Annotated in this window: 42 protein-coding genes (1 of these 42 running past the window's edge); 21 read left to right on the top strand and 21 right to left on the bottom strand. The window is 57.3% G+C overall.

All coding sequences use genetic code 11. The features are described from left to right. The 4 genes from SFX18_04870 to gnd all read left to right on the top strand — a co-directional run. A protein-coding gene (locus SFX18_04870; protein ID MDX1962462.1) for a diphosphate--fructose-6-phosphate 1-phosphotransferase crosses the window boundary here: on the top strand, positions 1–76 show its final stretch. The gene continues 1,214 nt to the left of window position 1, outside the view; 76 of the gene's 1,290 nt are visible here — the last part of the coding sequence; the start codon falls outside the window, past its left edge; it ends in the stop codon at positions 74–76. A 76-nt stretch (positions 77–152) separates the two neighbouring features. Further along, positions 153–1,022: an HAD hydrolase-like protein gene (locus SFX18_04865; GenBank protein ID MDX1962461.1), complete on the top strand. Its 870-nt coding sequence runs from the start codon at positions 153–155 to the stop codon at positions 1,020–1,022. A gap of 81 nt (positions 1,023–1,103) precedes the next feature. Continuing rightward, positions 1,104–1,697, top strand: a complete 594-nt coding sequence (locus SFX18_04860) for a transposase (protein MDX1962460.1) — start codon at positions 1,104–1,106, stop codon at positions 1,695–1,697. Between the two features lie 162 nt (positions 1,698–1,859). Further along, positions 1,860–3,299: a decarboxylating NADP(+)-dependent phosphogluconate dehydrogenase gene (gene gnd, locus SFX18_04855; GenBank protein MDX1962459.1), complete on the top strand. Its 1,440-nt coding sequence runs from the start codon at positions 1,860–1,862 to the stop codon at positions 3,297–3,299. A 210-nt stretch (positions 3,300–3,509) separates the two neighbouring features. On the opposite strand, the gene SFX18_04850 is transcribed toward gnd, so the two are convergent. Beyond that, complete coding sequence (locus SFX18_04850; protein MDX1962458.1) at positions 3,510–3,821, bottom strand: hypothetical protein; 312 nt, start codon at positions 3,819–3,821, stop codon at positions 3,510–3,512. A gap of 280 nt (positions 3,822–4,101) precedes the next feature. On the opposite strand from SFX18_04850, the gene SFX18_04845 reads away from it, so the two are divergent. The 5 genes from SFX18_04845 to moaA all read left to right on the top strand — a co-directional run bounded on the left by SFX18_04845 (position 4,102) and on the right by moaA (position 9,006). Further along, the gene (locus tag SFX18_04845; GenBank protein MDX1962457.1) at positions 4,102–4,368 is read left to right on the top strand and encodes a hypothetical protein; all 267 of its coding nucleotides are present in this window, start codon (positions 4,102–4,104) and stop codon (positions 4,366–4,368) included. A gap of 488 nt (positions 4,369–4,856) precedes the next feature. Beyond that, positions 4,857–5,492 carry a response regulator transcription factor gene (locus tag SFX18_04840; GenBank protein ID MDX1962456.1) on the top strand — a complete coding sequence of 212 codons (636 nt, stop codon included), beginning with the start codon at positions 4,857–4,859 and terminating at the stop codon, positions 5,490–5,492. A gap of 350 nt (positions 5,493–5,842) precedes the next feature. Beyond that, a complete protein-coding gene (locus SFX18_04835; protein ID MDX1962455.1) occupies positions 5,843–6,127 on the top strand; it encodes a BON domain-containing protein in 285 nt (94 codons plus the stop codon). Between the two features lie 378 nt (positions 6,128–6,505). Beyond that, complete coding sequence (locus SFX18_04830; GenBank protein MDX1962454.1) at positions 6,506–7,747, top strand: matrixin family metalloprotease; 1,242 nt, start codon at positions 6,506–6,508, stop codon at positions 7,745–7,747. 269 nt (positions 7,748–8,016) lie between these two features. Then, the gene (gene moaA, locus SFX18_04825; protein ID MDX1962453.1) at positions 8,017–9,006 is read left to right on the top strand and encodes a GTP 3',8-cyclase MoaA; all 990 of its coding nucleotides are present in this window, start codon (positions 8,017–8,019) and stop codon (positions 9,004–9,006) included. Positions 9,007–9,192: 186 nt separating this feature from the next. Here moaA and rimI read toward each other — a convergent pair whose 3' ends face one another. The 5 genes from rimI to SFX18_04800 form a co-directional block, all read right to left on the bottom strand. Further along, entirely contained in the window at positions 9,193–9,711 is a 519-nt protein-coding gene (rimI, locus tag SFX18_04820) for a ribosomal protein S18-alanine N-acetyltransferase (GenBank protein ID MDX1962452.1), read from the bottom strand. 64 nt (positions 9,712–9,775) lie between these two features. Continuing rightward, a complete protein-coding gene (locus tag SFX18_04815; GenBank protein MDX1962451.1) occupies positions 9,776–9,940 on the bottom strand; it encodes a hypothetical protein in 165 nt (54 codons plus the stop codon). A gap of 18 nt (positions 9,941–9,958) precedes the next feature. Beyond that, positions 9,959–17,641, bottom strand: coding sequence for a hypothetical protein (locus SFX18_04810; protein MDX1962450.1), 7,683 nt, complete (start codon positions 17,639–17,641; stop codon positions 9,959–9,961). Beyond that, positions 17,638–21,261 carry a hypothetical protein gene (locus SFX18_04805; protein MDX1962449.1) on the bottom strand — a complete coding sequence of 1,208 codons (3,624 nt, stop codon included), beginning with the start codon at positions 21,259–21,261 and terminating at the stop codon, positions 17,638–17,640. The genes SFX18_04810 and SFX18_04805 overlap by 4 nt, the downstream gene beginning before the upstream one ends. 384 nt (positions 21,262–21,645) lie before the next feature. Further along, on the bottom strand, positions 21,646–22,719 hold the full coding sequence (locus SFX18_04800) for a DUF1207 domain-containing protein (GenBank protein ID MDX1962448.1): 1,074 nt from the start codon (positions 22,717–22,719) through the stop codon (positions 21,646–21,648). Between the two features lie 453 nt (positions 22,720–23,172). Here SFX18_04800 and SFX18_04795 point away from each other — a divergent pair, with 453 nt between their 5' ends. Then, the gene (locus tag SFX18_04795) at positions 23,173–23,796 is read left to right on the top strand and encodes a sulfite oxidase-like oxidoreductase (protein MDX1962447.1); all 624 of its coding nucleotides are present in this window, start codon (positions 23,173–23,175) and stop codon (positions 23,794–23,796) included. A 92-nt stretch (positions 23,797–23,888) separates the two neighbouring features. Then, positions 23,889–24,320 (top strand): NUDIX domain-containing protein, encoded by a 432-nt coding sequence (locus SFX18_04790; protein ID MDX1962446.1) that lies wholly within the window; start codon positions 23,889–23,891, stop codon positions 24,318–24,320. A gap of 40 nt (positions 24,321–24,360) precedes the next feature. Here the strand turns inward: SFX18_04790 and SFX18_04785 are convergent, their stop codons facing one another. The 5 genes from SFX18_04785 to SFX18_04765 all read right to left on the bottom strand — a co-directional run bounded on the left by SFX18_04785 (position 24,361) and on the right by SFX18_04765 (position 30,110). Beyond that, a complete protein-coding gene (locus SFX18_04785; protein MDX1962445.1) occupies positions 24,361–25,320 on the bottom strand; it encodes a hypothetical protein in 960 nt (319 codons plus the stop codon). A gap of 449 nt (positions 25,321–25,769) precedes the next feature. Then, positions 25,770–26,915, bottom strand: a complete 1,146-nt coding sequence (locus SFX18_04780; protein MDX1962444.1) for a hypothetical protein — start codon at positions 26,913–26,915, stop codon at positions 25,770–25,772. A 421-nt stretch (positions 26,916–27,336) separates the two neighbouring features. Next, positions 27,337–28,710: a PDZ domain-containing protein gene (locus SFX18_04775; GenBank protein MDX1962443.1), complete on the bottom strand. Its 1,374-nt coding sequence runs from the start codon at positions 28,708–28,710 to the stop codon at positions 27,337–27,339. A gap of 64 nt (positions 28,711–28,774) precedes the next feature. After that, positions 28,775–29,545 carry a hypothetical protein gene (locus tag SFX18_04770; GenBank protein MDX1962442.1) on the bottom strand — a complete coding sequence of 257 codons (771 nt, stop codon included), beginning with the start codon at positions 29,543–29,545 and terminating at the stop codon, positions 28,775–28,777. Next, entirely contained in the window at positions 29,535–30,110 is a 576-nt protein-coding gene (locus tag SFX18_04765) for an RNA polymerase sigma factor (protein MDX1962441.1), read from the bottom strand. The genes SFX18_04770 and SFX18_04765 overlap by 11 nt, the downstream gene beginning before the upstream one ends. 524 nt (positions 30,111–30,634) lie before the next feature. Here SFX18_04765 and glgA point away from each other — a divergent pair. Further along, on the top strand, positions 30,635–32,209 hold the full coding sequence (glgA, locus tag SFX18_04760) for a glycogen synthase GlgA (protein MDX1962440.1): 1,575 nt from the start codon (positions 30,635–30,637) through the stop codon (positions 32,207–32,209). A 159-nt stretch (positions 32,210–32,368) separates the two neighbouring features. Then, positions 32,369–32,584, top strand: coding sequence for a hypothetical protein (locus tag SFX18_04755; GenBank protein MDX1962439.1), 216 nt, complete (start codon positions 32,369–32,371; stop codon positions 32,582–32,584). Between the two features lie 79 nt (positions 32,585–32,663). Here the strand turns inward: SFX18_04755 and SFX18_04750 are convergent, their stop codons facing one another. The 7 genes from SFX18_04750 to SFX18_04720 form a co-directional block, all read right to left on the bottom strand. Then, a complete protein-coding gene (locus tag SFX18_04750; GenBank protein MDX1962438.1) occupies positions 32,664–33,644 on the bottom strand; it encodes an ABC transporter ATP-binding protein in 981 nt (326 codons plus the stop codon). Positions 33,645–33,723: 79 nt separating this feature from the next. After that, entirely contained in the window at positions 33,724–34,899 is a 1,176-nt protein-coding gene (locus tag SFX18_04745; GenBank protein MDX1962437.1) for an ABC transporter permease, read from the bottom strand. A gap of 82 nt (positions 34,900–34,981) precedes the next feature. Beyond that, positions 34,982–35,899, bottom strand: coding sequence for an ABC transporter permease (locus tag SFX18_04740; GenBank protein MDX1962436.1), 918 nt, complete (start codon positions 35,897–35,899; stop codon positions 34,982–34,984). Next, positions 35,896–37,866, bottom strand: coding sequence for a peptide ABC transporter substrate-binding protein (locus SFX18_04735; protein MDX1962435.1), 1,971 nt, complete (start codon positions 37,864–37,866; stop codon positions 35,896–35,898). The genes SFX18_04740 and SFX18_04735 overlap by 4 nt, the downstream gene beginning before the upstream one ends. A 438-nt stretch (positions 37,867–38,304) precedes the next feature. Beyond that, positions 38,305–38,631: a type II toxin-antitoxin system RelE/ParE family toxin gene (locus SFX18_04730; GenBank protein ID MDX1962434.1), complete on the bottom strand. Its 327-nt coding sequence runs from the start codon at positions 38,629–38,631 to the stop codon at positions 38,305–38,307. After that, positions 38,628–38,924, bottom strand: a complete 297-nt coding sequence (locus SFX18_04725) for an addiction module protein (protein ID MDX1962433.1) — start codon at positions 38,922–38,924, stop codon at positions 38,628–38,630. Before SFX18_04725 ends, SFX18_04730 begins: the two co-directional genes overlap by 4 nt. Before the next feature lie 97 nt (positions 38,925–39,021). Continuing rightward, positions 39,022–39,756 carry an SDR family oxidoreductase gene (locus SFX18_04720; GenBank protein MDX1962432.1) on the bottom strand — a complete coding sequence of 245 codons (735 nt, stop codon included), beginning with the start codon at positions 39,754–39,756 and terminating at the stop codon, positions 39,022–39,024. Between the two features lie 41 nt (positions 39,757–39,797). Here SFX18_04720 and SFX18_04715 point away from each other — a divergent pair, with 41 nt between their 5' ends. The 3 genes from SFX18_04715 to SFX18_04705 all read left to right on the top strand — a co-directional run bounded on the left by SFX18_04715 (position 39,798) and on the right by SFX18_04705 (position 45,055). Beyond that, complete coding sequence (locus tag SFX18_04715; GenBank protein MDX1962431.1) at positions 39,798–41,678, top strand: AMP-binding protein; 1,881 nt, start codon at positions 39,798–39,800, stop codon at positions 41,676–41,678. A gap of 527 nt (positions 41,679–42,205) precedes the next feature. Further along, complete coding sequence (locus tag SFX18_04710) at positions 42,206–43,831, top strand: acyl-CoA dehydrogenase family protein (GenBank protein ID MDX1962430.1); 1,626 nt, start codon at positions 42,206–42,208, stop codon at positions 43,829–43,831. A gap of 651 nt (positions 43,832–44,482) precedes the next feature. After that, complete coding sequence (locus SFX18_04705) at positions 44,483–45,055, top strand: response regulator (GenBank protein ID MDX1962429.1); 573 nt, start codon at positions 44,483–44,485, stop codon at positions 45,053–45,055. Between the two features lie 299 nt (positions 45,056–45,354). Here SFX18_04705 and SFX18_04700 read toward each other — a convergent pair whose 3' ends face one another. Next, a complete protein-coding gene (locus tag SFX18_04700) occupies positions 45,355–46,155 on the bottom strand; it encodes a hypothetical protein (GenBank protein MDX1962428.1) in 801 nt (266 codons plus the stop codon). A gap of 238 nt (positions 46,156–46,393) precedes the next feature. Between SFX18_04700 and SFX18_04695 the strand changes: the two genes are divergently transcribed. Further along, positions 46,394–46,624, top strand: a complete 231-nt coding sequence (locus tag SFX18_04695) for a hypothetical protein (protein ID MDX1962427.1) — start codon at positions 46,394–46,396, stop codon at positions 46,622–46,624. A gap of 218 nt (positions 46,625–46,842) precedes the next feature. Here SFX18_04695 and SFX18_04690 read toward each other — a convergent pair whose 3' ends face one another. After that, on the bottom strand, positions 46,843–48,681 hold the full coding sequence (locus tag SFX18_04690) for a phospho-sugar mutase (protein ID MDX1962426.1): 1,839 nt from the start codon (positions 48,679–48,681) through the stop codon (positions 46,843–46,845). 276 nt (positions 48,682–48,957) lie between these two features. Here SFX18_04690 and glmM point away from each other — a divergent pair, with 276 nt between their 5' ends. Next, positions 48,958–50,316 (top strand): phosphoglucosamine mutase, encoded by a 1,359-nt coding sequence (gene glmM / locus SFX18_04685; protein MDX1962425.1) that lies wholly within the window; start codon positions 48,958–48,960, stop codon positions 50,314–50,316. Between the two features lie 61 nt (positions 50,317–50,377). On the opposite strand, the gene rsmG is transcribed toward glmM, so the two are convergent. Continuing rightward, entirely contained in the window at positions 50,378–51,028 is a 651-nt protein-coding gene (gene rsmG, locus SFX18_04680) for a 16S rRNA (guanine(527)-N(7))-methyltransferase RsmG (protein MDX1962424.1), read from the bottom strand. 478 nt (positions 51,029–51,506) lie between these two features. On the opposite strand from rsmG, the gene SFX18_04675 reads away from it, so the two are divergent. The 3 genes from SFX18_04675 to SFX18_04665 all read left to right on the top strand — a co-directional run bounded on the left by SFX18_04675 (position 51,507) and on the right by SFX18_04665 (position 57,269). Next, positions 51,507–53,465, top strand: a complete 1,959-nt coding sequence (locus SFX18_04675; GenBank protein ID MDX1962423.1) for a DNA methyltransferase — start codon at positions 51,507–51,509, stop codon at positions 53,463–53,465. Between the two features lie 199 nt (positions 53,466–53,664). After that, positions 53,665–55,605, top strand: coding sequence for a PQQ-dependent sugar dehydrogenase (locus tag SFX18_04670; GenBank protein ID MDX1962422.1), 1,941 nt, complete (start codon positions 53,665–53,667; stop codon positions 55,603–55,605). Positions 55,606–55,826: 221 nt separating this feature from the next. Continuing rightward, entirely contained in the window at positions 55,827–57,269 is a 1,443-nt protein-coding gene (locus SFX18_04665; protein MDX1962421.1) for a tetratricopeptide repeat protein, read from the top strand. Positions 57,270–57,671: the final 402 nt, after the last annotated feature.

The raw sequence follows: 57,671 nt of genomic DNA, 5'->3' as shown, positions 1-57,671 counted from the left end.
ACGGCTGACGCGACTGAAGCCGGAGTTTGCCAGCATGAAGCTAGGTAAATACATTCCCCAGGCAGATCGGAAGTAGTTCAATTACAAATTAAGAATTAATAATATAAAAATTGATTCTTAATTATTCATTCCTAATTCTTAATTGATATCCCATGTACGACATCACTCCCAAGCACACATTCCTGGTTGGCATCGACTCCGATGGTTGCGCGTTTGACACGATGGAGTTGAAGCATAAGGAATGCTTCATCCCCAACATTATCAACCATTACAATTTGCAGGCGGTGAGCAAGTACGCCCGCGAGGCGGCGGAGTTTGTGAACCTCTACTCCAAAAGCCGCGGCATCAACCGCTTTCCCGCGCTTGTCGAAGCGCTCGAATGGCTGCAAAAACGCCCGGAGGTATTGGCCCGCGGCGCCAAGATCGACATTCCGCAATCGCTGCGTGACTGGATCAAGACCGAGACCAAGCTGGGCAACCCCGCGCTCAAGGCCAAAGTCGCCGAAACACACGATCCCGCCCTGACGGCCTGCTTGGCCTGGTCGGAGGCGGTGAACAAGGCCGTCGATGACATGGTCCGGCATGTCCCGCCGTTCCCCTACGTGCGGGAATCACTAGCCAAGCTGGCCGAAAACGCGGATTTGCTAGTTTGTTCCGCCACGCCCACGCCGGCGTTAAAGAAGGAGTGGTCGGAGCACGGGATTGACAAGTATGTGGTGGAAATTTGCGGTCAAGAGGCGGGGAGCAAAAAGGAGATCTTGGCGAACGCGGCCAAGTACCCGGCCCAACATACGTTGATGATCGGGGACGCGCCGGGGGACTACAGCGCGGCGAAGGCGAACAATTGTCTGTTTTATCCGATCAATCCGGGAGCGGAGGAAGCGAGTTGGGAGCGGTTTTATCAGGAAGGGATCGACCGGTTCTTTGCGGGAACATTCGCGGGTGATTATCAAACGGGACTATTGGCGGAGTTTGATAAGTATCTGCCGGAAAAGCCGAGCTGGAAGGGAGTGGGGATGTAGGAGGCGACTCTGTCGCCGAACAGCATCGCATTGCAGGTGTCTCCGAATGCCCTTCCAGAATTACCTAATACCCTAGATAGCATGAACAAGCTGATGAATCTTGATTTGATTAATATTGAATTAGCCAAATCTGCATTTGTAGGAGGCGACTCCGTCGCCGAATCCTGCGTTAATATCGCCGAACCCGTTTGGCATCAAAAGAATCTTCGCAAGGGCCGGATTTCGGAAAAATATGCAACCTATTCAATTACCAAGTGTGTTGAAAATCGCAGACGAGTGCTTAACCAAGAACCATTGCCACAGATAATTCTCGATAGTATAAACTTTCTTCGTGGTAAGAATGAATTGCGATTGCTCGCCTTTTGCATTATGCCGGATCATTTGCATCTGCTATTTTGCTTGACAACGCATGAGCCGCTGTCGGAGTTACTTCAGCGGATGTTTCGTTATACCACCCTAACCATAAACAAATGTCTCAAGCGGTCTGGCTCATTCTGGCAAGATGGTTTTTTTGACCATCGTTGCCGAGATGCGGAAGATATCTTCGAGCGGGCGGAATATATTGAACGCAATCCTGTTCGTGCTGAATTGGTCAAACAAGCGTCCGATTGGCGATATTCATCGGCACATTTCAGCCGCAAGGAAATGTTGGATCGAAGTTGGTTTTTTGGGTGATTTAGCGTTATGATTCGGGGACAGTTTTCGTTTCGGCTACATTTGGAATTGACTGTGTTTTGATTTGGCGACGGTTTTGGTTCGGCAACGGAGTCGCCTCCTACAATTTGCAAATGACCGCGTTTTCCCGGCGACAGAGTCGCCTCCTACAAGGTACCCCCCATGCCCCTCGCTGATTTTGGTCTCATTGGTCTGGCAGTCATGGGCGAGAATCTCGCCCTCAATATCGAAAGCCGCGGCTACACGATCGCCGTGTTCAACCGCACCACCTCGGTCGTGGATGAACTAATCGCCGGCCGCGCCGCCGGAAAAAAGTTCATCGGCTGCCACTCACTGGAGGAACTGGTAAAAAATGTCGCCCGCCCGCGCAAGATCATGATGATGGTCAAGGCTGGCAAACCCGTGGACGACCTCATCGACCAGCTTATTCCCCTCTTGGAGCCGGGGGATGTGATCATCGATGGCGGCAATGAGCACTACACCAATACTGAACGCCGCACCCAATATATCGAGGGTAAGGGGCTGCTGTTTATCGGCACCGGCGTATCCGGCGGCGAGGAAGGCGCGCTCAAAGGCCCCAGCCTGATGCCCGGCGGTTCCCCCGCAGCCTGGCCCCTGGTCAAACCCATCTTTCAGGCCATCGCCGCCAAGGTCGGGCCAAACAACGACATCCCCTGCTGCGAATGGGTCGGTCCCCGCGGAGCGGGCCAATATGTCAAAATGGTCCACAACGGCATCGAATACGGCGATATGCAGCTCATCTGCGAGGCGTATTTCCTGCTCAAGCACGCGCTGGGCCTATCGAACGCCGAGTTGTACGACGTCTTTGCCGAGTGGAACAAAGGGGAGCTCGATAGCTACCTCATCGAAATCACACGGGATATCCTCAGTGTCAAGGACCCCGAAACCGGCGAATACATGGTCGATCTGATCCTGGACACCGCCGGGGCCAAGGGGACCGGCAAATGGATGAGCCAACTGGCTCTCGACCTGGGCGTGCCTAGTACGCTCGTGACCGAGGCCGTCTACGCCCGCTGCCTGTCGGCATTAAAGGCCGCGCGGGTGAACGCCAGCAAAGTGCTTTCTGGCCCGATCGGCCAAAAGTACGCTGGCGACCGGCGGGAATTTATTGAGCAAGTCCGCCAGGCGCTCTATGCCAGCAAAATTTGCAGCTACGCCCAGGGATATGTGCAGTTGCAGGCGGCGGCCAAGGAACACGATTGGCCGCTGAATTATGGTAATATCGCGCTGTTGTGGCGCGGAGGGTGCATCATTCGGGCGCGCTTTTTAGAGCGGATCAAGGAAGCCTTTGACGCGCAGCCCAATCTCGAGAATTTGTTACTGGCGCCGTATTTTCAGCAAGCGACCGCCGCCGCTCAGGACGCTTGGCGCAATGTGATCATCACCGCCACGCGCTTGGGCGTACCGATGCCGGCATTTTTTACGGCGTTGGCCTATTATGACGGCATCCGCCAAGCGCGGTTGCCGGCGAATTTGCTGCAGGCCCAGCGAGACTACTTTGGTGCGCACACCTACAATCGTGTGGACAAGGAAGGGGTGTTTCACACCGAATGGATCAAATTGCGTAAACCGCCCGCATAATGTCCAAGTCGCCGATATAAAGGCAAAGCCCCCGATGTAACTCCAAAGCCGCCGATGGTATCGGCGGTCAGTAGGCCAGTCCCATTGCGGCCAACCAGTCTTTCAATCTAAAAACAGTAAAGCGGTTGCCAGGAAAGTTTCCCGGCAACCGCTTTTTTTATCGATCAAGCAAGGCGTGATAACCGCCTGACACCTAGTACCGCCAGTCACCTAGTAGGGAAACGGGCTAGGGCAAGGTTGCGGAAATGGCCGGGGATAGGGCTGGGGATAGGGCATGGGATAAGGCCGGGGGTACGGATACGGACGGGGATGATGTCCACCCCACCCGCCACCGTAACCTCCACCCCACCCGCCACCGTGCCCACCGCCATACCCTCCACCATAACCCCCGCCCCACCCGCCACCTTGGTGAGACCCCCCGCCGTAACCACCCCACCCGCCCGCTTCGGCGGTAGAGGCAAACGACAAAGCCGATACAGTCAAGACCACGCACACTGTCAAAATCTGAGCGAAACGTTTCATGGCAGAACTCCAAAGCCAAGAAGTTTTTATGGTTTGAGTCGGTCACTTTGACCGTCTCTTCAGATAGGCAGAGCGTGACTGGCAATCGTTTGTTACACGGACGCGGGATAATGACGAATATTTTTTTCGTGGTGGCGGGGGAGGTAAATATTCCATCGTGCCCGCTTGCTAGCAACCGCATAGCCAGCCGCAAACTGGACTTTTCCAGCGGGAATCAACTTACTAAGATTTGGCCCGTTTGTGTCCGTTCTGCTACTCTAGCAATACGATTGGTGCCATCATGAATACTCCCCTCGGCTTTTTTGCTTGGTTGCGCGAAGGTGTCCGCCGCGCGGTACTGCTTGGTTTTTCGGACGCAATTGCCGAAGTCGGCAATCGCCACGAAAACGAGGACCTTTCCCCCCAATTGGCAAGCCATTTGCAACAATCCTTAACATTGGACATCGGTGAGCGGCAAGCGGTTCTTGCCGGAGCAACCGCCCCGGGGGCCCGCAAGCGACTGGGCAAGGGATTGGAACAAATGCAGGCACCGACCAAGACATCGTAAATCAACCAAGACTCCGTCAATCATACCCTTGGTCGCTTTCGCTGGCCTGAAATCTTATTCATTGCCTGGATTTTGCCATTTTGACACCGCAAAAGCGCATTATGGACTCAGAGAGGCGTAATTAGCCCCAATCCAGGGGGCTTTTTAGCGGGTGTGGAATTTAGCAACCAGGGGAGATAGACACCGTTTATGCACTGTCTTCGGCTTGCCGCAAATGTCTAGCATGTGCATTTGGTATGTTGTTAATGAAGATCATAAAATAAAATTTAACATGCTGAAATCATCAAATTTACGACAAGTAACCCCCCATAATAGTGCCTTTTTCAACCCACATTTGTAGTATATCCACAATTCCCCCAACCTGTCACATTGTAAGTAGCGTGCGAGTATTTCGTGCAAAAAACGTTGAAATGAGCGTTAATTGACTGGGGGCAAAAAGTCAATAATTTCCAATAGCATTCATCCCAAGCCGGGATGCCAATTTATATATGCCTGCCCGAATTATGGTCGTAGATGACCACGAAGTCGTCCGCCTTGGATTGCAGTCTCTGTTAACCAACACCGAGATTCAAATTATCGCCGAAGCCGCCAGCGGATCATCAGCCCTAGCGCAATTAGCGACGATAACGCCGGATTTGGTGCTCATGGATATTCTCATGCCCGATGGGGATGGACTATCCACGCTGACGCGTCTCAAATTGGACTACCCCAATTTGCCTGTGCTTATGTACTCGGGGTTTGATAATCCCACCTATATAGCACGAGCGATTGCGCTGGGGGCCAGCGGTTTTATCCACAAAACCGAGGACAAAACCCGCCTTATCGCGGCTATTTTGGCTGCTGCGGCTGGTGATAGCCTGTGGAGCGCGGAGGATTACCGCCGAGTGGGGACCGGGCTCGCACCCCTGCAGATTCAATCCGTGGCGGATATTCCCCTTACCTCACGCGAGATCGAAGTCCTCAAACAAATCGCTTTTGGCCTGACAAATAAAGAAATCGGCCGGGCCCTCAACATCAGCTACGAAACGGTCAAAGAGCACGTGCAGAATCTCTTGCGTAAAATTGGCGTTGCCGACCGCACCCAGGCCGCCGTGTGGGCGATACGCAAGGGTCTGGTGGAATAGCGGTCAAAATGGGCAATTTAGGCGCGATCGTCCGTGCTGGGAAAGAAAATAACCTTGGTATTTATTTAACATAGGGCAATTTGGCGTTTCCCTGCCACCAATTAATGCAGGAATGCGAATTTAAATTGCAGGGGAGGTTGGGTATGGCTTGCCAGGATTGCGTTCCCGTTCCTAGCTGAGGAAAAAGTAATTTTTTATAACTGCTTATCATTTAACAAGATCGGAATATTTTTCTAAAAATTGGGGGCGGCTCCCATGCCTCTGGTATATCAGTTGCAACTCTTGGTTTGCAACTAAAATGGTCAGACTGTCAGGAAAATTCATGGTGAATGGGAAAGGGATTGAATGCCATGAATGCTCCTGATATGCCGGTGACGGATCGAGAATTAGCCGAACGGATTGTGGCTTTTTTGTTTAGTCGCCATGTCCCGGGTTTGCGGACGTTACAAGTCCAGGTTCATAACGGCGTGGTAACGCTTAGCGGAAAAGTCCTGACCTTTTATGAAAAACAACTGTGCAACCAATGTTTTCGCCGGGTGGCTGGTGTGCGTCAACTGATTAACCAGGTTGATGTTACCACGGATGAACAGCCTCCTTCCTCCCCCACCGAATTTGTGTCTGTTTTTATCCGTTAGTTCCCTAGATAGGAGACCGATGCTTGCAGAGACTTGCCCAGGGTTGCCATTTCTCATGCTCCTCCCTCACTCCCCCGACAACCCTGGGCTGCACTTAATGCGATGAGCCACCGGTACTTTTACCAGGCCGAATCGCCAAAAATAGAAGGATTTTTAGACCCAAGGTCACTCATCATCTGAACGCTCCTCCCTCACTCCCCCGAGGGTGACCCTGGGCCTAATTTTAACAAACCCCGTCCCGCCCCGTGCGAGACGGGGTTTGTTAGTTTAAAATAGATGCAGAAGGGGAGCAAAGAATGGTAAGCGTGATTCGCGCTTCCCTTTTTCAAGATCCTCCGTCCGCTAGCACCTTGTTGTCCTATTTACCCCGTGCCACCCATGACCGCATCGTATCGCCATTTTTACGCTGGTCGTGGTGAGCACATTCCCGTGCCGTGGCAAGCACGAGGGCTGCTAGAGGTAATGTTGCTTTTCGCGGGTTGTATCTGGCTTTTTGCGGAGAAACCTCTTTCCGCACAGCTAACAGACAACCCGCGGCAACCTACCGCCGCGCGGCAAGACATCTCCGCGCCAGAGCCAGCGGCGGTTCCCCCGGCGCCGGGCGTGATTGTGATTACCAATCGGACAGCCGAACCTATTCGCTGCGAACTACGCTCCCCTCTTCCCAGCGTGGTAAGCGTTTCGCTAGAACCGGGAAAGCTGTGCGTGGTCCCCTGGAGGGAGGGAGCCACCCTGCATGGCTTACGCCCGGTGACCACCCCTTTTGCGGTGGAACTCTACGGCATTTATGCCTGGGTGGGAACGGCCGATGGCCAAACCCAGTTGCAGCAGGTGCAATTGCCCGCGGCACCGCAGTGGCGGGTCCCGCGCGTGGCCGCGCCGCTCTTGGCGCGGGATGACACCCCCGCCGCCAAGCCCCGGCCCACGTCCGCGATCCGGGTGTTCATGTATGTGGATGACGATGAGCGCGCCGCGCAGCCCGTCTGGGAAAAAAAACTGCGTCAACGGCTGGCCGCGGCTTCCTTGATTTTAGAATATCATTGCGGTCTCAAGCTGGAATTAGTCGGGATGGGACGCTGGAATTCCAGCAATGCCGTGCTGGATTTTGAGCGGACGCTGGCGGAATTTGAAAGCAAGGTGCCCGCCACGCCCGCCGCCGATGTGCTGATCGGTTTTACCAGCCAGTATGAGATTACGACGGGACGCATTCACTTGGGGGGGACGCGCGGGGCATTGGCCAGCCATATTTTGCTGCGGGAATATTCCAAAAAAATGTCCGAGGTCGAAAAGCTGGAACTGCTGGTCCACGAACTGGGGCATTTTTTGGGGGCGGCCCATAGTGTGGAAGCATCGGCCGTCATGCGGCCGATTCTGGCGGATCGGCAGGCGCGTGCCAAGCGGTTTCAGGTTTTATTTGATCCGCTCAATACCTTAGCGATGAATTTGGTGGCGGCGGAATTTCGCGCGGGGGGGGTCCGGCACTGGTCGCAACTCTCGCACGCCGCGCGGGAGCGGCTGGTGCCAATTTACGCGGAAATCGACCGGATCAACCCGGAAGATCCCGCCGCGCGGGAATACCTGCGGTCGATCGCCATGCCGGTGAATTCCACGCGAAAATAATTCGTAGCGGAACTTGCAAAAAAGTTCCCGGGGGAAAATGATCGTCCCGTAGCGGAACTTGCAAAAGTTCCGTCGAGAGTAAAGAGAGCACAGAAAACGGAATTCTGGCGAATTCCGCTAGGCGTCAATTCCCCCCGGGCCCTAAGGGGACACTGTGCTTGCGCGAAAATTCAACAATGGCACGGCTGGGATAGGTCGAGCATTTGGCCCGCAAATAATTAAACCCCTTTGGCCCGCAAACATTCATCCTCTTTTTTTACCCGCCGGTCATGCCGCTTGTAGATCGTTACCAACGGATCCACACCAACCTGCGCATCAGCGTGACGGATCGCTGCAACATCCGCTGCTTTTATTGCATGCCGGATGAGGCGATTCGCTTTTTGCCCCAGCGACAAATTTTGACTTTTGAGGAAATCACCCGCCTGGCGACGGTTTTTGCGCGGCTGGGCATTGATCAAATCCGCCTCACCGGGGGAGAACCGCTGGTGCGGGTGGAACTCCCCAGCCTGGTGCGGCTGTTGGTGAATATTCCCGGCGTGAGGGATCTGGCGTTGACGACCAATGGCATCTTACTGGCCGAACATGCGGCGGAATTACACTCGGCGGGCTTGCATCGGCTGAATATCAGCCTGGACGCGCTCGATCCGGCGGTCTTTGAACAAATTGCCCGCCGCCGCGGCCTGGATCAGGTGCTGGCGGGAATCGAGGCCGCGATCTCGGCTGGTTTTAAGAAAATCCGCCTCAACGCCGTGTCAATTCGGGGTTTAACCGAAAGCGAAGTCGTGCCCCTGGCCCGGTATGCCCGCGCGCGGGGATTGGAATTGCGATTTATCGAATACATGCCCCTGGATGCCGAGGGAAACTGGGATCGCGGGCAGGTGCTGTGCGGCGCGGATGTGCGGGCCATGATCGAATGCGCCGTCGCGCCCCTCTGGCCGGCGGAGCGCTCCGATCCCAGCCAGCCCGCGGTCGATTACGTCTACGCGGATGGCGGGGGCAGGGTCGGCTTTATCAATCCGGTGACCCAGGCCTTTTGCCAGGATTGCAATCGCCTGCGGGTGACGGCCGAGGGGCAACTGCGCAATTGCCTGTTTTCCACGACGGAATGGGACGCCAAGGCGCTCCTACGCGGCGGCGCCAGCGATGACGAACTGGCCGAACTTATCCAAGAATGCGTCCTGCATAAAAAGCCGGGACATGGCATTGATACGCCCGATTTTGTCCAGCCAGCGCGGGCGATGTACCAGATTGGGGGGTAGGGGGGAGTGGATAGTGGGAAGTGGATGGTGAGTAGTGGGGAGTGAGTAGTGATTAGTGGGTCAGCCTTGTATCTTTCCCCTGCTCCCCGGCACGCCACTTACCGCCGATACCATCGGCGGCTTTGCTCCCTGTTCCCCGCGACCCGCGCAGTCCCGTCCGGCGGACGGGACCTACTCCTGCCGCTCTTATCCAGCCCAGCGCAGGCCGGGCTGCATTGGCAAGATCTCGCCCGTCGCGGGACGTTGCCTGTATTGCATCAGGTAGGCGTCCTCGGTGGTGTCCTCATAATAGTCCCGCAGGACATTGACCGCGCGAAAGCCGCAGCTTTTGAAAAAGAGTTGCGCGGGAAGGTTAGTTTCGCGGACTTCCAGGATGATTCGGCTGCGGCGCTGATGGCTGAGCTTGTTCACCAGTTTTTCGATCATCTGCCGGCCCACGCCCCAACGGCGAAATTGCGACTTGACGGCAAAATTGAGCAAGTGCAGCCGGGACTTATGGAGTTCATAAATCATAAAACCGACGATTTGATCCTCGTGTTCGGCGACCATGCCGATGCAATTTCTTTGCCGCAGACAGCGTAAAAAGTCCTCGACGCTCCAGGGAAACTCAAATCCCTCGGCTTCGATTTGGCGCACTTCGTCCAGGTCGCGCCGAATCATCCAACGAATATGCACTAAGATGCCGGGTTTTAACTGAGCGTTCATCCCAGGACTCCTTCCTTTGGGGGCAAATCCACGCTTTGCGGCCATGCAAAGCGCACGCACTGGACTAAAGGTCACCGTCGCTCGTTTGCGTCAAACAACAGATCGTGCCGTTGTCGCGGTCCACGCGCCACGCCGGGCGGGCATGACTGGCATCGCGCCCCGCGCGTCGCAACCGGGGCTTATTACTAACACAATCACGGCAAAGGGGCAAGAGAAACCTGTTGCCCATTTTCCAAGATGGCGGGAGTTATTTTTCGCCGCGCCCCGTCATCCTCCAACCCGGACGCGGCGGAAACAGTGGCAGGCTTTGCCACCAGCGCCGCAAACGTTGATTTTCGGCCAAATAAGCCAACACTCCCAAAACCAGCAGGCCCACGGCAATCTCCCGCGGGCGCAGCCACAGCCACCAGGCGCAGCCCGCTAGCAAAAACACCAACCAGGGATGCCGGCTGGCAAGGTTCCATTCAGGCCAGCGGGCCAGCGTCAGCGATAAAGCGGTGGTGGCCAGCAACATCGCCGCCAATCCCCCAAAACTGGCGGCAAGATTGGATACCGTCGGCGGTTCCAGGCGGGCAGTCATGGTGGGGGGATAATTGCCGTCAGCTTCCGGTTGTCGCGCGGTGCTGATGGGCCGGGCCATCAACCGTGCCAACGCGCTGGTTGCGGGTGAATCCGGGGAAGCTGCCACCACGGCCTGGCTGATTTGCAAATCGACCGCGGACCATAACGGCCAGCCTACGGCATTCGCCGGGGACAGGGGGGCCATGCCGGGGAGCGCGGCGGGTTCGCTTGTTAGCTCGGGAACGGCGGTTTGTAATCGGCTCATGCGTTCGGCCAAGCGGGCCAGTTCCTCGGTGGTGACTTCGTAACGGGGATCGTCCTGCCGCCCGCGCACGGCCATTTCCAGCATACCCCGGGCTTGCCGCAGACGTTCCCGCCAGGGATCGCTCCACAGGCGTTTTTCCGCGGGGGCCAGCTCGCGCAGGGCGGGTAGATGTTTTTCACAAATGGCTATCGTCGCGGCCAACCGTTCGATTTGCAATTGTTCCGGCGTGCGCATTTCTCCCGTGGTCAACCGCAATCGCCCGGCGGTCCCTGGCAGGCCGACAGTCCAAAGCGCGCGTTGCACCGGCCAATCCTGAATGTAAGGAGCCGCAAAACGGAGCAAGTTGTGTTCGTCAATGTTTAATGCGGGCAGTGTATAAACCACGCTAAGTTGTTGCGGCACAAGCGCGCTGGCCAGGCGCACTTCCCAACGCCGATCCCCCAATCTCTTCCAGGGTAGCCACGTCCCATCGGTGATCCCCTGGCGCAATTCCGCTCCGGGGGGTAATTCCAGGATGCAGGTCCCCTGGCCCGCCGGTTCTAAATAAAATATCACTTTCCCGCTGTATCCCGTGTTACCATCCCAAAAAACCGCGTGATCCGCCAAGCTGACCCGCGGTTGGTCGGCGCTTTGCTCCGTGGCCCGCAGGCTGACCGCCCCCCCGTCCCGATTTAATTGAAACACCAAGGGCTGGCTCGTATCCGACAAGGCGGGCAAATAATCCGACGGTAGTTTGGCGGGCGTTAAGTTGGGCAATTGCCAATCCACCGGCTTGCCCAGGCAGCGGCGGGGAAGGACCAACAATTCGGGCGTGGATAAGCCGCCAAATATTTGCAACCGGGGAACTTGTAATAACTGCTCCGGACTCTTGCTAAGTCGGCAGGTCAGACGCTGCCGCCAGGTTCCCTGCCAAGCTGTTGCTGGGCGTAGCGTTAAATATCGCTCTCCCCCTGGCACCGCGGGAGACAACTCGATGGGCGTGTTTGGGGATAATTCGCCCAATTCGCGGCAGATAGCGGGGAGCTGGCATTCCAGTTGGGCAAGCTCTCCCTGGGGTAACTGCCCTAGCAAATCCCACACCACCCACCACCCATCGCCCCGGCGGTCGAGCTGGGTAATGACCTGGATCTGGCCGGTGGGAGAATTAGCCCGCCATTCTAGCCTGACCGGGGAACCGGCATTGATGGCGCGCAGGCCAGGTAAGGGTATCAACGCCGAGAGGGCACTAGGCCAAGATTCGTCTGTAGCCTGCTGCGCGGCTTGACGCGCCGCGGTCGTCTCCGCCGCGGTAAGTTTAGTAAAGCCAGCGGGTATTTGCACCTGGGCATGCAAATTTGCCGCATGTTCGACCAGTAGTTCGCGGACCTGGGCCGTTTGTTCCTGAACACCTATCCATGACCAATAAGTGCCCCTCGTCTCAGCCAGGCTTTGACGTCCATGCAGGGCGACAATCAGTTCACCCCCCACGGGAGATTCAAAAAACAGGCTAAAATGTCCCGGCGCGCCCCGTGCCCAACGACAAGGGACCGTCTGTCGGTCTTGCCGGACCACGACGTGTTCCAGCTCAAAGTTGGTGGGGAGTGTGCCCGCCAATCGCCAGACAGCGCCGTCGGCAATCGTCAGTGACAAGGTGCTGGACCAGTTGGCCAAAGGACGGGCCAGGGCGATGTGGGTGGATTCCCGAGCGAGGGAAATTTGGGGATCGCGCGGAGAGATTTCTAACCGCCAATCAGATGGTGGTTTTTGCCAGTTGTAGACAAACTGCGGGGCGGTGGATTCCTCCGGCCAAAGACGTTGAATTTCGCGGGGGGGGATTTCCACCTGCGGCGTCTGGGACAATTCGCGATGGTTGAGGGAGCTATCCACCGAGCCAAACAACCACGCGGATTTGATGGTTTGGCCGATGACTTCGCATTGGGGGGGAGTCAGTATTCCCAAGCCGGCAAAGTCCCGGATTAAAAATGACAGTTGCACGGTGGCTCGATCTTGGATGGGCTGGGGAAATTCCAGTTGCAACGTCCGTCCCCGCCGCATCGCCCGCCAGGGAAGGTCCGCGGAGCCGACTTGGGTAAGGAGTTGCAAACGTTCGTCCACCACCAGCTCGATCCCGCGCAATTGCCCCGCCACCACCCGAATAGGGATGCGCACCTCTAGCTGCGCTGCCCCAGGACGCACCCGCAACCATTGTAATAATTCCAACTCCGCCTGCACGACCAAGGCGTTGGCCGCCTCCTGGTTGGGCCAATCCACCCGCAACGTTTCCCGCGCGCTGAACTCCAACGGGGCGGTTGATTGTTGGGCGGCAAAGGTTTTTTCATCTTTCAGGTTGGAACTCCAACGTAAATCCTCGGGGGCCGTGATGCGCAGGGAATTACGCGGCGCGCGGGGCAGGCTTAGCTCTAACCCGGGTTGCATTCCTGATTCGCGCATCCGGGGCAAAAATCCCACTCGCAGGCGATGCCCCCCCGGCGCGCGCACAAAAAACTGTAATTCCCCTCCATCCGCGGACCAGCGCCAACTGGCGGGCTGATCATCCAGGAGAATCGCATCCGGAATCAACACCGCCCCCCGCGCTGGAAAGGGCAACCCCACCCATTGCTCCGCAAGAAAAGTGTGGATTCGCCAATCGGCCTGCCATCGACCGGGGCGCGGACGATCAGAGGACTGCATGCGCCGCAATGATCCCTCGTACTCCGCGCTTTGTAATAAGTAATCCGTGCGGGCCGTGGAAGGCGGCTGGGGGGGGGAGTGCAGTTGTTTCCACAATTCCGCCGGTACCCACAGGACATTATCCACCGCCTGTTGTTGGGCATTGACCCGCGCATAAACCAGAATTGCTGACGGACGCAAACTGATCGCCGGCGCATCCAGCACCACTTCCGTTGTTATGTTTACCGGTTCCGGCTGGGCCATGGCGGGAGCAGCGAAAAGAACCCACACTTCGCACCCCAATCCCAGGGCGATGGCCCAACTGGCCGCGACCATGCCAGGCACCGCGCGTGCGGCAGAATTATTTGGCTGGGCGGTCCAACCCCACCAAGGCCAAAATTGGAGCCAGCGTAAAAGTTGCGCGACGATAATCGATGCCAGCCACGCCTGGCCCCAACTGATCAAACCCCAGGGCAACAACCACAGGCTGACTAGTCCCGCCGTTAACAACAGCACCTTAAAGGGAGCACGCCAGGGAAGCCACCACACCGAGGTCCCTAGCAATAAAAAAAAGCCCGCCCAGGCGATGGCCAACACTAGCGGTTGATGAACCAGTAAAATTCCGGAGGAGGTTTCGGGGACAATTCTCGGCAGCCAAGCCGAAACCGCGCCGTGTGTGGCATCCGCGGGAAATGTTGTCGAGGCCGGTCCCGCTTGCCACGAATCGGTCGTGGTGGTGGGAGCGGCTTGCCAATTTGTCAGCGGAACAATCGTCGGCCAAGCGAGTGACTGGATGCGTTGAAATTCGGCCAGGGCGGAAAGCTCCTGGCCCACGGGAAATCCGTAGCAACGTTCCCCCCGGGCCAGTGGGACCGCCGTGGGCCACTGGACCAATTGTCCCCGCGTGGTTAACAACCAGCCCGTGGGAAATTGAATTAAAATGAATTTAGCTGGCAATTCCCCCGGGCTTTGGACAAACGGGGAAGTGGTCGCCTGATTGGGGGCTTTGGTCAGTGAACTGGCTGCTTTTAACGGGGGCAGCGGGGGTAAATCGGGAAACACGCCCAGTGTCGAAAACGCGTCTTGATCGATCCATAATTCCGGCAAGTCGTCCTGGGATAGCGCCGCGTCCCGCCAAGCAGCGGGGAGTAATTGGCCCCAAGTGGAGCGCGGTCCCGGACTGGCGGACGGCGGCTGCCGGTTCGGTACGGGAGTGGCCAGGGTATCCGGAGTGACTCCCCCCGCCTGAGCATTACGCTGCCGGGATAATTGCTGTGACAACTTTTGCCAAAAAACCTCTGGCTGGATCGAGAGAGCTGTTTGTTCCGGGGCAAATTCGCTAAAAATATTCCCCAGCCCCCAGAGCGGCGTCCCCGGTTGTTGCCTCCAATGGCTGAAAATTTGGCTCCAGCGCGTGTCGGCGCCTCGCCCATCCCGGCTAGGCCAGTCCCTACCCCACAAGGGAGTCAACTCGGGGGGAGACCAAATTTTCCATCGTCGCGCGAGGGGAGTTATCCGCAGTTCGGGCCATTCCGGCTGCGCCTTTAGTCCCAACCAGTGGCGAGCGCGGGGAGTGGTCCAGCGTAACTGCAAGCTTCCATAACGGTCGGATGCGGGGAGCGAAAGTTTGACCAGGCGCGGCTCTTGGGGATCGCCGCTCCATGCCAGGGGTTGGCCATTCCATAGCGCGGCTTGAAGCGTGCGGCCCGCGGGCATTTGAACGGGAATTTCCGAAGGGCCAAATTGCTCCACCGACAAGGTCATCCGCTGTAGCCAGGCCGGTTGTTCCGAACAAAACGTTTCCAGTTCCGCCAGCCAGATCACGGGTTGCCGAGGCTCGGCCTGGCGGGATAATTCTCCCTCGCACACAATGCGAATAGGGGAATCGCGCAAATGAAGAGAGCGGGTCGGTGATAAGTATTCCCAGCGGCCCAGCAGGGGTTCTTCCCCCGCCGAAGCGGCCTCCAAGGGCAAAATGACCGCTTGTTCGGCCCGCACCACGGGGGCCGGATTGCGCGGCGAAGAGACCGTTAATACTCCCCGCTGCGCAAAGGCCGCCGGCAACGCCAACAACGTGGGCCGGGCTTCGCCCGCCAACGGCAGGCGACGTTCGCCAATTAATCCCCATGTCTCCCCGCGCGAGGTCGGCAGCGTCAATTCCCAGGCTTCTCCCGTCATGGGCCAGTCAAGCTGTAGTTGTTCGGGAATGGATAAACGGCGACATGCGTTCAAGGGGGCGCGCGAGCCGTGCAAGCGCCAGGTAATCGGCGTTTCGTGCAATTCGGTCAGTAAGAGGGTCAAACGGCGCGGATGGGGTGTCCCCGCCGGAAAACGGACATGAAATTCCTCGTGGATTTCCGATTGCCCCACGCGTATGCGAGTTTCGAGTTCGGCCAAGGTGGCGGGTGTCGTCCGTTCCAGGCGCAAGGCAAATCCCTCCGCCGCGCCGGGCCAGGCGTACAACTGCTCCGGCGTCTCTTCGCCAAATAGGGCTAATTCGGCGGTGGTCAATTGCCGGGGATCGAGTTTTTTGGGGGGGGCGGGTAAAAACCGCGGTTGCCAGGTCCCCCCTAAGTTGAGCGATAAATAGCCCGCCTGCCGGGGCAGACCCACCACCCGCGCCAGATCCAACTGCGCGGCGGAAATCTGTGCCGCGCCGCTGGCCCGGGGAGCCGTGGCGCGCAGGACAAACCGCAGCAAGCGCCGTTCGCGCAAGGGTTGGGCAAATTGCAGGCTATACAGGTCAACCCCGTGGTCCTGATGGGTCCGCGTCCAACTGCCCGTGGAATCCGCGGGGCTGCTTTCGAGGGATTCGACATTCCAAAAATCGGCCACTTCGATCTCTAACCGGGCCAGTTCGCCCTGTTCTAATTCAACTTCGGCGGTCCAAGTGGCGCGAATGGCGTCATTGTCAGCGCTGGTCAACTCCAAGCCGCTGGACCAAGCGCCGCGCGCCTGCTGCCAACGATACAAGGCAAGAATTTGCGGCTCTTTGCCGATGGTCTGTAAATGAATGGCTTCGCCGGGGAGTTTGCCGCGCAGTGTTTCGGCCAGTGTTTGGCGACAGTCGCGCAGCTCCAACTGATCCAATGCAAAGGGAGCCAGGGTTAACAGTTGCCAGTTTTCTTCTTGCAAGAGGACTTCTTCCAAATGCAATTGCGGTAGCTGCCACAAGTCGCCGGTGTGCAGCGGAGCCGCCGCCAGGATTTGCAACATCTTGCCCAATTCCTGGCGCGGCATGTCCAGCGCGTAGGTGCTTCCCCCCGCCGCGTCCGCCGCCAGCAATTCAAATCCCAACTTTTGCGTTCCCGACTTTACTTCCAATATTTTCAAATCAGCGTCGCACTTTACTAATAACCGGTTATTGGGCAAATTTGGCCCCACTAATTTGCCTTCCCACAGCAGTTGCAGCCCCTGAGGGCCCGCTTCATAGATAATTGTCGGCCGGATCGCGAATGCCTGGGGCTGATCCCCCTCCACCTGGGCTTGCCGCCCGATCCGCAATTGAAAATCTTCTTCGCCGGCCAGTTGCCAGGTCTCGCGCACGCGGTTCTCGGGTAGTTCCTCGCGCTTTACCGGAACCAAAGCCGTGGTCTGCGCCTGGGTCATCGCGGGCATCGACAGACTAAGCGTCCGCGACAACGCCGCGGGCAAGCGACCGGCAAATACCAGGTCCTTGTCCACCACCTGGGCGGGCCATTTGACCGATAAGCGAAAAGTCCCGCTAGCGGGGACCCAAATTTGATATTCTCCCCGGGCGTTCATGCCGGCAATCAATTCCCCGGGGGAATCCCGCCAGCTACCGGCGGAGGTGATCCAAGGCCAAGGCGTCAATGTCAACAGACAAGGGGTGTCCTGAAGCAACCGGACCTGGCCTTCAATCGTTCCGACCAGTTCTTCTTCCCGCAAGTCCCAGTCACAAGCCAGCGATTCGAGGATGACTCCTTGGCGGGCCTCGGGGGGATGATCGTCAAGCTGCCGTCGCGAGCCGCGAGGTTGGGCTGACGCGCGGGATAGCCACTGCTTCCATGCCTTGTCAAATTGCTCGCGATCCACCGCCACGTAGCCCCGTTGAGTAAAATCCGCGGGGGAGTGGCTTTCCCCCGGCACATCGATCCGCCGCAATTGTGCAGGCAAGTCCCCACCCCAACTGGCGGGAGCCGGTGGCAGCGCGGCCATCCCCAACGTGTTCAGGCTGGATGTCGTCGTGGCACCGTTAGTCGTTGTGGCACTACTGGGAGTACGAGACGAAGCTGGCGGAGTGATCGGCCGGGGACGGGGGGTCTTTTCGGTGCTGAACAACGGAGGAGCCGGGGGAAAAAGCTCCTTGCTAAAATCGGACGTCTGGGCATTGGCCAAGAGACATGCGCCGGCAAACCAGACGAGCAGCGCCAGCAATCCCGGCCACCCTTTGGTCAATTTCCACCAGCCCGTCCCCACCACGCGCGTGATCATGCTTGCGGCTCCATGGTAACCGGCAGGTTAACCGTGGCTGTCGAGCCGGAATGGGGAAGAGCCCCTCCCAGGGGCTTTAATAGTTGGGAATTGAGGCTGGAACCGCGTTCCGGGGTAGCGGTGGTTTGCGGTGTCGGCGGCGCGCCTAAAATTCTGCGCAACAGGCCCGCAATCAATAATAGCGGCAAGCCCACAAGCAAGGTTTGTCCCCCCAAGATCAATGGCTCGGGCCACGCCATTCCCAAACTGACCAACACCAGGCCACCCACGATCAAACTAAGGGGATGTCGCAAAATGGCAAACCGCCAAAGAGCCACACCCAGGCCAAAACCCACCAGTCCTCCCACCCAAGTCAATAACCAGCGGGGGGCGAACCATGCCCGGGCATGGTCCAATTCGCCAATACCGCTGAACAGATACGAATTCACGCTGGCGGGGAGTGGATTTTCAGTGACGGCGCCGCTCCAATTTTCCAATTCGGTTTGGGTCAATGTGGGACTGCGTCCCCAATATCCCCCTTGCCAATTCCAATGTGCCTCGGGCTGCCAATTGGCCGGATCGTTAATCAGATGCCATCGGGGCGGGACGAGGATTTGCCAATATAACTGTTGATGCCATGCGCCGGGCACCAGCCGCGGGGCCTGAAACTCTAGACTCCATAATCCGGGGGGCGTCGTGTAGCGATAGCGAATTTCCAATTGTTGCAAAGGCGCCGCCAGACCAGACTCTGTCCCAAGGGAAAAAGGCAAAGTTGTGGGGAGACGCAATTCACTGTCGCCGGATAGTTCCACGGCCAGGGCCGCCCCGTTCCACAGGACTTGGGCGTCGGACCCGCTAGCGCCTGAGGGCAAAAGAATTTTCTCTGGCAAAGCCCAACCACGCAGTTGATACACGGCCCGCTCTTGGCGTTCATTTTCGCTGATCCAGGTTTGGACCCAACCACGTTCAATCGACCACCCCGCCCGTGGGGCGCTGGTGGTTTGCACGGTTACGGAAAGATCGGTGCGAGGTTGGTCGGCCACCAGGCGGATAGCCGTTCCATCCGCCCTTTCCCCCAAGGGCAAGACTTTCCAATCGGCATTTAGGGTTTCGGTGCCCAAACGCAACCCCGGCGCGGCCTGCAGGGAAACCTCTTGCCGCGAATGCTGATCGGCGATGGGGACAAACAAGGCGAATTGCAGCTTGGCGGTAGCCTGGCGAGTGAAATTTTGCAAAGCGCGGTAGCTAACGGTCAGGGGTATGACGCCTCCGCGCGGCTGGGGGAGCGAAAATGTCCAGACCCAACGTTTGCCGGGCGCATCCCAGGCGGGGGGGCCGCTGGGCTTGACGGGGAGGCCGTCTAATTCCCAGGCGAGGGTTGTTTGCCGCAAAAGGCTTTCCGGCGCGGCGACTTGCAGTTGCGCGATGGGGGCCTCGGGCACATGAAATTCCAAGTCTTGACGGACGAATAACTCCGTGGGAGAAAGCCGGCATTCGGCCAGGTTGACCCCTTGCACAATTTTAGGACGGTTAAGCAGACGAGCGGAGAATAGGGCGGGTTGCCCTTCCAGCCGATAATTCCACGATATCGCCCCCGGATTCACGGGCAACTCGGTGTTGAGTAATTGGGATAATTGCTGATGCTGTCCCGGCACGGGTTCTAACTCGAGATTTTCGGCGGCGGTCACTTCCAGGGTTAAATTACCGGGAATGTCCGCCACCACGACCGGCAGGGGGATGGCGTTTTGCCGCTCGGGGCGAATGTCGTTGCGGCGGGCCTTGAGTTTTAATTCAAAATTTCCCAAGGCGGGCGCCGCGAGGGGAATCTGCACCAGCCCCGACCCCTCGGTCTCGATCGCGGCGGAGTTCACCAGATCGATGGGGCTGACTTCTTCCAAATTCCATCCCCGCAGATCAACGCTGACCGCTCCCGCGCGGGCCCCGCGAATGTTGTACTTTAATGTGGTCTCGAGCAGGGCCTCCCGTTCCCTTAGCCGCAGCTGGTGGGCGGCATCGACCGCCAGCACCGTCCGTCGGGGAGCGACCCGCAGTTCCAACTCATAAGGTTGGCCGACATACTCCCAAATGGCGCTAAAATCCCGCGAGTTGGTCAATTCGCCAAAAGCGGCAATCGGACGAACCCGGCTTTGCTTGTCCCAAGTTAATCGCCAATCCCCGACAACACTAACGGCAATTTGCCCTCCCTGGCGATGCGGCAGGGCTTCTTGCACCTGAAATCCTGCCACGTCCAGGTTTTCGTTGGGATTGTTGACGTCCAAAATCCTCTCGGTCTGCAGGCGCACCTCGATCGGTCCCAAGGTTTTGACATCAAAAAGAACTTCCACGATTTCGCCATTTGTTCCCGCCACCGTGGAAACGGCATAACCCTTGCCCGATCCACTGGTCAAAATCGATTTGGGGGGCAGCTTGACCCGCACCCGTTCAAATTCGGCGCCGTACCCGCGTAAGATCAATCGCGCCGCCGTGGAAATAGTTCTTCCGTCGATTCGAATGAGCTGCGCGCCGGTGGCTTCGATTTGCGGGAGCATTTGATTGGCGTTGGCGGCCAATTCCCGCCAAGCCAAAACATATTCCCCCTTTAGGCCCAGAACTTCGATTTGAGACTGATTTTCGGCGGTTTGGGTAATTTCGGGATCGGGCGTACCGGAGGATTCCAAGACCGTGACCACGGGGGCTGGTACGAGCAGCTTGAGGGAAGTGGCCCCCGCCAGCGGCAAGTTAAACTCTAACCGCCGTTCCGGTCCACTCCCAGTTAATGGCAGCAATAGCCGCGCTGTCAACCGATGTTGCGTGTTGGGAGCGGCTTTGATCCAACAACGATATTCATCCGCTTCGGGATCAAAATGCACGATGTGTTCGCCGTTCCCGCTATATTTTGGCGGGGCTTGCCAGGCCGCCTCGCGCAAACCCAGGGGAATGCTCACCCAGCCGTTGTTAGATTCATGCACGTGGATTTCCAGCGTTGCTTCTAGTTCCACCGCTTGCCGCAGGGTTTGACCAATCAGGGTGACTTGTTGCAATGTGGCCAAAGGCTGGCCCCCTAGACCTCCCGCTCCCTGGTTTCCTTTCCAGGCTTGAAATTCGGCCTGGGTTAAATTTGGCACGGGGGACATCGCCCCGGGCTCAACTGTTCCCGGCGCTGTCGATGCCGCTGGAACCGCAAGCGGGGCCATTTCTAATTCTTTTGGATTGGTGGGGGCCTGTCGTGACGCGCCGCTTCCCGGGGAATTCTCGTTTGCGGCCGCTGCGCCCGCGTCCAAACGTGATTTGGCATGTTCCTGACCGGGTGCGGATCCCGCATCTTGATCGACGGAGTCACGCAGGGGGGAGTCCCCCTCTGATTCACTCTTGGGCACCGGGGGAAGCGGCATGGTCACCCCGGGGGTCGGCATCTTTTCGCTGAGCGCCGCATCCGCGGCGGATGGCCCCCGAGCGCTGTCGGAGTTTGTCTGAGTTTGGTCCGCCGCTGGTGCGGGGGACGACACCGCCGACGACGGTCGATCACCCGCTGGTTGGGCCAAAAGACTGGTCGTCCATAATGCCACCAGGCCGATCAGGACAAAACATGCCCCCCGGAGCCACGGCCCGATCCGCAACAGCAAAGGATGACGCCAAATCACAGTCGCATGCGATAAAAAAAGGACAGCCCTCATTCCCCAGCAATCATTTTTCCTGACAGAGAAAAATTATGCTGAAGATTCGGCACAGGTTACCGCCAGGCGCCGACAGGAGTGTTCCGCCAGGAGGCGGGCAGATAAGCGGTTTGCCGCGTCCTCGAACAACGTTTCCGGCATGATCCTTTGCCCCGATCCCTGCCAGTTTGCCAGCACTTACTTATTTTAACTGACTCCCATCCGCCGGATAACCAAAAACCGCAAAATGTAGGCAAGAAATCCTATTGTCCGTGGGCGGGAACGTCGGCGGAATTGCCGCAGAAAAAAGAATAAATGGCGTAAACCCTTTTCCTTACGATGTTTACGGGGATTTCGCAAATGCCAGTACAGTTAAAAATCGTACCAGATTTCTACGCCCAACTGCTCTTCAAGCTGATTAAAGAACTGGTACTGTGCACTTTTGCCGTTGAGGTATTGGCCGCCGATGCGCAGCAAGCGGCCGTCCCGCAGATTTCGCCATTGCCAGCCCGCCTGGGCGATGATGGTACCACTGTAATCAAATTCTTCGCGAATGTTGCCGTGGACGGCCAAGAAGGGGGCTCCAAAGACTTCCTCGGTACCGTTAAAAGCTTGCCAGCGGGGAGAGTTTGCTCCTGGGACAAAGGGACTGTACTCCACGCCAAACTGAAAGAGCCACGGTTCGGCCCCGCCGTCGGTATTAAAGGCATACTCTGCCTCGGCATAAAGGCGCCAATCGGTTGTGGCCTGCCAAGCCTGCCCTAAAACCACGGAGTCGCGCAGGTAATTCAACCGCATAAAGCCGGGATTGCGCAATTGAAACTCATCCCCCACATGCGAGCTAACGTGATAGTAGGCCAGCTTGGTGCGCCAGTTGCCGTTGCTCCAACTGAGGGGGATGCCGGCGCGATAGTCGCTGGACTCTAAATCGAGCGATTCCTGGGGATTGGTGCGGACCATGGCCGCCGCCTCCACGTCGATCTGAAACCCCTGGGGCAGCAGCGCGTCGCGCGTGCCATATCGCAACAAGCCGAATCTGCCCCCCAGGGTAAAGTCAAAAAACCAGTCGCGATTTTGATCGGCAAAGTACCGCGCGCTGAGCCGCGATTCCTTGACATCCGCCAAATACGCGCGATAGATCGTCCCCAGCGGCAAATAGTGCAATTCCCACGGCTCGCTGGCCGACGCGACCGGTGCCGCCGCCACGGCGGCGCCACTGGCGGGAGCCATCACCGAGTACGGAGGCAAGACTTGCGCATCTTGGTTCCAACCCACGGGCGGTCCCAACACGCCGTATGATTCTTCTCCCCCCACCACGACGGGTGTTTCCACGATCTGTACCACGCCTTCTTGCGCATGAACCACGGCGGTGGGTGACGACGCGCCAAAATGACCATGATCATGGGCCCAGCGAAAGTGTTGGGCAAACGCGCCGGATAGATTCAACGATGCCCAAATCCACGCGCACCCCATCCAACAACAAACGCGGGTCCAAGCGCGAGTCGACAGTGCTCTGTGGGTGTCAGCAACCATGCTTGGCAGCCGGTAAAAGTTTGAATCAATCAATGCCGCAAACAGGCCGCCCTAATTTTTCCCCCAGGGAGTAAAATTATTAGCCTTTCCGTCGCCGCGGATTTGCGTCATTCAGATAAGTGCCGCAAAGTTTACTATCGCGGCCCATTTGCCACTATGCCAATCAACCCACGAGAGTAAGGCAATCCTATCCCCCCCGCCATAGGCAAATGTTCGCCCTGGCGGTTTTGTTGGTGTAAGATATGCTATCAGATGATAGCCGCGGGGATGATGCGGACGATATTTGGTTTACTGCTCTTTTTCCCGTTTGCCGTAAATGGGTGCTAGCACCCCCCCGCCCGGCATATTGGCCACTGGTTAACGCCCATGTCCCATAGCGAAAAATCACCTTCTTTGACACAGATAATCAGCCCGGACACGCAGCGCGTCGAGCGTTTGCCACCGCGTCAAGTTCTAACGCGTAAATGGCCGGTGCTGCACGTGGGGAGCGTCCCCGCCGTCAACCTGGATCAGTGGGATTTGCGGTGGTGGGGATTACTAGCGCAACCGCGCCAGTGGTCCTGGGCGGAATTGCGGGCATTGCCCCAAGTCAGCGTGCGGGCGGATATGCACTGTGTCACCCGTTGGAGCCGGTTGGATATGACATGGCGGGGGGTGGCGACCCGGGAACTGGTCAAGCACGTGGAGTTGCTCCCCGCGGCGCAATTTGTGTTGATTCACTGCGAACAAAATTTCACCACCAATTTGCCGCTAGCGGATTTTTTGGACGAGGACGCGCTCTTTGCCTGGGAAGCCGACGGGGAAGAGCTTACCCCCGATCATGGCTGGCCCTTGCGTTTGGTGATACCCAAACTGTACGCATGGAAGAGCGCCAAATGGGTTCGCGGCGTGGAATTTATCGAAAAGGACCAGCCGGGATACTGGGAACGCGCGGGATATCACTTGCGCGGGGACCCCTGGCGGGAAGAACGCTACGGGGCTTGGTATTGATTGGCCCGGGCAAAGACTTTCTAATAAGGGACCGCTGGCGATGGTGAGGCAGTGGATTTCTCCGGCCAATCAACGTTCTTTCGCTCTTTCGCATGGACCTTTCCCCCGCACCCCCACCCCCGATCGTTCGCCGCGGCGCGGTCGCGGTGATTTGGCGGGACAGCCAATTACTGGTGATACGTCGTTCCCACTTGGTGGCGGCCCCGGGAAAATATTGCTTTCCCGGCGGAGGGATCGAACCGGGCGAAAGCGAACCCATGGCCGTGATCCGTGAATTGCGCGAGGAACTAAACGCCATCGTCCTGCCGCAGCGTTGCGTCTGGAAAAATGTCACCCGTTGGGGCGTGGAACTGGCCTGGTGGCTCTCGACCCTGGAAAATCCCGACGAGTTGGCCCCCAACCCCGATGAAGTCGCCTCGATCCATTGGGTCACCCCCGCGGAAATGCGCCGCTTGCGACCGATGCTGGACAGTAACCGCGAGTTTTTAGAATTGGCCGAACGGGGAGAAATTTCTATCCGCTAGTGCCGCCACTCTCTTTCCATAAAATTTCCGACGCGCGAATTTATCGTCCGGATGTCTGTTGGGGAATATCGTCCCGCCACTCATCGGATGGGCTGCCCATGGGGAGGACATAATCCTCGCTGACGATTGGCCGGGGTGGTTGCTCAAGCGGAGGAGACTGGTCCACGACAAATGTCGCAGGGAGATTTTTCTCCGGCGAGCCTGGCGTAAGTTGCGCCGCAGGTGGGGAAAGTTGCCCCGGGGACGTGGTCTTGCCCGCTTGCAAGCCATGGCGCGCATGATAAATCGCGGGATCAAAAGGGTCCCCTTGGTTGATCGCCGGAGAATGAGGCTCTATTTTCGAGGGGGATTTTCGGGATGCCGCACCGCCAGCGGACCGCTCGCGGGTGGGGATGTTTTTCCGATGCTCCAGCGGTGCTTGCCAGCCCCGTGCTTCAGCCATGGCGCGCGGGGTTGGGTTGGGGGGCAGGGCGCGTTGTGCCGCGGGCATTTGCCGCGCCGTCGCCGCCGCGTGAAGTTCTTGGGCTGTTTGCCGCAACCGATGATAACGGGGGCTGGCCGGTTGGGACTGGGCGATAGTTTCTAGTTCTGTCCGGGCCGCGGTCCAAAATTCCGCCGCCAGACACCACTGCACATAGTCCAGGCGGGCATTGAGGTTCGACACATCCACCCGCTGATACTGAAATTGCGCAACTTCGTCCGGTGAATGCGCCGCGAATTCCAGATCCCGCAGCGGCAACTCCAGCTCCCCGGCTGGCACGCGCAGCCGCCAACGCTCCCCCACGCTTTGCAGTTGGCCGCTGATGACGGACCCGTTTTTTAATAGCACCCAAATCGGCGGGGGATGAGCGCTCGCGGCGGAATTGCCATTGGGGGGCGGATTGCCATCTAGTGACGCGGTACTTAGCAGTGCCGGGGGACTTAATGGTTCCGGGGGACGTTCGTCCGCCTCCAAAGGCGTGGTCTTTCCCAGCGCAAATGCTAGCACCAACAATGCCATCCCTCCACGCGTCAGAAGGGCGCAAGGATGGAACAGGCAATGAACCTGGCCGGCAAACAGGCGGATACGGTGGTTTGTCCTCATAGGTGGGGAAATGCTACAAAGCAGAGCAACATTTGCCAAGTCCAGGGTCTCTCCTACTGAACGCCGTCTCCTATCGACTAGCTAAAATACGTTTTGGAACACAAAATTTAGTAGACAGGACACACGTTTTTTGTGTTCCTCTTCCCTCGTTCTCTGCACAGTGGCCCGCTCAAGGAGGCATTCCGTTTTAGCATGATCCCCGGCTTTCCACTGGGAAGGCATCTATCGACAACCAACCCTGCCAATAAAAATAACCCGCGGCGTTAGCCAGGGGCCGGTAAAAAATGCCGGACCCCATGCTCACGCCGCGGGCGATCAGGTTTATGCAACCGATAAAACCGCCAGACAACCTGGGTCAGTGATACTTAGGGGAGCGGCACCACTTCCAGGTTCAATTGCTCGCCCGCTTTGCGAATGACCACTCCATGCGTGTTGTTGATTTTGTCCAACTGCACGGTCCCCTCGAGCGCGGGGATTTTTTCAAAGCTTTGGCCAGCCGTGCCACCATCGCGCACATGTTCGCTCAGACCCTCGGCGCGGCCAATATCCTCCAGGCTGATTTTCATCACCCCCCGGGCGCTATTGGCCAGCAGCAAACAAGGCCGCTGGTCCTTTTCATATGAAATTAGATCTAGCGGCACGTTCCAATTTCCCAGTTCCGCCACGGTGGTTCCGCGCAATTTTTTTCCTTCTTCCAACCCCTTGATCGGCAGCCGCACCAAGGGTGTGCAGGTAAATCCGGCCAAAATCGTCGGCTCTCCATCGATCGTCAGCGGCACAAACGTGCGAATCGCCGCGTGGTCCTCCACTTTGCCGTGGGCGGCATGATAAATCTCGATGGTGGTGCCTCCTTCGGTCGGAGCAAAGGGAAATGGAAATTCCAAGACTTGCGAGGGAGCGGGATTGCTGGTCATCCCCGCGACCAGGACTTTGCCATCCACGTACGCCAGATCGGTGATTGCCTCGTTGCGGCGATTCTTTGCGCGTCGGCCCTCCCCCACGATTTTATCTTCGGGAGGATTGGGCAAGCTGGCCCGCAAATGGGGGATATTTTGCAGTTCCACGAGTTCGGGCAGTCCGGCGGCGCCGATCCGCACAATAGCGGGCAGGGCTTTTTCACCACTCGCCACTGACAGGTAAACTTGGCCGGTTACCGGACTGACCGCCAGATCATTAATCGCCAAGGGCTGCTCCAGCTTTAACTCCCGCGCCAGAACCGCTGTCAGGTCTTCAATTTTTAGCGTGGGGGGAAGCGCGCTTTGCGCGGCCCGAGGAGCGGCCGCCGCTTTTCCCGCGGTGTTATCCACTTCACCCGTGTCCAAGGCCCAAATGGCGGCGGCGCGATTGTCCCCCACCAGCAAAATGCCATCCGGCGCAAAGGCCAGTTGCCCCGCCGATTGAAGTTCGGGCGTGCCTGGTTTCAGTGTCCATTGATGTTCGGCGGAGGCATTAATAGCCCCCAACAGGCACAAGGCCCAACCAGCGCCGTGGCGTAAAAATTTTGATAACATGAATTCTTCCTTGGTAAAGAGTTGGTTGCTGACAGTGAAACGCCCAGTGCCGTATTATCCTGGAGGCGCGGGAAGGTATGCAAGCAAAAAAACGGATTGGCAAGACCGCAAATTTACCCGCCGCACAGCGCCGGGGCACGACTATAAAATTCGTAGATAGCAATTTGAGCAGTATAATTGTCTAAGAACCAATTAACACAAATCGTCGCCCGTTACCACGAATGCGGACAGAACTGCGTAAAGCTTTTTAAAAATAACAACGTTTCGGTATTCGGCTAACTCCGCTGCCTCCTGTTAAAAATCTGTACCCACCGCGCTTCCAGGATGAACGACAGCTAAGTGTGCGATCAGAAAAGAGAGCGTCACGAATTTTCAATCAATCACGCGGATCTGCAGGCTGTAAAATTCAGCCACGTATAAATTACTTTGCGGGGGTTGTCCGCAGTTTTTGGTTTTCCGCCCGGAGAGTGGCATTTTCTTTTTGCAGTTCTAGTAACACCCGTTCAAATGCTTGCAATTGCAACCGCAGCATTTCCACCTCGTCGCCGGGACTGCGCCGCGGAGCGCCCTGGCCGTCGACCGCGACTTCCGCCGTATGGTTGCCGTTTTGTACCGCAATTTTTCCTTCGCGCACGGTGGCCTTGACCGCGGAGCCTACCTGCACACCCTGGGGCGTCGCGGGATTGGGGCGTCCCACCAGGGTCACGGCGTCCCCGGCCAACCGCACGGTCAGATCGCGGTGGTCGCCGCCCCGGGCAATCCGCAGACGAATGGTATCTCCCGGCTGCTTGTGCAAAATCAAATCAATCGCCTGATACGCGCTGCGAATCTTGATGCCTTCGGTTTCAACCAGCTTGTCCCCCACCAAAATCCCCGCGGCGGCGGCGGGACCTTCCGCCTGCACCCGCTCCACGACAACGACGCCTTCTTCTTCTCCCGCACCCAGGGTAAAGCCCACCATCGGCCGCATCCGTTTAAGTTCCAGCGTTTTATTTGGCACATGCGAACGGAGCAAACGCGCTAAATGCGGCATGTCCAGGGCGTAGCTCCAACCAGTGGTATGTTGTCCCGGTTGGGATGTTGCCACCAAGATTCCCAGTAGTTCGCCAGAACGATTTACCACCCCCGCGCCGCAAGAAGTCTCGGTCGTGCGCAGATCGCACTGCACCACCGGCGGCAGGTCCGTCCCCACCAGCGACCGGTCCGTGGCGGATAAAATGCCTAGCGACACGGCAGGTTGCTCTGTCCCCGCGCCAGCCGCCGTCAGCACCGGACTGCCCACTTTGGGTAGTTTGTCCGCCAGTTTTAGTCCCGGTAGTTGTTGATTCGCGATTTCCAGCAACATCAAATTGCTGTAACGATCGACCACGCGAATATGCGCCGTGGCCTGTTCCCCGCCCGTCAACGTCACCCGTACACGGGGAGCCTGGGCCAGCAAATCCGCGGGCGGTTCAAAATAAGTCACAATCAACCCCCGGCCCAAAGAGACTCCGCTGCAAACGGTGATTTCCTCGGCCGGGCGGGGGTTCTGGGGCTTGGATGCGGCGCTTTCCGGCGTTGTGGTGGAATTTTCTGTTGGCGATGCGGCGGCGGGAGTGCCAATTTGCTCGGCGGGGGCTTCCTTGACCACACCCAGGCGTACCGTAACCGTGGCGGCCACCAGTTGTTCCGCGGCAGATTCGGTGGATTCCTCCGCGTGTAAAATGCCCGCGGCGGGGTAAGCGCAACTCAACGCCAGTATTATCCAGCCCAGGCGCGCCCGAGGAGAAAGCGAATTAAATATTCGTGCAATCATGGTCGAACCGGACGATCTATTTTTAGGAGGTGGTCGGCATTAAATTAAAAAATAATGATTTGAGCTAAATCGACAAACTATCGAGCTGCAACGCTTGTGCCTCTAAGAGGTCTAAAAACGCTTCGCGTTGCGGGGCGCTTAGCGATTGAAAGACCCGCGTGGGAGGGGTATGTGTGGGAATGTGATCATGTCCCGTTCTGCCAGGGGGATGAAATGAGACGGGCTCGGCTCCGGAGGGGAGGGGAAGGTTTTCATTGATCGGGGGGAGGCTGGCCGAGGAAGTGGCCATGATTGTGGCAGTTTGGGGTTGGGGATTGGCGATTTCTGAGGGGGCGGGAGGCGGAAAAGAGTGGCTAATTTCCACCGGGGCCGACCAATGCCCACCAAAATTGGCAATATTCTCCATCCCGCCCGTCTGCCAACCAACCCACAGCATTCCGGCGGCGGGGATTAGCGCCACACTGGCGGCAGCAAACCACGGCCAACGCCGCGACCCTAACGAAGCTGAATGATGTTCGCGCGGATGGACCATAACCGCGGGCACGGGCGGAAAAGACGGCTCAGCATGCATGGCAGGCTGAAGGGGATGATTTACTTCCGACCCGCCGGCCAAATCTGTTTTAGCGGGAGCAGCGGCGGTGGCAGTTGCCAGGTTGCACGGGGGCGCTGGATAGATTAACGCCAAACGCCGGGAATCGGCGGTCAATTGATCCGCCAAAACACCCAAAAGCGGGGGCCATACGGCCGTTTCCGCAAAGGTCGGATCGGTCGTCTGTTGACAGTCGGGGCAGGACCCCGTCAGGGATTGTTCCGGAGGGTGTTGATTAGCTGACATGGGCTTGATCCTGGGTAGGATGCCGGGGTATCGCGCGGGTGTCGGCTCCTTCCGCCTCTAACAGCTTGCGCAGGTTTTCTAGTCCATGAAACAAGCGGGATTTCACCGTCCCAAGGGGACAATTTAACACGGTTGCGATTTGCTCGTAGGAAAGGTGCTCGCTATAACGTAGCACCACCGCCTGGCGCTGTTGTTCGGGCAGGCGTGATACAAACGACCATAAACTCCGTTTCCATTCGGAAACCTCAAGCGCGCTTTCGGCGGCTGGCTCGGTCCGGGGTGTCTCTTGTTCATTCCAAATCACCCGTAGTTTTTCCCGTTGAGTTCCCCAGCGGCGGCGCAAACGGCGTTCCAAGTTCAGCAAAATGCCATACAACCAGGTGGATAACTGGCTGCGTCCGGCAAAATCCGCCGGGCTGTCCTGCGCAACCGCTTGTCTGGCCAGGACCAAAAAGGTTTCTTGAGCCAAGTCATCCGCATCCCAGGGATTACCCGTCAGGACAATCGCCGTACGGTGAATCCGGGCAAAATGCTGCTCAATCGCTTGGTCGATGTCAACTTTCAAATGACGAACTACGTATGGGAAAAAAGGAGCTGGCGTATGGCGGTTTTGGCCCGGGTTAAATAGGTGACGGACGAAAAACAAGCAGCTTGTTTATTGCGTCACATTCACCCTGGGCAAGCTTTATTGTATCAAAGTTATGATGGCTCCGAGTTTTATTGTAACAACTTTGACCAACCTCCCATCCACGCTCCACACCGAAAAATCACTCCCCCCTAGTAAATACCACCGCCTGAACGCAAGCCTCCCTACCCTGAGGGCTGCGGGAGGATTTGCCCCTGAAAGTTGCCCCTAGGAATGGCACAATTGCCCCATGTGCCGCAAAAGTCAGAAATAGGTGCCAAATCGAGGCAGATTCGTTCAATCCCCTCTGGGAAAATTGACGAATTCTGCGATCAGGAGGGCTGGGTAAGGTAGAAAAATTGTGCTCCCTAGGCAAATTGTGGGTAGTAAAATAAAACTAAGGTAAAGGTAATTTATGTTATCAATGCCCATAAAGGCAGCTTAAAAATGCAGTAAAGTATTTTATGGCAATAGCTTACAGCATTTTGGAGCACATCCGTATGCAGGTGGTGATAGCAAGCAGCGAAGCGGTCCCCTTTGCCAAAACCGGCGGTCTAGCCGATGTTTGCGGAGCGTTGCCATTGGAGCTGGCTCGACTGGAAATTACTCCTTATCTGATCATGCCCTGCTATCCGCAGGTTTATCAGTCCGGGATTCCGATCGAACAAACCGGCATTACCCTGGAAATCCCTATCGGTAATAAGCTGGTTACGGGGAAACTGCTCTTAGGCCATCTCCCCATCCCGCCCCTTGCCGATCAAGCATCTTTCAATGGCTCGGATGAACCCCCCGGCGATGTGCCGGTCTATTTTATAGAGCAGGCGGACTATTTTGGGCGTAAGGGACTATATCAGGAAGCGGGAGAAGATTACCGGGACAATTGTGAACGGTTTGTGTTTTTTAGCAGGGCGGTCTTGGAGGCCTTGCGTAAATTGCGCATTCCCGTGGATGTGCTGCATTGCAATGACTGGCAAACCGGCCTGATCCCGGCCCTGCTGCAAATTGAATATCGGGGCGTGCCGGGACTGGAACGGGCGGTCTCCCTGATGACGGTGCATAATCTGGCATATCAGGGGGCGTTTTGGCATTGGGACATGGTGCTGACTGGCCTGGACTGGAAATATTTTAATTGGCAGCAAATGGAGTTTTATGGCAACCTCAACCTCCTCAAAACCGGACTGGTCTTTGCCGACGCCATCAGCACCGTCAGCCCCACGTATGCCCGCGAAATTCAGACCTCGGCCCAAGGTTGCGGGCTAGAGGGAGTGCTGCAAAATCGTCGCGAAAACTTATTTGGCATCTTAAATGGCATCGACGAAAGCGTCTGGAATCCGGCGACGGACCGGCATTTGACCACGCGGTACACTGTAACAAATTTTGAGGCGGGCAAAGCCGCGAACAAAGCGGCTCTGCAGCGCGAGTTGGGATTGCCCACGGAGCCGCGCGTGCCGCTGGCCGCGTTTGTGGGGAGACTGGCCGACCAAAAAGGGGTGGATTTGCTGCTGGAGCTGCTGCGGCTGTGGCTTCCCCACCGCGAGATGCAATGGGTGTTCCTGGGAACAGGAGACGCGCGCGCGCAAGAGCAATTGCGACAACTGGCCGGGGAGTATCCCCACAAGCTGGCGGTGCGGCTGGAATTTTCCGATCCCCTAGCGCATCGAATCGAAGCCGCGGCGGATATTTTTTTGATGCCCAGCCGATTTGAGCCGTGCGGACTAAGCCAGCTGTACAGCCTGAAGTATGGCACCGTGCCGGTGGTGCGCTCCACCGGGGGGTTACTGGACACGATTACCGACACCACGGCCGCCACACTGTTGGATCAGACAGCCACCGGCTATCAATTTGGCGATTATCACAGCCTCGCCCTGGCAAGCGCGCTCGATCGCGCGCTGGGGCATTATGCTCAACCAGAAATCTGGCGGCAGATCGTGACCACCGGCATGCGGCAAGATTGGTCCTGGGGACGCAGCGCGCGGGAATATCAGCAGTTATACCGCCGCTTATGCAGTCGGGCCCAAAGCCGTCTGCAATTGCAGTAAACGCGTCAAATTGGTTGCCTCAAAAAACTATCGCGCGGCGGCGTTTACACAGTAATCCGCACGATTTTTGCCAGAAAAAACAACCTGGCATATTGTCCAGCGGTTGATTCGAGTTGGGTGGTATCAGCCGCTAGGCGCTAGCTCACGGTTATTGCGCCTTTGGCAAATCTTCAACAAAGTGTTGCCAAAGCACTCGCTTGCGCCCCCTTTGCACTTCCATTCCGGAGTGATAAATTTAATTTTACCGATTCTCGAATTCCACACTTTCCCCACTCAAAGAGACTTTCCATGTCGGCCGTGCTGGGTATCCTGGGCATCTGCGCCTTGCTGTTTGTATTAATCATGATCACCGGCAAAATGATGCTGGGCGATTAGCCTATCGTGCGATGCACATCAACCGCTATTGGGTCGATCCCGCGTGCGGATGGCCCCTAATAATCTGCTTCTTGTCCATTCAGACCTGCCCGTTCGCCGCGCAGGGATGCCAGCAGGCATAGCGATGTTCCGCCGCTAATTCTGTCACCGGTGGAAAAGCCGTCTCGCAGTCGCTGGCCCGGAATGCGCAGCGCGGGCCAAACGGACATCCCGGCGGCAACGCCGTCAGATCCGGCGGCTGCCCAGGAATGGGGACCAACCGCTGGGTGCGCCCCGCCACGCTGGGAAGCGAATCCAACAACCCCCGCGTATAAGGATGCCGCGGTTGGGAGAATAACTCCGCCACCGCCGCTTCTTCCACAAACTTGCCCGCGTACATGACCTTGACCTGATCGCAATGCCCCGCCACCAGGCCCAGGTCGTGCGTAATCAACACGAGCGCCATGCCGGTCTCGGACTGTAAATTGGCGAGGAGCTCCATGATTTGGGCCTGGATGGTGACATCCAGTGCCGTGGTGGGTTCGTCGGCGATGAGGATATCCGGCTGGCAGGCAAGCGCCATGGCGATCATCACCCGCTGTCGCATCCCCCCGCTGAATTGATGCGGATAATCGTAAATACGGCGGCTGGCGCCGGGAATTCCCACCCTATTGAGTAGTTCCACCGCATGGCGATGCGCCTGGCCGGCGGTGTGCCGCAGGTGGTGGCGGGTGACTTCGGTCAGTTGCTCTGCCACGGGCAAATACGGATTGAGCGCGGTAAGGGGATCTTGAAAAATCATGGCGATCCGCCGACCCCGAATCAGCTGCAATTCCCGCTGGGTCAGCCGCAACAGATCTTTTTCCGCATAGATCGCGCTTCCCGAAACTATTTTTCCCGAAGGTTGCGGGATCAGGCCCAAGAGCGCCAGCACGCCCACGCTTTTGCCGGAGCCGCTTTCGCCGACGATCCCTAGAGTTTGACCTTTTTCCAAATCGTAGGAGATACCCGCGACGGCCCGGACAACCCCTTCCGAGGTGTGAAACTCAACGGCCAAATCTCGGACGGAAAGCAGGGACATGCGTAAATTCAGAATGATGAATGCAGAATTCAGAATGAAAAATTATTATACAGGCTGGGTTGCATAGCAATTTTAATTCTTAATTTTTAATTGTTAATTTCCTCAGCCGCGGGTCGAGCGCGTCGCGCAGGCCGTCCCCCAAAAAGTTCAAACTGTACAACGTCAGGCCAATGGCCACCGCCGGAAACAGCACCAGCCACCAGTAGATTTGAATGGGATTGATCGTCTTGACCCCTTCATTCGCCAGCAGGCCCCACGACACATCCGGCGGCTGGACCCCCAGGCCCAGGAATGACAAAAACGCCTCGGTCAAGAGGACATTGGGGATGGTTAGCGTCAAATACACGATCACCACGCTCAGGCAGTTGGGCAGCAGATGCTTGCGAATGATCCACCACGGACCAGCGCCCAAGGCGTGGGCGGCTTCGACAAATTGCTGCTGTTTGAGCGAAAGCACTTGCCCGCGCACCACGCGGGCCATTGTTAGCCAATAGAGCGCTCCAATCACCAGGTAAAAGATAGTCATCCGGCTGATGCCCCACTTGGCCAGATCGGCGCGATAGTTGGGGGCCTCCAGGATGGAGATCAAAAAGATCGCGACAAAAATAATGGGGATGGAATAGAGGACATCGACAATCCGCATAAGCAGGTTGTCCAGCCACCCCCCCGCCAGCCCGGCCACCGCGCCGTACAAGACGCCGATAAGGAGCGAAACGCCGGTTGCCACCGTGGCGGCCAACAGCGATACCCGTGTTCCCCAGCAAATGCGCGAGAGCAAATCGCGTCCCAGGCTGTCGGTGCCGCACAGCGAGTTGAGCGACCACGCCCCCCACAGCCGCACGCGCGTGCGCAACAACCACGCGGCCAAGGGGCCGAGCTCTTCGGAAGTGGCCGCAGCCCCCGCGCGGGGCAGGCCAAACCCGACCGCCATCAGTTCCGCGGCGTCAGTATGATCCAAGGAAACGGGAACGCCGGTACTTTCCACGAATAACGGATGGCCCCACCCGAATTGCGGGGGAAGGTACTGAGAGGAAAGCCGCACAGCGCGGGGGGGTTGGAGCGGCAACAACGGCGTCAATAATGCCAAAAGCACAACCACCGCAAGAATTCCCAAGGCCGTCATCGCGGGCCACTGCCGCCGCAGTTTTTGCCAGGCCCGCCGCGCTAGCGACGTACCGCGCAGTTGCGCGCTTTCACGCAACAGCTCCTGGTAACGCGCAAGATCGTCGTTTGAGGATATCGAAGGGGCTGGCATGGCTAGCGGGTAGTGTGTAGTGGAAAGTGGGCAGTGGAAAGTGCCCAGTGATTAATAATTCTTCATTCTTCATTCTCAATTCTTAATTTAATTTCACCCTCGGATCGAGCACCGTGTACGCCACATCCACCACCAGATTCATGAGATAAACCAAAGTCGTATACAACAGCACCAAGCCCATGCACAGAGTAAAATCCTTGGTCAGGGCCGCCTGGACAAAGTGCGTCCCCAACCCCGGAATGGCAAAGATTTGTTCAATCACCAGCGAGCCGGTCAAGATCCCCGCCGTCGCCGGACCAAGAAACGTCACCACCGGCAACAGCGCGCCCGATAGCGCGTGCCGCAGCACCACCCGCGACATCGGCAGCCCCTTGGCAATCGCCGTGCGAATGTAGTCCTGGCCCAGCACCTCGAGCATTCCCGTGCGCGTCAGCCGGGCAATATATGCCGCGTAGGGGGCTGCCAGGCAGCAGGCGGGTAAAATCAGATTTTGCAAATTTCCCCAACCTCCGGCGGGAAAGATCGGCAGGATAAACACAAATATCAGCACCGCCAGACTGGCCGTGACAAATGTCGGCAGCGCTATTCCCGCCGTCGCCACCAGCATACTCAGCGTGTCCAATATTTTTCCCCGTGAAAGCGCCGCGATTATCCCCGCCGACACGCCCACTACCACCGCCAGTGTTAATGCCAACTGGCCCAGCGCCAGGGAAATGGGCCACCCTTCGGCGATTACCTCGATCACGCGGTAGTCCGAAAGTTTGATGCTCACGCCCAGGTTCCCCCGCAGGTAATTTTGCAGTTCATAGACGTATTGTTCCCCGATCGGGCGGTCCAGCTTGTAGCGCGCTTCTAAGTTTTTCTTAATCGCGGGATCGGATGTTTTTAGCTCATCAAAGGGACCGCCCGCCGCCCCCCGCATCAGAAAAAAGCAGACGGTAAACACCACCCACAGCGTGAGTAAGAGCCACAGCAGGCGTTTGAGCAAAAATCCGATCATGGGCGGCGTGCTCCCAGGACTTTAGCTTTTTCGGCCTGATCGATCCACATTCCCTTTAGTGGGTGGACATTGTGATAGTTGTGGCTGTAACCTTTGACGTAACTGGGGGTCAGGCTAGTGCTGCGGTCAAAAAATAGGGGGAGTGCGGGAAGTTCATCCATCAAGATTTCCTCCGCCTGATGCCACAATTCGGCCCTCCGCGCGGGATCGGTTTGTTCCTGGGCCTGGCTGACCAGTTCGTCAAATTTGGCGTTCGACCAGCCGGTTTGGTTGTTACCCCCCCCGGTAATAAACATCCCCAAAAATGTGGAAGGGTCGGGGTAGTCGGCCACCCAACCGTAGCGGGAGACCTGATAATTGAGTTGTTTCATATTGCTTTGAAAGGAACCCCATTCCAGCCCCTGCACTTGGACGCGAATGCCCAGGTGCCGCTGCCATTGATCCTGCAAAAACTCGGCGACGGCCTGGTGCTTTTCGTTGGTGTTGAATTGCAGCATCAAGGAACAGTCGGCGGCGGTTTGGGGTTTTTTTAGCTCGCCAGAAAGTTCGGCCAGTGCCTCGGCCAGTAGTTCCTTGGCCTGGCGGGGATCGTATGGTCCGCAGTACGCGGGTCGGTGGCTGGTGATCACGGGGGATACGACATTCCGCGCCGGATCCCCCGCTTGCACGATTTTATCGACCAGGGCTTGTTTGTCGATCGCCGCGTTCAGCGCTTGGCGAAACTTTTTGTTCGATAACGGCGGCTGGGTGACGTTTAACCGATAAAACGTGGTCGTGATATAAGGCTGCGGCTGAAAGTCGGGGTGTTGACGCGCCAAGAGCGCGGGGATCATGGGCGTAGGAACGACCTCGATCCAGTCCACTTGTCCCGTCAGGTACAAATTCACCCCCGTCACTATCGACTGCACACATAAAAAATCGACAACGTTCAGCTTTACCTTTTCCCGGTCCCAGTAGAGCGGATTTTTGACCACGCGAATCCGCTCGCGAAAACCACGCCGCTGGAGCACATATGGCCCATTGCTGACCATTTTTCCCGGCTTGGTCCAGTCGCTTCCGTGCCGTTCCACGCAAGCCCGCTGCACCGGGGCAAAGGGATAAAAGGCCATCAAATCTAAAAAATACGGAACGGGATGTTCCAGCGTGATCCGCAGTGTGCGGGGGTCGAGGACCTGGATGCCCACCTCTTGAAACGAGGGGAGCAGCCAGAGATATTTTTTGCCACCGTCCAGTCCCTCTTTTTGAAAGCGACGGGGAATTCCGTTGATCTCCACAATGTAAACCAAATCCGGACTTTCCACGGGAGTTTCTTGATCTGTTTTCGTAGTTGACGAAGTGTCAGTGCTCGATGTGGAAGTGGCGGACTGTGTGGTCTGGGGCTTTGTGGCTGGGACTTCGGTGGCCAACAGTTTGCCCGTCATAATGTGAGCCTGCGGATTTAACGGCGCGACGGGGTAGCGCTGGCGTTCCGGCGCGGTAAGCTCGTCGGCAGCGATTTCAATTTCCACGGTGTCGCCGGGCTTGACCGACTGTGTGGTGAACGCCTTGGCATTCACGATATACCATAGTTCGTAGGAATACTCGGCCGCCGTGGCGGGGTGCAGCATCCGTAGCATCGACCAGGCAAAGTCCGTCGCGGTAATCGGCGTACCATCCGACCAGACGGCGTTTTCCCGCAGAAAAAAGGTGTATGTCTTTTGATCGGGCGAGATTTCCCAGCGTTCCGCCATGCCGGGTTCGGGGTGCAAGGTTTGTGGGTTGAGGCTGGTGAGACCTTCAAATAATGCCCAGAGGACGCGGCCTTCTGGAGTGCCGCTTGCCAGAGCGGGATCGAGGGACTTTGGGTCGGTGCCGTTGGCAATGGTGTAATCGGCGGGGGGTATCTGGCCCAGGGGCAACGTCCAGGCCAGGCTGCCAATCAGGCCCAGCAGGAACAGGAGCGGTAAAATACGGCGGAGAAATGCCATGAGGGGAGGGGCGAGGGACAGGGGCGAGGGTCGCGGGACGTGGGGAACAGGCAAGCGGTGGATGTTAGTCCGTCGGTAAACGGACGCGGTTATAAAGCCGCCGATGGTATCTGTACTACTAACTTTTCAAATCTTCGCAACGTGCGACGATTATTCGTTGCTCAAGTATGTGTGGGCCAAGGATGTTTAATTCTTTGCGGGCCAAAGGCGTATGATGTATTGCGGGCCAACGGCCCGACCTATCCCAGCCTAGGGCAAGCGCAGCGTCGCCCTAGGTCAATGGAAAGTAATCAATGAAAGGGCCAAAGGCCCGATTCATCCAATTCGACCAACAAATGCAATTTACAGTCTTGGGTTGCAGGCTACACCCCGCACCACGGGACATCAGTTGTGTATTCAAGTTTGTAAATACCGTATGCTTAAATTCAATTCTGCATTCTAAATTGAACTCAGCCGCTCCACCCAATACAGCGGCTCGCGGCTGGTGTGACTGACCGCGACGACGATGAGTTCCGATATGGGATTCACTCCACGGCATTCATAAATCACAATGTAAGGAAACTTTTTCAATTGACAGCGGCGAACCTCTCGCGGACCGGTATAAAATTCGGCACGGACGTGGGCCTGGGGGTTGCGTTTGATCTTTTGTTGTACTCGTTCGTACTCATCAAGCAAGCGGGCACTTGCGGACAAGGAGTGATTTTCATACCAGGCAGCCGCTGAGTCCAGCTCCCATCTCGCCTCGGGCAAAAAACGAAGTTTCACGAGGCTCGTTTCTCCGCCATTTTAGTGGCTAATCGTGCACGCAATTCCGCCAGAACCACGTCGGCGTCAATTGCTTGCACCTCCCCCCGGTCGTACGCGCCGAGCCGGCGTTCCACTTCGTCATTCCATTTGGCGGCCAACTCCGGCGTGGCAAACTCCGCGCTGCCGGTATTTTCCACCTCGGGATGGGATCCCTCGGCGGGTATGCTCAAATCCAGTTTTTCAATCAGCGCCAGGCGGTCCGCCACGGACAAGGCCAGGGCTTGTTCAAGTATCTGTTCGACGGTGGTCATAGGCGAACCTCTAGCAATGGAATCGCTGTCAGTGGCTGAAAAAACTCGAAACGGCTACACGTTAAACTCTAGTGTAACAAACCCCAAGTCCCTTGTTCTAGCAAAATTCCTGGCTCAGCGGCTTGATGACCAAATCGGGAACATGCGCCCGTGAGGGCAGACTGGCTACAAATACCGCCGCCGCCGCCACATCCGCGGCCTGCAAAATCCGGGCTTTGTGTTCGGGGGTCACGGGCGTGGGGCGATTCTGCAAAATCGGCGTGTCCACCTCGCCCGGATAGATATTTGTCACACGAATATTATTGACGCATTCCTCATTCCCCACCGCCGTCCCCAGGGCCGTCATGGCAAATTTGGACGCACAATACGCCACCCCACCCAGACGTAACGCCCGCAGTCCCGCGACGGACGAAATATTGATCACCAGCCCGTCCTGGCGGGCGCGCATGTCCGGCAGCACCGCATACAGCATGTTGTAGGCCCCGGTGGCGTTAATAGCCAACAGCTCATCCCACTGTGCAGGGGGCATCTCGCGCATCGTGCGTAGCTTGATATTTGTCCCCGCTCCATTTACTAAAATGTCGATCTGGCCCAGTTGCGCCATCGCCCAGTCCACAAATGTCTGTACGCTGGCCCGGTCGGCCACGTTCACAATGTGGTGCAAAATGCCGGGTTGACCGGTCCAAATGGTGGCGGCCTGTCGTAGTTTTTCGGCATCGCGCCCCCCAATAGCCACGCGGCAGCCTTGCTCCGCAAAGGCGAGCGCCGTGGCCAAGCCGATCCCGCTGCCACCACCCGTGATTAAGACTGTTTTGCCAGTTAATGGTGCCATGCAAAAACCCTTATTTTTGTAGTTCCAGAGTGGATAAATAAATGCCAGCCGAATCGTCCGTCACTGGCCCAATTGAAATTTTACCCCTGTTGCAGACAATACAGACTTGGCTAGCGAATGACAATGGTCGGCAGCAGGGGAAAAAATCCACTGTTCATTGGCAAATCATCACGACCGGTATGGAATTTTCCCCAACTTTTACGCAAATTTGGAACGTCCGCGCGGCGCAATCCACCCGGCAAACCGCCCTTTTGACCTGGGAAGCTGGACAGCTACGCACCTGGACGTGGGCGGACCTGGCTGAGCAAATCGCGCGTTTGACCGCGTATCTGGATTACCGGCAAATCCCCCCGCATGAGCCGATCGGCAGTTGGGCGGAAAATTCCCGCGCTTGGGTGGTCTTGGACTTGGCGCTTTTGATACGGGGTAATGTGCATGTCGCGATCCCGCGTGGGTGTCCAGCGCGCCATGCCGTGGAACACCTGGGGGCCGCTGGAGCAAAACGGGTCTATGTGGCGGAGCAGGACTTTTTGCCGCTACGGAGCGCGCTTCTGGCAGGGGGACAATCCCCCAGCAATGCCACGTCGCAGATCAATAGCGATCACTGGCGTCTGTATTCACTGGATCGCTGGTTATCGGCGGATTTTGCCCAGCGATTGCCAATGGTAAAAGCAACGACGGGCGCAGCGACACCCACTGTGCATCCCGGGGACTTGGCGACGATTGTGTTTACCTCTGGCACTATCGGGACCCCGATCGGTGTGCAACTGTCGCAACAGGCACTCTTGACAAATGCGTTTGCCACAGTGGCGGCCTTTGAAAATGAACCGACCGGTCGCCGGTTATGCTGGTTGCCGTTAGCGCACTTGTACGCCCGCACGGCGGATTTGTATGTTTGGCTGCTGCGTGGGTCCCAGATGGTCTTGGCCGCAGGCCCGCACGAGGCACTCCGTCTGGCACCGCTGACGCAGCCGGAATTTATGAACGGCGTGCCGCTCTTTTATGATCGGCTGCGCAAATACGCCCTAGCCCAAAATTGGCCCGCCCACGAAATCCCCACTAACTTACAAAAGCTGCTGGGAGGAAAAATTCGCCTGTTGGTCGCAGGGGGTGCGCCGCTTAGTCCGACAACAGAAAATTTCTTTTGGGAGCAGGGTCTGCCGCTGGTTGCCGGGTATGGCCTGACCGAGGCTGGCCCCGTGGTCAGCACCGGCACCCTGGCCCAATATCGCGCGGGAAGCGTGGGCCAGCCGCTGCCAGATGTGCAGGTCCGGATCGTGGCGGATGCACCCGATTCTATTTCCCCCACACCAATCGCGGGAAACAGCAACTTGCCTATTCCGGGTCAAGTCAGCGGCGAAATCCAGGTCCGCACGCCCAGCTTGCTTTCTGGTTTCTTGGATCATGAAGAGCTCTTTCAAACGCGTGTCACGGATGGCTGGCTAGCAACGGGCGATCTGGGCCACATTGACCCGGAAGGCTACTTGTATGTCACTGGGCGGAAAAAAGAAGTCCTGGCCCTTAGTTCCGGCCACAAGATCCAGCCAGCGCGACTGGAGCAACGCTTATCACAAATTCCCCTCATCGCGCAAGTGCTGGTGATTGGCGAAGGATACCCCTGCCTAGGGGCGTTAATCGTCCCCGAACCGGAGGCTCTACGGCAAGCGATACGCGAGCGCCGCATCTGGGTCTGGTCCCGCGCCGCCGCGCTCCGTAGTCCGGCGGTGAAGAAGCTGTATCTGGATGAAATCGCCGCTAAATTATCAGATTGCCTTCCCCATGAGCAAATCCGCAAAGTTGCCCTGCTGGATCGAGCCTGGACCGTCGAGTCAGGAGAATTGACGGCAAGCCTGAAGCCTAGGCGCACGATCATTCTGCAAAATCAGCGGCGGTTAATCACAGAAATGTATGCCGGGGGATAGTTAAACGGAGAGTTTTTGTCAGGTGGATTGGATTCGCGAAAAATTGTTGATGGTTCCTCGCCGTGTTGAGGGAGCAGCGATCTTCAATACTAGAGTTTGTGGTATTAACAGCTCGTGCCGTGCCTAGTATCCATTAAGCTCATTGATGGCCGAAGGAATTATCGACCAGCAAAGTTGAATCGGGCCGTTGGCCCTACCACCGATTACTTTCTATTCACCTAGGGCGACGCTGCCCTTGCCCTAGGCTGGGATAGCTTGGGCCTTTGGCCCGCATAATATCAATTCCCTTTCGCTCATAAACAGTCTTATCCAATGTTCAACAAATCTCTAGCACTTTTGGTTAATGTAGATTTAAATTCACTTAGACCTGACTTGAAATCTAAAATCAGATCACTTTTGCCTCGTGTCCAACCCTGAATTAATTTTTCTCGCTGCCACACTGGGCTCGCTGCCACAATGGGGCTGGGTGTGATAAATTCTGATATTTCCTATTTGCTTGCTTTTAATTGCACCCACTCGCACCCCTGATGCCGTCAACCGCCGAAACCACCGCCGATTTGCCAACCCTTGGCCCGGTCCAACGCTGGCTGTGGCGGGGTGAGGGAGATTGCGGAGCAAAAAATTTGCACTATGAGCAGCCCAGCGACCTGGTCGCGCGGGTGTTTCAGGAATCGCTTGCCGTGGTGGCCCGTCGTCGGGCCGCCGGATCGCTCTACAATGCAAAAAACAAACTCGCGGACGAGACCTTTGCCGAATTGGCTGCTGTGGGTTACTGGGGACTGCTAATTCCGCGCGAATATGGCGGTGCGGGGGGAACGCTGACGACGGTCCTGCCGTTTCTCACCCAAATGGCTGTCCACGATCCCACCGTCGCTGGCCTGCAAAATGTGCATGCCTGCATCGGCCCCGTCCAAATGTTATTACGTTATGGGACGCCGGAGCAGCGGCAAAAGTTTTTGCCTTTGCTAGCCAGCGGGGACCGGATTGGCGTCTTTGGCCTAACCGAGCCCAACGCTGGCACCGACCTGACTGCCTTGCGCACGACCGCCGTGCGGGAGGGGGAAAAATATCTGGTAACGGGGGAAAAGCTGTTCTTGACAAATTTACTGCCAGGGCGGCTGCTCGCGCTCATTTGTTTGATCGATGGGTCACCCGCGGCCCTCCTTGTCGATCTTCCACCCACCGAAACTCCGGAATTTCAGCTTGTCCGGTATGGGCTGCACTCCTTGCAACACACGCACAATCATGGCTGCGTCTTGCGCGAATTGGCCGTCCCCGTCGAAAATCGCCTGGAGATCCCCACCGGTGGGGGGCTGCAAGCCGCCTATCATGGGCTGAACCGGGGACGCGTGGCCCTGTGTGCCAACGCCGCTGGCACGCTACGTTTAATGCTGGCAAACTTGCTCCCCTGGACAGAGTTTCGTCATTCGGGGGGAAAACCGCTGGCTAGCTATCAGCTTGTTCGGCAACGCGTTGCGCGCCTCGAGGAACTTATCCGCACCTGCGACGCCCTCACACTGTGGGGGGCAACTTTGCTAGATGGGGGGGTGCGGGCCGAAGCCGAGGCCATCATCATCAAAACCTTTGCCGCCGAGGCCCTCCGCGAAGCGGCCATCGATATCTGTCTGCGCACCCATGGCGGACGCGCGTTCTTAGCCGGGCATCATCTGGGGGACCATTTGCATGACTATTTGGCCCCGTGCATCTACGAAGGAGAAAACCAAATCCTGTTGCTGGCACTCTTCAAGTCGCTGGTAAAACCGCATGTGCGAGAATTTTACGAACCCCTGGAAGCCGCGCTGCGGGCCGCGAAATTACCTAAACTACCAGTTGGGAACCCATTCCGGATGTGGCGGTTGCGTTCCGCCTGGATGCCGTTGTGGCGCTGGCGCAGAAGCACCGCCCAGCGGGCCCGGCAAGCGGATTTGGCCGGGGAAATTGCCCCCTACGCCCTGCAAATCGATAGCGCGGTGGCCCGTCATGGGCGTGATTTGGCACACGAGCAGCAATTATTGCTTTCTTTAGCAGAGGGTGTCGCGGGGGTGGTTGTCCGGCAAGTTATGACGGCGGCCCCCGCTAGCACGTTTCCACTGGTGCCAGGGGAAGCCGCGGTGCAACCCCTTTTACGTCCTTATTCCCCGGGTAATGCATAAATTTCGTGCTTGATGAATGACAAGTTGAGGGTGGGGAGATGCCAGGAAATGGGTCGACAATCGTCGTGAGCGGCGCGGGGGGACTTTCCTAAATTCTCGTCAGAATGCAACTTGGCGGCACAAATAGGGAAACTCTCTAAAGTCCTGCCCTGCTAATAATCGAAACATACTTTCGGAAGGCTTCATTTCGGCCAAACTCGGAGCGATCCGAAACCCCTGGTCGAAAGAAGCTGCAGGGGGGTCCTGCCAGCGAGATGCCACCAACGGCAACCAGCCATCCCAGTGGCGGGTTATCTCATTGAACTTCCAGTTTCGCCGGTCGTAACGATTGTAGGGGAAGAGGCGTTAGCGGTCACAGCGAATTCGCGGACCGCGCGGAATTTCTCCTTCATGCGTGTCCGCCGGACGGGACGATGTGACGTTAGTAGTGGCGCGGGTTAGAGGGAACTGAACCACGGCCCGGTAGAAGCAATTTTCGAAAGTCCCTACCCCAGAGTTCGCGACAATTGGTCCGCCCGCAGCGGATTGGTTGTGCGCCGGATGGCATTCCGGCCGCGAATTGGGACCGACGACGCGATGTCCGCGCGCTGCCCCTCGCGGATTCCGCCCCCCAGAGCAAAAACAATTGGAAAGAGTCACGGAGAGCCTGCAATGAAGGTCTTTACTACTGGTCAGGTCGCCAAGATCTGTAAAGTGGCCCCCCGCACGGTCAGTAAATGGTTTGATTCCGGACGGCTCCGCGGTTATCGCATTCCCGGATCCCAGGATCGCCGCATCCCCCGCGAATATTTGATCAAGTTCCTCAAGGAACACGGGATGCCCCTGGGCGATCTGGAAGACGAAGCGATGGCCAAAGTGCTGGTCGTGGGTCAAGATCAAGTGCTGATCGAAAACCTAAAGCGGCAACTGCCCCCCGAAAAATCGTTCAAAGTGGCCGTGGCCGCCAGTGGCTTTGAAGCCGGCATCCAGGCCGAAAGTTTCCATCCCGATTGCATCATCGTGGACTTTTCGATCGGTCGGATCGAAGCCCTGCAAATTTGCCAAAATTTGCGGCGCAATCCTGAATACGCCGAGACGATCCTGATCGCGCTATTGCCCGACGACGGCAGCTCGATCAGCTTTGACCGCTCGACCATCAACGAAACCTTTAAGAAGCCGTTTGACGCGGCGCTCTTGGCCGAACGGCTAAAAACGCTGGTCGGTTCCCGCAAGGAACTGGTCTAGGGCTGATGGTTGGGTTTGCTGGTTACATAAAAATACGCCGGTGTCGATATATTCGACACCGGTGTTTTTTTTGGTTTGTTAGGGTTGTAGCTCAGCGTGCAGTGCGAGCATTTCTTAGTCCGCCGTGTTTTCTGCCCGCAGCAAATTTCAGCCCGCAGCGTTAGCAAGGGACGATCTTTTAGTGTGGAACTCGCTGTGCCAAGGGAGCGGCAAGTTTGTAGGTTATGGATTAACATTGCCACCCCGCCAGGAGAACCCGGTCACGCTCCATCGAAAATTGTCACGCGCGACAGACGCCGTTATTCGGTACCAGACGGCGGGCTGGAACGCGCTGGCTGATTCGGTGGCCCACCAGGTGCATTTGAGGCGGGCGAATTCGCACCCGCGGTCCTTTTTATCCGCTTGCGCAATAAATACATGACTAAGCCCACAATGACGCCGACGAACCCACCTATCGCCGCATCACGTGCTATCTGCGAAACATCAAAGATGCGATTCCAGGCGTTCATGTCGGGCTTACGGACCAGATGCGGAGCGAGCTCCACGGAGGTGATTATCTTCTTAAACAATGGCGTGAGCGATTCCGCGTCGGCCTCAGGGCAATAGGCATTTAACTGCAAGAAACCCTCCTCGGTTGGAATCATTGCGGTTAGGCCACTTATTTTGCCGACATTTGCAACGTCCACATTCACCTTCATCCAAAGCATTCCATGCTCTTCGTCATAACTGTATGACTCCACAGTATAATTCTCAATTGCGTTGAACTTCTGAACTCTGTCATTTGGGTTTAAGTTCACAAGTCCCTTAATTTGTGCGTCGCTAGCCCTGCCGCTGGGTTTGACCTGAACTAGCAAGTTAGGAATATTGACCGCTTTGTTGTCGGCTTGTTCAAACCCATACTGATATGACTGCTGGATGCCTTTTGGCAGCACACGCTGCGCGTTTTTGTTGATATGCTCCAGTTGTATCCTAGTCAACTCCCTCCAACCCTCAGGTAGTATGAGGCGAAATTCTGGCTTTTCGATGACTTGGTCAGCAAGACCGGTCACAGTGCCCAGCACCAACCACTGCAGCAGAAAAACTGTAAAAGCGATCTTCACTGACGCGCTACGAGAGTGTTTCGAAAACATAGTGAGGCATACTGGCGAACGGATTGGAATCGTAAATTTGATAGTTTTTAGGGTGGCACCAGCAGTGAGTAGGAATGATTTTATCAAAAGTCTTTGCCGACGGTGTGGATGGCGGGGGCAAGCTTGAATCGCATAAAAAATGCAGTCGCCAGATAACTTTTCAACTTTAATTGCTCATTTTTAATTGTTCCACCTCCATCCCGTAGGGATGACAGCCCTTAGCCGGTGGTATCGCTACGCGGGCGATTACAACCTGGATGGCCAAGTGGACGGCGCCGATTACACAGTGGTAGATTCTAATTCGGGATCTACGGGTTACGGTGCATTGACGGTTGCGGGTTGGACTCTCGGCGACGGTGACTTTGATGGCGATGTGGATAGCGCGGACTACGCACCCATTGATACGAACTTTGGCAGCGGCGTGGGCGATCCAGAGTAACACCTGCCAAGCCATTTTACGGGAAGTTTTTCCAACGCAGCCGGAGGTTACCCAGAGGGGGAACCTCCGGCTGTTATTTTTTGCGGTTAGCCACCACCGCCGATGCCATCGGCGGCTTTGTGTACGTTGCGGCTAAACTCCACACTCTCATCTCCCGTCTCTCATCTCCCGCCACCCGCGACCCGCCGCACCTGTCCCGCTCGGCGAGCGGGACCTACTCACACCTTCCCAAATTCCGCCAGGTCGCGTTGCCACCCTTCGATCCGACCGGACAGCTTTTGCGCTGTTTCCGCCAAATCACCCAGCAGTTCCGCCGGTTCATAGGCAAACGTGTAAAACTTGATCTTGGGTTCGGTCCCGCTGGGCCGGGCGGCGATAAAATTTCCTTCCGGGGCGTCTGCTCCCGCTAGTTCCAAAATCACCATATCGCCCATAGGCCCGTCAAAAGGGACCGGCTGGCTCCAACCGCTGGACGTGGCGGTGACCTTGGTCAGGCTTTGATAATCACGGACTTCCCGGACGTTTTCGTTTCCTAGTTTGCGCGGGGGATTGGTCCGAAACCGGCCCATGATCGTTTGCATGTCCTTCATCCCCTGCGAGCCGGGCATGGTCAGCGAAACCTGTTTTTCGAGGTGGTAGCCGTACTGCCAGTAAATCGCCGCCAGGGCATCGTGCAGCGTTTTGCCGGTGGCCTTGAGCCGCGCGGCGTATTCGGCCAGCAGCATCGCCGCCACGGCGGCGTCCTTGTCGCGGGCGTACTGACCCACCAGGTACCCGTGGGATTCCTCGCAGCCAAAGACAAACAGCTCTGGCCCATGCTGGTCCATTGCCTGGCCGATGTATTTGAACCCGACTTGCAGGTTTCCCTCGCAGCGGACGCCGTGACTGTCGGCGATTTTACGAATGACTTCGCTGGTGACAAGTGTTTTTACCACATAATGCCGGGGCGAAAGCGTTCCCGCCGCTTTGCGCTGCGACAGCAGATACTCGCACAGGAGCGCGGCGATTTGATTGCCGGTAAACGTCCCCCAGGCTCCGGCGGTGTTTTTAGTCAATGGAGCGGCGCACCCCAGGCGATCGCAGTCGGGATCGCTAGCCAGGACCAGATCGACGCCGGTGGCTTGGGCTTGCTCAATGGCCGCGTCAAAGACTCGGGGATTTTCGGGATTGGCCACATGTCCGGGGACATTGGGAAAGTCCCCGTCCGGCTGCGCGTGCGGGGCAAAGAGTTCCACATTGGTAAAACCGTCGGCGGCGAGTGCCGGCAGGACGGCGGAAGCTCCCACGCCATGCAGGGGGGAGTACAGGATTTTTAACTCCCGCGGACCGGGCAACCCTTGCGCCGCCAGTTGCTTGATAAACGCTGGATCGATCTCGGCCTCGACATATTTGACCTGGCCGCTGGACAGCGCCTGGGTAAAGGGGACGCGTTTTAGCTCTCCGGCGTTGAGGACACAGGCGATGATGCCTTTGTCATGCGGAGGCAAGACCTGCCCGCCAGTCGACCAATAGACCTTGACCGCGTTATCGCTGGGGGGGTTGTGGCTGGCGGTGACCATCACACCGACCGTCGCGCCGGTATGTCGCACGGCGTAGGACAATTCCGGCGTACTGCGGTACCCATCTAAAAAATAAACCTGAAAACCGTTGCCGGCAAAGATTTCAGCGCATAACTCGGCAAAGTGCCGCGAGCGGTGCCGAGTGTCGTAGGCGATCGCGCAACTGGGCTGGCCGGGCAACGACAAGCCCAGCACATAATCGGCCACGCCCTGCGCGCTTTCGCCAATGGTGCGGTCGTTGATGGCGTTAGAGCCAATGGGGTACATGCGGCCCCGCCGTCCCCCGGTGCCAAAGGGAATCACCGTCCAAAAGACATCATCCAACTGTTGCCATTGGCCCGCTTGAAGATGCGCGAACACCTCGGGCAGGTACGCGGCGTAGCGCTGGTCCAAGAGCCATTTACGCAAATTCACCGCCGCGCCCGCGGTCAATTTTTGCGCGGCCACGGCCGCATCCACCTGCGCCAGCACGGACTCTTTGTCAAATTCCGCAGCCATAATTTTCACTCGCGAAAAAAAGTTGAATCCGCCCTTCCAATCCACCGCGACCCGCCAATTCGCGTATCGTTATAACATTTTCGGGATAGCCGTAACAACCGGCACCGCGGGGCGTTTAGTTTGTCCCCATTCTGCGATACAATGCCCCTCTTTGGCGGTGGCGGGCCTAGGCTTGTGCGGAGGCTCAGTCACGTCTCCCCCGTTTACCTCCCGCCTCTCCCATTCCCCCCCAACCACGGGGAATACCGCATTTCCCTTTACCCTTTGATTGCCTTCATGTCCGCCAATCCCCAGGAACCCATTATCAGCGTCTCCGGCCTGCGCGGTATCGTGGGCGTATCCCTCACCCCCGAAGTGGCGGTCCGCTATGCCGCAGCCTATGCCGGCGAAACCCCATCCGGGCCGATAGTCGTCACGCATGACGGCCGCGCGACCGGGCCAATGCTTTCCGCCGTGGTCTGCGGGGCGCTGGCCGCGACCGGACGCAAGGTCTACGACGCGGGGATCGCCGCCACGCCCACGACGGGGGTTTTGGTGCGCGAGCACAAGGCCGCGGGGGGGGTGCAGATTTCCGCCAGCCACAATCCTCCCGAATACAACGGTATGAAGCTGTTTTCCTCGCAGGGACGAGTCCTTCCCGCCGCCGAGGGGGCGCGGGTGCTCCAGCAATACCGCTCTTGGCACCACCCCTGGGTAACCCATGCCAGCGTGGGGGGTGTGCAGCGGCTCAGCGACACCACTTCCACCCACGCGGGGTCCATCACCAGTTTGGTGGATGTGCAACTGATCAAAAAGAAAAAACTGACGGTGCTGCTGGATTCCAACCACGGCTCCGGCAGCATTTTGGCCCGGCGGTTGATGGAAGAGTTGGGGGTGCGGGTTAAGATTTTAGGTGGCGAGCCAAACGGCCGATTCGAGCATCCTCCCGAGCCAACGGAAGACAACCTGCAATCGATTCTGGACGAAGTGCGCGACAGTCGCGCGGATATCGGTTTTTGCCAGGATCCGGATGCCGACCGGCTGGCCGTGATTGACGAAACAGGCCGCTATTTGGGAGAGGAATTCACGCTGGCCCTGTGCGTGGATCACATCTTGCGGCGGCGCAAGGGGGCCGTGGTGACAAACTGCTCCACCAGCCGGATGACCGAGGATCTGGCAAATAAGTACGGCGTGCCGTTTTTTCGCTCCGCGGTGGGAGAAGCCAACGTGGTCGATGTCATGCTGCAACAAGGAGCGATTTTAGGCGGAGAGGGGAACGGCGGCGTGATTGATCCGCGCGTCGGTTATGTGCGTGACAGCTTTGTGGGAATGGCGTTAATTTTGGAGGCGATGTGCAGCCGCGATAAAGATGTCAGCCAGTTGGCGGACGAACTGCCGCACTATGCGATTCATAAGACCAAATTCAGCTTTCCCACGTCGGCGCTGGGGGCCGGTTTTACAGCGTTAGAGCAAAACTTTGCCTCCGCCGCGGTCAACAAGCTAGACGGCCTGCGGCTGGACTGGCCGAACAAGTGGCTCTTGGTCAGAGCCAGCAATACCGAGCCTATCGTGCGGGCAATCGCCGAAGCCCCGACCGCCAAAGAAGCCGAGGAACTTTGCGACACCGCGGGGAAAGTGCTGGCCACGGTGGTCTAAGGTGAACCTCTCCGCATGGCACGGATAACATCCGCTGTTCCCTGGGCGCTGCTTCACTTTGTTACGTTCGCCGCACTTGCAGCACGACGCTTTCCGACTCGGTCCCCGGCAGTGGATAGCTGGCGATTTTGGTGATGCGCACATGCCGCAACAGGCGCTTTTCCTGGGCTTCGTCCCGCTCGGCGGTCCAGTTGGGCCCTTTGATCAGCAGCAGCTTTTCAAACGAATCCCACACCGGCGCAAACCACGTCAATAGCTTTGAAATCGGGGCCACCGCCCGACAGACCAGCGTCTCAAATGTCTCCTGTTGCAATAACGCCTGGGCGGGGGCATGCACCACCCGCACCGGCAGGTCCAATTGGGCGACAATTTCCCCCACCGCCTGGGCCTTTTTGGCCACGGAATCACTCAGCGTGACCTCGAGATCGGGGCGTAAAATGGCCAAAATAATTCCCGGCACGCCGCCGCCAGTCCCCACATCCAGTACCCGCTCGCCAGCGTCCAGAAAACTCTCCAGCCATTGCGAATCCACCAAATCCCGCGATACAAATTTATCGTAGTCGGTGTGGCGGGTCAGGTTGAGCTGCTCGTTTTTTTTCCACAGGACGCGGCAATACCGGTCCAACAGCGCGATCTGGTCACTTGGTAATTCCAACTGTTGGCGGGCCAGGGCTAATTCTAAAGTAGCCGAAAGGGAAGAAGCGGATTCCATAAACGGCCCAGGGGATAATGTCCCGGCAGATTGTTCCCCCGCAATCCCTACCGGATGAGAACGGTAATCAACAAGCTTTCCACTAAACTAGGAATAGACGTTAAAATAAAATGGTCGAGTTCACTTCCTTGTGAGCTCGACCAATCAAGGAGGTGTCCCATGCTAGTGCTGAAGTGCTGCTAGTGCTTTAATGCCACGCCGACAAATCGCCAATAGAAACCACCGGCGATCAGTCTATTGCAACAATCCATCGTGATAAAAAAACTTTGCCCCGTTGCACGAGACCAAGTTTTTAACTCTTGGGACATTTTTTAATTTAGCCAGTATGTTAGGATTTGCCTAGGAGTGTTTTTGTTGAAAAGCCACAAAACACTTCCCGCGTGTTACAGACGTCCCGGCCCGGACCGTTTGAGTGTGTGATCCTACAAAGCAGGTAGTCTCCGTGGGGAGCCGCTGGCTTCGTAGAGATGAGGCCGCCATGACAAAGAGTCAACTGCATCTATCTCTGACCGCGGGGACCGCCATTTCCCATGTGACACCCAGCCGAGAGCCAATTGACCAAAGAAACAATGAAAGCTTGCCGGGCGCGAGAAATTTGGATGCCATGCCTACTCTCAACGATAGCGATCCTTCCGTGACCTTACTAAAAAAATCCTCGGCTAGCGACAATCCATCCCAATATTTAGCCCCGGGGCAAAAATCCCGGCCAGCTAATTTTCCACTGGATCGCTTGCTGAATCAAGATTGTATTGCCGGGCTGCAAGCGCTTCCCGCGGGAAGCGTGGACCTGGCCTTTGCGGATCCGCCGTTCAACATCGGCTATGATTACGACGTTTATCAGGATCGCCAGGAACACGCCGCCTATCTGGACTGGTCGCGGCGGTGGATTGCCGCCGTGCATCACGCGCTTAAACCGACGGGTACTTTTTGGCTGGCGATCGGCGACGAGTACGCGGCGGAACTCAAGCTGATCAGCCAGGAAATCGGCTTCGCCTGCCGCAGTTGGGTGGTGTGGTACTACACCTTTGGCGTCAATTGCAAGCGAAAATTCACCCGCTCGCACGCACACCTTTTTCATTTTGTGAAAGATCCCGATAATTTCACATTCTTAGCCGAAGAGCTGGAAAATCGCATCCCTTCGGCCCGGCAACTGGTTTACAACGACGCCCGTGGCAATCCCCAGGGTCGCCTGCCCGACGACACCTGGATTCTGCGCCCCCAGGATCTGACGGATGGCTTTGAGCCACACGAGGATAGCTGGTATTTTCCCCGCATCGCGGGGACTCATAAACAGCGCGAGGGATTTCACGGTTGCCAAATGCCCGAACAACTGCTGGGACGCATCATACGCGTTTGCAGCCAAATAGGGGATCTGGTCCTGGACCCCTTTAGCGGCAGCGGCACCACTCTGGTTACCGCAAAAAAACTCCGCCGCCATTATTTAGGCTACGACATTTCGTCCGACTACATCAAGCATGCCCTCCAGCGTCTGTTGCAGACGAAATTGGGCGAGCCGCTGGACGGCGATGCCGAGCCAAAGATGAGCGCCCCCGCGACCTTGGAGAAACAGCCGGGACTAAAGAAGTACCGGGACCAGGCGTACTTTCCCACGGCGGACGTGGCCGAGCGGATGCAGGGAGTGGAATTTACGGAAAGCTGGGAGCGGGGGCTGCTGGAGGCATTTGCACAAAGCTATGGGGGACATTCGGTTGACCGGCTAATTGCCGATGCCGCGCTCAACGCCGCATTTTTGGCGGCGTGTGACAAGTTAGGTTTGGCTGGTGACGCCCGCTCCTGGAATAAAGCCCTTTTACGGCTGCGCAAAGCTAAGCGACTGGTGGATTATCCCGCGCGCGAGCGATCGGACATCGCTTGGAAAACATGCGACAATAGCTGGCACGCCAGCGAGATTGCCTGGCAATTGCTGACCGAAAACCAGCCCCGCCTGGCTATCGAGGACATCTTGTGCGACCCCGTGCTAGCGGCGGAATTTGACGCGCTGGGGCAGCGCTATGCGCCCCGGGCGGCCGCGCTCGCGCTGCGGTGGGGGGCGATCAAACTGCGTAAAATTTCCAAGCTGGCCCGCCTGCAAGCCTTGGTGTTATCGCCGGGTCTATTGCGGGGGGGGATTCCCCTGGCGGAGATAGCGACGTCCCCGACTATCACCGCTGCCATTCCCACGACCGCGGGGGTCTATCGGATCTTTACAAAGGATAATACCACCCTTTGGATCGGAGGGACGTTTGACATGCGCAACCGTCTGCGGCTCCATGCCGCCACGGCGGAATTTTTGACTCCCGCGGGGGAGCCCGCCGATCTCCACGCGCAATTCTTTGCCACCGAACCGCAAATCAAAAACCTGCTGGGTTACCAGGCCCGATTAGTACAAAAACTCTCCCCGCGCTTAAACTTACGGCATCTCTGGGTACGCGAGTAAATCATGCCGTGGCGTTAAACCGGTGAAAAATAATTTGGAGGAAATAGCGGGGCAAATGCCACCTCCTTGCTCCCCAGCTTTCCCGCTTGCTTTCCCTGCCCGGTTCACTGTGTTACATTATTGTCAGAATTTTAGCCTTAATTTTAACTTCCGCCGGGGACACCCCCCGCCAATCGCATTTTTTTGGGAGACTGCATCCATGCCACGCGTTGTCCGCCACGGTTCTGCCTTGTTGTTGGCGTTAATGCTTTGCGGGTTGGGCTGGACGGGTTTTGCCCGCGCGGAACACCCCGCGACCGCCACGGCCAACACCCTGAGCGAATCCGAAAAGCTAACCGGTTGGAAGTTGCTGTTCGATGGTAAAACCACATCGGGATGGCGCAACTTTAAAAGTGACAAACTGAACGACGCCTGGCAGGTCGCGGATGGCGAGCTGACCCTGACCAAGGCTGGCGGCGGCGATATCGTCACGGTTGATCAATACGATAACTTTGAATTGTCGCTAGAGTACAAAATCTCTCCCGGCGGCAATAGCGGCCTGATGTTTCATTCCACCGAGGAAGCGGATACTCCCTGGATGACCGGCCCCGAGATTCAAATTCAGGACAATGTGGACGGTCATGATCCGCAAAAAGCAGGCTGGCTTTATCAACTGTACGGAGCCGACCGCGATTGGGCGACCGGCAAGGTCCCCGACGCCACCCGTCCCGCCAATGAATGGAACCAATTGCAGGTCCGCATTTCTGAGCAACAGTCCGACATCCACATGAACGGCATTCGCTATAGTTCCTTTCAAAAAGGGAGCAAGGACTGGAATGACCGCGTGGCCAAAAGCAAATTTGCCTCCATGCCGCTATTTGGCAAGGCCAAAAAAGGTCACATTTCCCTGCAAGATCACGGCAATCAGGTCTCATTCCGCAATATCAAAATCCGCCAGCTCAAGCCGGACGGCTCGGGCCCGGCGCCGATCACCGGCACCCTACCCGTCAAGGTTGTACCCGCACTGCAAAACGTCACCTGGGCGGGCTGGACCGGCGAAAATGCCGACGGCACCAATGAGGCGTTTCGCCCAATTGTCATTACCAACGCCGGAGATGGCAGCAACCGTCTGTTTGTGGCAACCCAACAGGGGGTGATTTATGTGCTCCCCGCCGAAGTCGCGGACGATCCATCCAAAACCGCCGAGGCGACGGTATTCTTGGATCTGCGTAAAAAAGTGCGTTACTTTGACAGGGAAAACGAAGAAGGCTTCTTGGGGATGGCCTTTCATCCGCAGTTTAAGAAAAACGGCGAATTCTTTGTGTATTATACGGCCCAGCATACGCCGCATTTGTCGGTGATTTCACGGTTTAGGGTGTCGGAGGAGGATGCCAACCGGGCTGATCCCGACTTTGAGGAAGTCCTACTCACGATTCCCCAACCCGCCTGGAACCATAACGGCGGGACGCTGGCTTTTGGCCCGGACGGGTATTTGTATATCGGTCTGGGGGATGGGGGCTTTGGCAATGACCCCCAGGGGAACGGACAAAACCTGAAAACCGTGCTCGGCAAAATTTTACGCATCGATGTCGATCACAAAGGGGACGGCCAAAACTACGCCATTCCCGCAGATAACCCCTTTGTCAAAACCAAAGACGCCAAGCCCGAAATCTACGCCCTGGGCGTGCGAAACGTGTGGCGGATGGCCTTTGATCGACAGACGGGCGCGTTGTGGATGGCCGATGTGGGGCAAAATTTGTGGGAGGAAATCAACATCGTGAAAAAAGGGGGCAACTACGGCTGGAACCTGCGCGAGGCGGCCCATCCCTTTGGCAATGCCAAAGCCACCCACGACGAAGAACTGATCGACCCCATCTGGGAATACGACCACCAAGTCGGCAAGTCAATCACCGGCGGCGTGGTCTATCGCGGAAAATTGGTCCCCGAACTGATTGGCAAATATCTCTACGCCGATTATGTCTCGGGCAAGCTTTGGGCGTTGGACTATGATCAAAAATCGCAAAAAGTTCTGGGAAATTATGAGATCCCCAGCCCCAGTCTGCCGGTGATCACCTATGGCGAGGACGAAGCGGGCGAGGTCTACCTGTCAATCGTGACCCCCAACGGCAAGGGAATTTACCGCTTTGCCAGTGGCAAGTAAGGGGAGGGAACAGGGGATAGGGAACGGGGGCTACGGGGAGTGAGGAAAACAACTTGCCGCTTGTGCGACGGCAATCCCATCCCCCTCTGCTTTCTTCGCTACCTTCCTGTTCAAATGGATTTTGATTGGTATCCATGTTATTTACTTTGTATCCTGCGTTACCTCTTGTTAAATATCCTGTATTAACCTTAGTTAACAAATTTTAGTCATTATATCCCATCATGGAGCAACAACTCGACACGACTGTCGCCGCGGTGCTCTTTCCGGGCAACCTCCCCATTGAGGATGCCCCGGAACCGCTGGAGGAAACCCCCGATCCCGGGGATGATGCGCCGCTGGCTTGCGCGGGTGAGCAGATCGCGCTGGTGGGTCGGTTGTCCGGGATGTCCAAGCGCGAGGCGGTGCAACTCATTCGCCAACATGGTGGGCAGGCTACCGATAAAGTCGAACCCTCCACCACCTGGATTGTCGTGGGCGAGAACGAGCTCCCCCTGCCAGGTTCGCCGCTGGGAGCGACGCTCGACGCCATCCTCGATGAACCGACCAAAGCCGCCATCGACGCGGGCGAATTACGGCTCACTGGCGAAACGCATTTATGGGATCGCCTGGGCCTGGTCGAGGCCGAACAGGATATTCGCCGCCTGTATACCCCCGCCATGCTGGCCGACTTGCTCAAGGTCCCGGTCGCAACGATCCGCCGTTGGCATCGCCGGGGGTTGATCCGCCCCGCGCGCGAGGTCAAACGCCTCCCCTACTTTGATTTTCCCGAGGTGGCCGCCACCCGCCGCCTAGCGGAGCTGGCCGCGGGGGGGATTTCCCTGGCCGCACTGGAAAAACGCCTGGCCCAGTGGTCGCGTTATCTTCCCCAGTGCGAGCGTCCGCTCGCCCAGCTTAGTCTAATCGCCCAGGGAAACCATGTTTTGGCCCGTCAGGCGGAAGGACTGGTGGATCCCGCGGGGCAGATGTTTTTTGACTTTGCCGGCGGTGGCCAACCACCCACGGGTATGGCGGATGGCGCTTCGCAAATGGCATCCGTGGCCATTCCTTCCCGCCCGACGCAACAACCGACCCCCGGTGCCGGGGAAATTCCGGGCAATGTGCGGCAAAGCCGGTTCGAAGCGCCATTATCCGGCGATGAAGGAGAACCTGACACGGAAAGCGATCACTCCCGCCGCACCCCCCAATCCTGGGATCCGGCCGAAATTTCCGCTCCGCCAGAGGTGCTCCTCGAGATGGCGGCGGAAATGGAGGACGAGGACGACCTGTCCGCCGCGGGAAACCTGTATCGCATTGTCCTGGCCGCGCAGGGGCCAACGGCGGATGTCAACTTTGCCCTGGCGGAGGTGTTGTACCGTCAAAGCGACCTGACCGCTGCCCGCGAACGTTACGCCATGGCGGTCGAACTGCAAGAGGACTTTGTCGAGGCCCGGGCCAACCTGGGCTGTGTGCTGCTAGAGCTAGGAGACCGGGAATTGGCCGTGGCGGCGTTCCAGGGGGCGCTGCGGTACCATCCGGAATACCCGGATGTCCATTTTCACCTGGCCCGCGCCTTGACGGAACTAAACCGCCCTGCCGCCGCCCGACCGCACTGGCTGCAGTTCTTAAAATTAGCCCCGGAAAGCCCCTGGGCTGAAGAGGCCCGCCGACAATTGGGGGAAGTGTAGTGCTGGGGCAAGTGTGAGTTTTCAAAGACCTGTAATGCGCTGGCCCGCGGTGGGAGCGGCAAAAGATCCGTACATGAGCGCCCCGCGGCTGAGCAGGGGACTTGAACAAGAAAGTTCAATCGCAATGCGGATGCGTAACCCCCGCATTTATACTAATCGCAAGTAATCATAGCGCGGTTTTTACCCAGTTTACCAAGGTATTGCTCAACTCTGTTGGAGTAGGAGTTCCTTGGTTTTGTTCTTTTTCCCAGGGTTGTTCGCTGCGTTCCAACCACTGGGCTTTGTTAAAGAACCGCGTTGCGGTACCCCCTCTCCCACTGGGAGAGGGCCGGGGTGAGGGATTCTACCGCAACGCGGTTGCGTCATGCGGAAATAACCCAGTAATACTGCATGCCTTCATAA

Source organism: Pirellulales bacterium (assembly GCA_033762255.1).
GTDB lineage: Bacteria > Planctomycetota > Planctomycetia > Pirellulales > JALHPA01 > JANRLT01.
This window is presented reverse-complemented; position numbering and strand designations above follow the sequence as displayed.

Excerpts from the sequence above, each read along its gene's own strand:
- SFX18_04865 (MDX1962461.1), top strand. The coding sequence starts at position 153 with ATGTACGACATCACTCCCAAGCACACATTCCTGGTTGGCATCGACTCC.
- SFX18_04860 (MDX1962460.1), top strand. The coding sequence starts at position 1,104 with ATGAACAAGCTGATGAATCTTGATTTGATTAATATTGAATTAGCCAAA.
- gnd (MDX1962459.1), top strand. The coding sequence starts at position 1,860 with ATGCCCCTCGCTGATTTTGGTCTCATTGGTCTGGCAGTCATGGGCGAG.
- SFX18_04850 (MDX1962458.1), bottom strand. The coding sequence starts at position 3,821 with ATGAAACGTTTCGCTCAGATTTTGACAGTGTGCGTGGTCTTGACTGTA.
- SFX18_04845 (MDX1962457.1), top strand. The coding sequence starts at position 4,102 with ATGAATACTCCCCTCGGCTTTTTTGCTTGGTTGCGCGAAGGTGTCCGC.
- SFX18_04840 (MDX1962456.1), top strand. The coding sequence starts at position 4,857 with ATGCCTGCCCGAATTATGGTCGTAGATGACCACGAAGTCGTCCGCCTT.
- SFX18_04835 (MDX1962455.1), top strand. The coding sequence starts at position 5,843 with ATGAATGCTCCTGATATGCCGGTGACGGATCGAGAATTAGCCGAACGG.
- SFX18_04830 (MDX1962454.1), top strand. The coding sequence starts at position 6,506 with ATGACCGCATCGTATCGCCATTTTTACGCTGGTCGTGGTGAGCACATT.
- moaA (MDX1962453.1), top strand. The coding sequence starts at position 8,017 with ATGCCGCTTGTAGATCGTTACCAACGGATCCACACCAACCTGCGCATC.
- rimI (MDX1962452.1), bottom strand. The coding sequence starts at position 9,711 with ATGAACGCTCAGTTAAAACCCGGCATCTTAGTGCATATTCGTTGGATG.
- SFX18_04815 (MDX1962451.1), bottom strand. The coding sequence starts at position 9,940 with ATGGGCAACAGGTTTCTCTTGCCCCTTTGCCGTGATTGTGTTAGTAAT.
- SFX18_04810 (MDX1962450.1), bottom strand. The coding sequence starts at position 17,641 with ATGATCACGCGCGTGGTGGGGACGGGCTGGTGGAAATTGACCAAAGGG.
- SFX18_04795 (MDX1962447.1), top strand. The coding sequence starts at position 23,173 with ATGTCCCATAGCGAAAAATCACCTTCTTTGACACAGATAATCAGCCCG.
- SFX18_04790 (MDX1962446.1), top strand. The coding sequence starts at position 23,889 with ATGGACCTTTCCCCCGCACCCCCACCCCCGATCGTTCGCCGCGGCGCG.
- SFX18_04785 (MDX1962445.1), bottom strand. The coding sequence starts at position 25,320 with ATGGCATTGTTGGTGCTAGCATTTGCGCTGGGAAAGACCACGCCTTTG.
- SFX18_04780 (MDX1962444.1), bottom strand. The coding sequence starts at position 26,915 with ATGTTATCAAAATTTTTACGCCACGGCGCTGGTTGGGCCTTGTGCCTG.
- SFX18_04775 (MDX1962443.1), bottom strand. The coding sequence starts at position 28,710 with ATGATTGCACGAATATTTAATTCGCTTTCTCCTCGGGCGCGCCTGGGC.
- SFX18_04770 (MDX1962442.1), bottom strand. The coding sequence starts at position 29,545 with ATGTCAGCTAATCAACACCCTCCGGAACAATCCCTGACGGGGTCCTGC.
- glgA (MDX1962440.1), top strand. The coding sequence starts at position 30,635 with ATGGCAATAGCTTACAGCATTTTGGAGCACATCCGTATGCAGGTGGTG.
- SFX18_04750 (MDX1962438.1), bottom strand. The coding sequence starts at position 33,644 with ATGTCCCTGCTTTCCGTCCGAGATTTGGCCGTTGAGTTTCACACCTCG.
- SFX18_04745 (MDX1962437.1), bottom strand. The coding sequence starts at position 34,899 with ATGCCAGCCCCTTCGATATCCTCAAACGACGATCTTGCGCGTTACCAG.
- SFX18_04740 (MDX1962436.1), bottom strand. The coding sequence starts at position 35,899 with ATGATCGGATTTTTGCTCAAACGCCTGCTGTGGCTCTTACTCACGCTG.
- SFX18_04735 (MDX1962435.1), bottom strand. The coding sequence starts at position 37,866 with ATGGCATTTCTCCGCCGTATTTTACCGCTCCTGTTCCTGCTGGGCCTG.
- SFX18_04725 (MDX1962433.1), bottom strand. The coding sequence starts at position 38,924 with ATGACCACCGTCGAACAGATACTTGAACAAGCCCTGGCCTTGTCCGTG.
- SFX18_04720 (MDX1962432.1), bottom strand. The coding sequence starts at position 39,756 with ATGGCACCATTAACTGGCAAAACAGTCTTAATCACGGGTGGTGGCAGC.
- SFX18_04715 (MDX1962431.1), top strand. The coding sequence starts at position 39,798 with ATGCCAGCCGAATCGTCCGTCACTGGCCCAATTGAAATTTTACCCCTG.
- SFX18_04710 (MDX1962430.1), top strand. The coding sequence starts at position 42,206 with ATGCCGTCAACCGCCGAAACCACCGCCGATTTGCCAACCCTTGGCCCG.
- SFX18_04705 (MDX1962429.1), top strand. The coding sequence starts at position 44,483 with ATGAAGGTCTTTACTACTGGTCAGGTCGCCAAGATCTGTAAAGTGGCC.
- SFX18_04695 (MDX1962427.1), top strand. The coding sequence starts at position 46,394 with ATGACAGCCCTTAGCCGGTGGTATCGCTACGCGGGCGATTACAACCTG.
- SFX18_04690 (MDX1962426.1), bottom strand. The coding sequence starts at position 48,681 with ATGGCTGCGGAATTTGACAAAGAGTCCGTGCTGGCGCAGGTGGATGCG.
- glmM (MDX1962425.1), top strand. The coding sequence starts at position 48,958 with ATGTCCGCCAATCCCCAGGAACCCATTATCAGCGTCTCCGGCCTGCGC.
- rsmG (MDX1962424.1), bottom strand. The coding sequence starts at position 51,028 with ATGGAATCCGCTTCTTCCCTTTCGGCTACTTTAGAATTAGCCCTGGCC.
- SFX18_04675 (MDX1962423.1), top strand. The coding sequence starts at position 51,507 with ATGACAAAGAGTCAACTGCATCTATCTCTGACCGCGGGGACCGCCATT.
- SFX18_04670 (MDX1962422.1), top strand. The coding sequence starts at position 53,665 with ATGCCACGCGTTGTCCGCCACGGTTCTGCCTTGTTGTTGGCGTTAATG.
- SFX18_04665 (MDX1962421.1), top strand. The coding sequence starts at position 55,827 with ATGGAGCAACAACTCGACACGACTGTCGCCGCGGTGCTCTTTCCGGGC.